Annotated in this window: 41 protein-coding genes and 6 tRNA genes; 22 read left to right on the top strand and 25 right to left on the bottom strand. The window is 51.8% G+C overall.

Annotated elements, in window-relative coordinates:
- The 3 genes from FHS30_RS16695 to FHS30_RS16685 all read right to left on the bottom strand — a co-directional run.
- A partial coding sequence (locus tag FHS30_RS16695; protein WP_246341407.1) for a GTP-binding protein occupies positions 1–212 on the bottom strand: 212 nt, incomplete at its 3' end.
- Positions 213–297: 85 nt separating this feature from the next.
- Positions 298–373: transfer RNA gene (locus FHS30_RS16690), tRNA-Thr, on the bottom strand.
- Between the two features lie 32 nt (positions 374–405).
- A tRNA-Gly gene (locus FHS30_RS16685) sits at positions 406–479 on the bottom strand.
- On the opposite strand from FHS30_RS16685, the gene FHS30_RS16680 reads away from it, so the two are divergent.
- On the top strand, positions 472–726 hold the full coding sequence (locus FHS30_RS16680) for a hypothetical protein (RefSeq protein ID WP_183911672.1): 255 nt from the start codon (positions 472–474) through the stop codon (positions 724–726). The genes FHS30_RS16685 and FHS30_RS16680 overlap by 8 nt on opposite strands.
- Here FHS30_RS16680 and FHS30_RS16675 read toward each other — a convergent pair.
- The 6 genes from FHS30_RS16675 to alr form a co-directional block, all read right to left on the bottom strand.
- Positions 727–810 (bottom strand) — tRNA-Tyr (locus FHS30_RS16675).
- A gap of 93 nt (positions 811–903) precedes the next feature.
- Positions 904–979: transfer RNA gene (locus FHS30_RS16670), tRNA-Thr, on the bottom strand.
- Between the two features lie 56 nt (positions 980–1,035).
- A complete protein-coding gene (locus FHS30_RS16665; RefSeq protein ID WP_183911671.1) occupies positions 1,036–1,734 on the bottom strand; it encodes an SPOR domain-containing protein in 699 nt (232 codons plus the stop codon).
- 43 nt (positions 1,735–1,777) lie between these two features.
- Positions 1,778–2,485, bottom strand: coding sequence for a type III pantothenate kinase (locus FHS30_RS16660; protein ID WP_183911670.1), 708 nt, complete (start codon positions 2,483–2,485; stop codon positions 1,778–1,780).
- On the bottom strand, positions 2,482–3,465 hold the full coding sequence (gene birA, locus FHS30_RS16655) for a bifunctional biotin--[acetyl-CoA-carboxylase] ligase/biotin operon repressor BirA (RefSeq protein ID WP_183911669.1): 984 nt from the start codon (positions 3,463–3,465) through the stop codon (positions 2,482–2,484). The genes FHS30_RS16660 and birA overlap by 4 nt, the downstream gene beginning before the upstream one ends.
- Complete coding sequence (gene alr / locus FHS30_RS16650; RefSeq protein ID WP_183911668.1) at positions 3,462–4,577, bottom strand: alanine racemase; 1,116 nt, start codon at positions 4,575–4,577, stop codon at positions 3,462–3,464. Before alr ends, birA begins: the two co-directional genes overlap by 4 nt.
- Before the next feature lie 160 nt (positions 4,578–4,737).
- Here alr and FHS30_RS16645 point away from each other — a divergent pair, with 160 nt between their 5' ends.
- The 7 genes from FHS30_RS16645 (at position 4,738) to FHS30_RS16615 (ending at position 8,795) form a co-directional block, all read left to right on the top strand.
- Complete coding sequence (locus FHS30_RS16645; RefSeq protein WP_183911667.1) at positions 4,738–5,247, top strand: cyclic di-GMP-binding domain-containing protein, MshE-related; 510 nt, start codon at positions 4,738–4,740, stop codon at positions 5,245–5,247.
- A 411-nt stretch (positions 5,248–5,658) separates the two neighbouring features.
- The gene (locus tag FHS30_RS16640) at positions 5,659–6,921 is read left to right on the top strand and encodes a tyrosine-type recombinase/integrase (RefSeq protein ID WP_183911666.1); all 1,263 of its coding nucleotides are present in this window, start codon (positions 5,659–5,661) and stop codon (positions 6,919–6,921) included.
- Positions 6,918–7,475: a hypothetical protein gene (locus tag FHS30_RS16635; RefSeq protein ID WP_183911665.1), complete on the top strand. Its 558-nt coding sequence runs from the start codon at positions 6,918–6,920 to the stop codon at positions 7,473–7,475. The genes FHS30_RS16640 and FHS30_RS16635 overlap by 4 nt, the downstream gene beginning before the upstream one ends.
- Positions 7,476–7,623: 148 nt before the next feature.
- A complete protein-coding gene (locus FHS30_RS16630; RefSeq protein ID WP_183911664.1) occupies positions 7,624–7,869 on the top strand; it encodes a helix-turn-helix domain-containing protein in 246 nt (81 codons plus the stop codon).
- Positions 7,862–8,236 (top strand): hypothetical protein, encoded by a 375-nt coding sequence (locus FHS30_RS16625; RefSeq protein WP_183911663.1) that lies wholly within the window; start codon positions 7,862–7,864, stop codon positions 8,234–8,236. The genes FHS30_RS16630 and FHS30_RS16625 overlap by 8 nt, the downstream gene beginning before the upstream one ends.
- Positions 8,229–8,405 carry a hypothetical protein gene (locus tag FHS30_RS16620; RefSeq protein ID WP_183911662.1) on the top strand — a complete coding sequence of 59 codons (177 nt, stop codon included), beginning with the start codon at positions 8,229–8,231 and terminating at the stop codon, positions 8,403–8,405. The genes FHS30_RS16625 and FHS30_RS16620 overlap by 8 nt, the downstream gene beginning before the upstream one ends.
- A 3-nt stretch (positions 8,406–8,408) precedes the next feature.
- Positions 8,409–8,795, top strand: a complete 387-nt coding sequence (locus FHS30_RS16615; protein WP_183911661.1) for a hypothetical protein — start codon at positions 8,409–8,411, stop codon at positions 8,793–8,795.
- A gap of 253 nt (positions 8,796–9,048) precedes the next feature.
- Here the strand turns inward: FHS30_RS16615 and FHS30_RS16610 are convergent, their stop codons facing one another.
- Complete coding sequence (locus FHS30_RS16610) at positions 9,049–9,768, bottom strand: hypothetical protein (RefSeq protein ID WP_183911660.1); 720 nt, start codon at positions 9,766–9,768, stop codon at positions 9,049–9,051.
- Positions 9,769–10,042: 274 nt separating this feature from the next.
- Here FHS30_RS16610 and FHS30_RS16605 point away from each other — a divergent pair, with 274 nt between their 5' ends.
- The 4 genes from FHS30_RS16605 to FHS30_RS16590 all read left to right on the top strand — a co-directional run bounded on the left by FHS30_RS16605 (position 10,043) and on the right by FHS30_RS16590 (position 15,844).
- On the top strand, positions 10,043–11,287 hold the full coding sequence (locus FHS30_RS16605; protein ID WP_183911659.1) for a hypothetical protein: 1,245 nt from the start codon (positions 10,043–10,045) through the stop codon (positions 11,285–11,287).
- 127 nt (positions 11,288–11,414) lie between these two features.
- A complete protein-coding gene (locus FHS30_RS16600; RefSeq protein ID WP_183911658.1) occupies positions 11,415–12,998 on the top strand; it encodes a type I restriction-modification system subunit M in 1,584 nt (527 codons plus the stop codon).
- Complete coding sequence (locus FHS30_RS16595) at positions 12,988–14,379, top strand: restriction endonuclease subunit S (protein ID WP_183911657.1); 1,392 nt, start codon at positions 12,988–12,990, stop codon at positions 14,377–14,379. The genes FHS30_RS16600 and FHS30_RS16595 overlap by 11 nt, the downstream gene beginning before the upstream one ends.
- 52 nt (positions 14,380–14,431) lie before the next feature.
- Complete coding sequence (locus FHS30_RS16590) at positions 14,432–15,844, top strand: ATP-binding protein (protein ID WP_183911656.1); 1,413 nt, start codon at positions 14,432–14,434, stop codon at positions 15,842–15,844.
- A gap of 498 nt (positions 15,845–16,342) precedes the next feature.
- On the opposite strand, the gene FHS30_RS16585 is transcribed toward FHS30_RS16590, so the two are convergent.
- Entirely contained in the window at positions 16,343–16,561 is a 219-nt protein-coding gene (locus tag FHS30_RS16585; RefSeq protein WP_183911655.1) for a hypothetical protein, read from the bottom strand.
- On the bottom strand, positions 16,558–17,055 hold the full coding sequence (locus tag FHS30_RS16580) for a type VI secretion system amidase effector protein Tae4 (RefSeq protein ID WP_183911654.1): 498 nt from the start codon (positions 17,053–17,055) through the stop codon (positions 16,558–16,560). The genes FHS30_RS16585 and FHS30_RS16580 overlap by 4 nt, the downstream gene beginning before the upstream one ends.
- A 331-nt stretch (positions 17,056–17,386) precedes the next feature.
- Between FHS30_RS16580 and FHS30_RS16575 the strand changes: the two genes are divergently transcribed.
- Both FHS30_RS16575 and FHS30_RS16570 read left to right on the top strand, forming a co-directional pair.
- A complete protein-coding gene (locus FHS30_RS16575) occupies positions 17,387–20,599 on the top strand; it encodes an HsdR family type I site-specific deoxyribonuclease (protein ID WP_183911653.1) in 3,213 nt (1,070 codons plus the stop codon).
- A gap of 297 nt (positions 20,600–20,896) precedes the next feature.
- The gene (locus FHS30_RS16570; protein ID WP_183911652.1) at positions 20,897–21,142 is read left to right on the top strand and encodes a hypothetical protein; all 246 of its coding nucleotides are present in this window, start codon (positions 20,897–20,899) and stop codon (positions 21,140–21,142) included.
- A gap of 111 nt (positions 21,143–21,253) precedes the next feature.
- Here FHS30_RS16570 and FHS30_RS16565 read toward each other — a convergent pair whose 3' ends face one another.
- The 5 genes from FHS30_RS16565 to FHS30_RS16545 form a co-directional block, all read right to left on the bottom strand.
- Positions 21,254–21,733, bottom strand: coding sequence for a hypothetical protein (locus tag FHS30_RS16565; RefSeq protein WP_183911651.1), 480 nt, complete (start codon positions 21,731–21,733; stop codon positions 21,254–21,256).
- Positions 21,708–22,139, bottom strand: a complete 432-nt coding sequence (locus FHS30_RS16560) for a helix-turn-helix domain-containing protein (RefSeq protein ID WP_183911650.1) — start codon at positions 22,137–22,139, stop codon at positions 21,708–21,710. Before FHS30_RS16560 ends, FHS30_RS16565 begins: the two co-directional genes overlap by 26 nt.
- A 6-nt stretch (positions 22,140–22,145) precedes the next feature.
- Positions 22,146–22,550, bottom strand: coding sequence for a type II toxin-antitoxin system RelE/ParE family toxin (locus FHS30_RS16555; RefSeq protein ID WP_183911649.1), 405 nt, complete (start codon positions 22,548–22,550; stop codon positions 22,146–22,148).
- A 263-nt stretch (positions 22,551–22,813) separates the two neighbouring features.
- Positions 22,814–22,890 (bottom strand) — tRNA-Met (locus FHS30_RS16550).
- An 87-nt stretch (positions 22,891–22,977) separates the two neighbouring features.
- The gene (locus FHS30_RS16545; protein ID WP_183911648.1) at positions 22,978–23,895 is read right to left on the bottom strand and encodes an EamA family transporter; all 918 of its coding nucleotides are present in this window, start codon (positions 23,893–23,895) and stop codon (positions 22,978–22,980) included.
- Positions 23,896–24,182: 287 nt separating this feature from the next.
- Between FHS30_RS16545 and FHS30_RS16540 the strand changes: the two genes are divergently transcribed.
- On the top strand, positions 24,183–26,705 hold the full coding sequence (locus FHS30_RS16540) for a TonB-dependent receptor (protein ID WP_183911647.1): 2,523 nt from the start codon (positions 24,183–24,185) through the stop codon (positions 26,703–26,705).
- Between the two features lie 101 nt (positions 26,706–26,806).
- Entirely contained in the window at positions 26,807–28,039 is a 1,233-nt protein-coding gene (locus tag FHS30_RS16535) for a sterol desaturase family protein (RefSeq protein WP_183911646.1), read from the top strand.
- Positions 28,040–28,115: 76 nt separating this feature from the next.
- Here the strand turns inward: FHS30_RS16535 and ychF are convergent, their stop codons facing one another.
- From ychF to FHS30_RS16495, 8 genes are all read right to left on the bottom strand, one after another.
- The gene (ychF, locus tag FHS30_RS16530; RefSeq protein WP_183911645.1) at positions 28,116–29,207 is read right to left on the bottom strand and encodes a redox-regulated ATPase YchF; all 1,092 of its coding nucleotides are present in this window, start codon (positions 29,205–29,207) and stop codon (positions 28,116–28,118) included.
- A gap of 20 nt (positions 29,208–29,227) precedes the next feature.
- Entirely contained in the window at positions 29,228–29,812 is a 585-nt protein-coding gene (gene pth, locus FHS30_RS16525; protein ID WP_183911644.1) for an aminoacyl-tRNA hydrolase, read from the bottom strand.
- Between the two features lie 32 nt (positions 29,813–29,844).
- Entirely contained in the window at positions 29,845–30,483 is a 639-nt protein-coding gene (locus tag FHS30_RS16520) for a 50S ribosomal protein L25/general stress protein Ctc (RefSeq protein WP_183911643.1), read from the bottom strand.
- 92 nt (positions 30,484–30,575) lie between these two features.
- The gene (locus FHS30_RS16515; RefSeq protein WP_221197367.1) at positions 30,576–31,508 is read right to left on the bottom strand and encodes a ribose-phosphate pyrophosphokinase; all 933 of its coding nucleotides are present in this window, start codon (positions 31,506–31,508) and stop codon (positions 30,576–30,578) included.
- Between the two features lie 152 nt (positions 31,509–31,660).
- Positions 31,661–31,735, bottom strand: a tRNA-Gln gene (locus FHS30_RS16510).
- On the bottom strand, positions 31,726–32,598 hold the full coding sequence (gene ispE / locus FHS30_RS16505) for a 4-(cytidine 5'-diphospho)-2-C-methyl-D-erythritol kinase (protein ID WP_343049265.1): 873 nt from the start codon (positions 32,596–32,598) through the stop codon (positions 31,726–31,728). The genes FHS30_RS16510 and ispE overlap by 10 nt, the downstream gene beginning before the upstream one ends.
- Positions 32,598–33,215 carry a lipoprotein insertase outer membrane protein LolB gene (lolB, locus tag FHS30_RS16500; protein ID WP_183911641.1) on the bottom strand — a complete coding sequence of 206 codons (618 nt, stop codon included), beginning with the start codon at positions 33,213–33,215 and terminating at the stop codon, positions 32,598–32,600. Before lolB ends, ispE begins: the two co-directional genes overlap by 1 nt.
- Complete coding sequence (locus FHS30_RS16495) at positions 33,212–34,945, bottom strand: tetratricopeptide repeat protein (protein WP_183911640.1); 1,734 nt, start codon at positions 34,943–34,945, stop codon at positions 33,212–33,214. The genes lolB and FHS30_RS16495 overlap by 4 nt, the downstream gene beginning before the upstream one ends.
- 248 nt (positions 34,946–35,193) lie before the next feature.
- On the opposite strand from FHS30_RS16495, the gene hemA reads away from it, so the two are divergent.
- The 6 genes from hemA to FHS30_RS17240 are packed head-to-tail and all read left to right on the top strand — an operon-like array spanning position 35,194 to position 41,560.
- The gene (hemA, locus tag FHS30_RS16490) at positions 35,194–36,456 is read left to right on the top strand and encodes a glutamyl-tRNA reductase (protein ID WP_183911639.1); all 1,263 of its coding nucleotides are present in this window, start codon (positions 35,194–35,196) and stop codon (positions 36,454–36,456) included.
- Between the two features lie 9 nt (positions 36,457–36,465).
- Complete coding sequence (gene prfA, locus FHS30_RS16485; RefSeq protein ID WP_183911638.1) at positions 36,466–37,554, top strand: peptide chain release factor 1; 1,089 nt, start codon at positions 36,466–36,468, stop codon at positions 37,552–37,554.
- Positions 37,554–38,408, top strand: a complete 855-nt coding sequence (prmC, locus tag FHS30_RS16480) for a peptide chain release factor N(5)-glutamine methyltransferase (protein ID WP_183911637.1) — start codon at positions 37,554–37,556, stop codon at positions 38,406–38,408. Before prfA ends, prmC begins: the two co-directional genes overlap by 1 nt.
- A complete protein-coding gene (locus FHS30_RS16475) occupies positions 38,401–39,162 on the top strand; it encodes a HesA/MoeB/ThiF family protein (protein WP_183911636.1) in 762 nt (253 codons plus the stop codon). Before prmC ends, FHS30_RS16475 begins: the two co-directional genes overlap by 8 nt.
- 35 nt (positions 39,163–39,197) lie before the next feature.
- Complete coding sequence (locus tag FHS30_RS16470) at positions 39,198–40,517, top strand: DUF898 family protein (RefSeq protein ID WP_183911635.1); 1,320 nt, start codon at positions 39,198–39,200, stop codon at positions 40,515–40,517.
- Complete coding sequence (locus tag FHS30_RS17240) at positions 40,514–41,560, top strand: M48 family metallopeptidase (protein WP_183911634.1); 1,047 nt, start codon at positions 40,514–40,516, stop codon at positions 41,558–41,560. The genes FHS30_RS16470 and FHS30_RS17240 overlap by 4 nt, the downstream gene beginning before the upstream one ends.
- Positions 41,561–42,454 lie beyond the last annotated feature (894 nt).

The following is a 42,454-nucleotide window of genomic DNA, read 5'->3' as shown; positions in this document are numbered from 1 at the left end:
TCGTATTCTACGTGTGCAGCAGAGATGGTGATACCGCGCTCACGCTCTTCTGGCGCAGAGTCGATACCGTCAAATGCAACTGCTTCGCCACCCCATACTTCAGCACATACGCGCGTCAGAGCTGCGGTCAGCGTGGTTTTACCGTGGTCAACGTGACCAATGGTGCCCACGTTTACGTGGGGCTTGTTACGTTCAAACTTAGCCTTAGCCATTGCCAACGTCTCCTATATACAGGGGCGAATACATCGTTTCTTCAAACAAAACAAAATTCCGCAAAAGACCGGCCTTTGCGGAAACTGGAGCTCTTGACCGGAGTTGAACCGGTGACCTCACCCTTACCAAGGGTGTGCTCTACCAACTGAGCTACAAGAGCGTAAACTTCAATGCTTTTTCCGGCACCAAAACTGGAGCGGGCAGCGGGAATCGAACCCGCATCATCAGCTTGGAAGGCTGAGGTTCTACCATTAAACTATGCCCGCATTGACCGACGGACTCTGCAGCTACAGCCAATCCGAAAAACACGTCACCGCGCTTGCGGTAACTGCCAGTCATCGTGACCTGGGCTTAAATAATGGTGCAGGGGGATGGATTATTCCCTACGGTCGCCGCTATCGCGGCGCTCGCCTGCGCTTCGCTGGTCGTCGAACCATCCCTCTGGCTCTCACTCCATCCCCCAACGGGGATTTTTCCAACGAAGTGCCAAATTCAACATCTGGACTTCAATAATGGTGCAGGGGGATGGATTCGAACCATCGAAGCTTTCGCGTCAGATTTACAGTCTGATCCCTTTGGCCACTCGGGAACCCCTGCCAAAAGAGCCGGCAATTCTCCGGCTCAAGCTAGCGCTTGTCAACCATTTTTGTGAGTAAATTCACAGGCTTACAGCACGTAGCTTATAGAAAATGGAGCTGGTGAAAGGAGTTGAACCCTCGACCGCCTGATTACAAGTCAGATGCTCTACCAACTGAGCTACACCAGCTAAAACCACTTCAAAACACACCTTTTCAGGCCTGCCTGTAATGTGGAGGCGCGATTCTAGTGAAACTTGTCCCCCGACGCAACAGCTGAACATAAATTTTGACGAATCTCTTGCCCACCATCTTCCGGCAGGAGCTCGGACCAGACCGCATCACCCACTCTAAGCGCCTGGCCTGGCCCCAATACCAACCACATCTCTTTTTGAGTGCGCGGTAAAATTCTTATCTGCGCTGAATAGCCCAAGCGCTCCATCTCCTGCTTCCGGGCCTCAGCCAAGGGCTTCTGGGTAAACATGCCAAACGAAATGCCGTTGGCCAGCTCACCTTTTGGAATCACATAGCTGTCCACCTGCTTTGCCTGCAACTCATGCAGGCGTCTTAGCGCCTGCTCTTGGGATGACTCAGGTGGCAAATAGACCCAGTAGGATTCGCCCGCCGTTATTTCCAACGACTGTAAATTTGACTCCACCCCCAGCGCCCGCAACCGCTCACGCACAATCGCGCCCCGATCCGCATCCACAAACGGCCCAGCCAACGTGCAGATCGGCGCACTGCTGGAAGCAGGCTTAGCGGATGCCTTCGCCAAAACCTCGCGTGCATCGGTATCCATTTCATCAATGATGATCAATGAACGCGCAGCGGTACCCGCCGCCGGCGCAGAGGCAACTGCAACGCTGGGCTCCTCCGCGGGGCGCAAGAGCTGCCAGCCAAACAACAACCCATTCATAACCACCAATACAACAAACACCAATCGCATCTACTTTATTCCTTTATTGTGTTTGAACGCCTGACATTTGGCGCTACGGCAGCGCCACCGCCAAACCATCCATCACCAAATGCGGCACCCAATGCGCCCCCGACAACGCAGCCGCCAGTCGCCGCCCATCGCCGCCAGTCACGACGACCTCGGCATCGGGGGCATAGCGCGCCACCACCTCGCCAACCAAACCAATAGACATCAAATAGGTGGCCCCAGATACCGCAGCCCCGGTATCTCGCGCAGGCGCGTCGGGCGTCGCATCGAGCAACTCAGGCACTTTAACAGCCGCGGTTCCAGAAAACAGACTGGCGCGCATCATGTGCATTCCAGGCCCAATAAAGCCACCCTCAAAACGGTCTGCCCGTAGCACATCGACGGTGAGTGCAGTACCCGCATCAACCACAACCAGTGGGCGATTCGGCCAGCGCCGCCGAGCCGCCAGAGCCGCCAACCACCTATCGACACCCAGACGATCCGGCGAGTGATAACCACACTCCAAGCCGTCCCACCCAGCAAGCACTTGGGCACGCTCAACCTCAATGCCAAATGCTTCCGTCAAGGCCAACGCCAAGCGCTGCGTGGCGCCGGCCACGGACGCCACTCTTATTCGCTCAGGCGGCCCAACCGGCAACCGCAACGCCGCCACACCAGCGCGCTCAAAATCAGCCCAGCTGCAGTCGCCACAGGTGCCAACACCCGCAATACGCCACTTTATTCGGCTATTGCCACAATCGATATCTACGATCATGGGCGCGACCTAACACTCACTTCACCACCATGAAATGTTTGAATGCCATCGTCGGTCTCTAATAGCAAAGCGCCGCCATCATCCACACCACGAGCCACGCCTGCAACCGACTGACTCACACTGAGCAGAGTAACTGGCGCATCGCGATATATGTCCAATGCCGACCACTCCTGCCGCAAGCTGGTAAAACCTTCTCGGCCAAACTGCGTCAACACGGCAACCAATTGCTCAAGCAGCAAGCCGACCACAGTTGAGCGTGAAACGCTAAGCCCTTCGCGACGTAAGCTGGTCCACGGCTGCTCGATAGCTTCCGCTTCTGCGTCGCCCATCTGCACGTTTAACCCAATACCAATCACCACCTGACACTCGCCCGCGGGATCACCGGTCATTTCCAACAAAATGCCACCCAGCTTGCGCCCGTCCACTAACAGGTCATTGGGCCACTTTAACCCCACCGCCACCAATCCCGCGGATCGCAGCGCGCGCGCGCAGGCCACCCCCACAGCCAAACTCAAACCACTGAGCGCGGCCGCACCGCCCGCAAACCGCCACACTAGCGATAGATAAATATTGGCACCAAACGGGCTCACCCACTGGCGACCGCGCCGGCCTCGCCCCGCCACCTGCTGCTCCGCCAGCACGACTAAACCGTGAGCGGCGCCGCCTTCAGCAACCTGCATCGCCTGCACATTGGTTGAGTCAGTTTGCAGCAGTAAACGCAACTGCAGCTGAGCGCGGGCAGATTCTGACGTCGCCGCCAGCACCTCCGGCACCGACAGTAAATCCAACGGCCGAGACAGACGATAACCGCGCCCCTTGATCGACTCCACAGCCAAGCCGAGCGCCTCCAGCTTTTGCAACTGCTTCCAAACCGCGGTACGCGACACACCCAACAGCGCCCCCAGCGCCTCGCCGGAGTGAAATTCCCCATCGGCCAGAACCGGCAACAGCACTTCCAAACTTCGCGTATCCGAACTCATGGCTGCGAGCTTCCTTCTTCTATATAGCGGCGCTCATACCGCGCGCCCAAACTGGTTAACACTTCGTAGCCAATGCTCCCCATTGCAGTCGCCAAGACGTCTACCGTCAGCGCATCGTTCAACAATTCCACATAGGCCTCACCCACGACGGGCAATGGGGATACAGACGATACATCGAACACCAGCGTATCCATCGCCACTCGGCCAACGAGCGGAACGCGCTGCTGCGCCAGCTCACCCACCGCGCGACCGAGCATCTGCCGATGAAGGCCATCGGCATAACCGCCCAAGGTTACCGCCAGCGTCTGCCCTTTAACGCCCTGCCCTGCGGCGCCATAACCCACTGCCGCATCGGCTTGAAGTTGGCGATATTGCATCACCGGCAGCGCCAGTCGAACTACCGCCTCTTGCGGGTTTGACTGGCCGGGCGTGGGATTCACACCATACAGGGCAGCCCCCGGCCGCACGCACTGCTGATGCCAGGCGCGCCCCAGAAAAATGCCCGATGAATTGCTAAGACTGGTAATAGCCTGCGGCCAAACCGACTGTGCGGCACCGCAAACTTGCTCGAAAGCCTGAAGTTGCTGTTGATTCTGGGGATGCCCGGCCTCGTCGGCACAGGCCAAATGACTCATAAAAATCTGCACCGCCAATGACTTTGCCTCAGGCGAAGCGAGTAAAGCCTGCAACTCAAAGGCATCCAAGCCAAGGCGCGTCATGCCGGAATTGAACTTGATGACACAGGGCGCCAATGGCCCCTGCCCTTGCGCAGCCAGCCACCGCTCTATGGCATCCATGGAAAATAGGCTCGGCCACAAGCGGTGCGCGATAAATGCCGGCTCAGCGCCAGGTCGCGCGCCACCCAGCACCACAATATCCGCCTCACCGCCCAGCACCTCACGTAGCTCAACGCCCTCAGCGAGCGTTGCCACAAAAAATAAATCGCAGCCCGCGCGCTGCAGCGCACTCGCCACTGGCTGCACACCCAAGCCATAGGCATTTGCCTTGACCACTGCCGCGCACCGCGCTGGGCGCACCCGATCGCGCAGCCGCAGCCAATTGCGCACAATGGCGCGCAAGTTAATTGTGAGAATGCCGTCTGGCTGAGTCATACCACCTCCCTACCGGTCGCTCAGTTTACGCAGAAGCCCCGTGCCGCGATAGTCACCTGCATAGCGTTCCTCGTATTGAGAAGGAAACCGTCTAAGCAATACCCAGCAACCACTGCTGCCGAGCACTATGCTTAAAGACTAGTAGTATCAGGAAACCGCCATGTTTAAACACTCTGCCCAACGCAAGCTGGGCCAGCTGTTGCTGGATCGACACCTCATCAGCCCACAACAGCTCGCAGACGCGATAGCCGCCCAACGCCAACAGGCGATTCCACTGGGTGAGATCTTGGTACAGCAACACCTCATTAGCGAGCGCCAACTCGCACGCACACTAAAATGGCAGTCGCTATTGCGCACAGCCATGCTTGTGAGCAGCTTCAGCTTAGCCGCAAGTCCTTGCTTAGCGTCTGAAGCTCAACGCATGACCCAACAATTCGTAAACGATATCGGTGGCTACACACAACCGAAGCACAAAACGAAAAAGACCAAGCGCTTTAATGAACCCGAGCCAAGCTGGCTGACGGAGTTGCGATCCGGCCCTGCTGCCCCCATCGTGGCCATGGTCTCTGGCCGATACACCGGTGGTGTAAAGTCCAGCGCCAAAGGCCTGCGCTACAAAACCAAGTGGTCGGAAGACAGCCTGAAATTGGAGCTTCGCTACCAGTTTTAGCCCAGCACTACGAAAGCTTACTGCGGCCAAAGGACTTAGCGATATCGCAGCAACCCCACCACACGGCACCGGCATACATCGAGGCGTCTGCAGCATCAGGCAGAACCCATTAGGTAGAACCAATGTAGCACCCACAAAAAAGGGCTGGCAGGTATTAACCTGCCAGCCCTTTCCAAATATGGTAGCTAGAGGCGGACTTGAACCGCCGACCCCAGCATTATGAGTTATGTCTGAATCGTTTACCCATTTTTTACAAAAATATTTCAAGACCAATAATAACCAACAAATCAATAACTTACGATCACCACTATTAACTCAACGATAACCTCTGTTAACCTCTGCGGTAGCACCACGGTAGCACCAGAGTAGCACCGTGGTAGCACCAGATGCCGCAAAACAGAGAATAGATCCATGTCGGAAACGCACAATTTCACCAAAGCATTGCTCGACGAGCTACAGCCCATACCCGGCAAAACGCGGAGCTACTTCTACGACAAGCGAATCAATGGCCTATGCCTATCAATCACCCCCAAGGGCACCAAAAGTTTTCTGGTCTACCGCAAAGTCGAGGGTAAGCCCGTTAGAGTTACTCTGGGCCGCTATCCCGACATGAAAATTGAGCAAGCGCGTAAATTAGCTATGGATGCCCTGTCTTCGATGGCAGGCGGCACCAATTTGATCGAAGAAAAACGCGCGGCGCGCAGCGAGGGCGTGACACTTAGCGAGGCTATGGCTGACTACCTACGAGTAAGAGGCCACACATTGAGCCCGAACACCATCAGCAATTACAAAACAGTCCTAGATCGCCACCTAGCGAACTGGGCCAACAAGCCGCTCAACTACATTACCCGCGACCGCGTTGCACGCCACCACCGCACCCTAAGCGAAACCTCAGAAAGCGCGGCAAACAAGTCTATGCGCGTACTGCGAGCATTGTTCAATTTTGCCAATGGCCAATACGAAGATCGCCACGGGCGAGGCCTTTTTCCAGACAACCCTGTCAGTCGCCTTACCCACACCCGCAGCTGGAACAAAGAAACGCGCCGCGACAACAAAATCAAAAACAGTCAACTCGCCTCGTGGTTCCAAGCAATTGAAAGCCTCTACCATCGAGAAGACCTATTCACGCACGTTGCCGCAGACTACCTGCAATTTGTATTGTTAACTGGCCTCCGGCGGCGAGAAGCAGCCGGCCTTAACGTTGGCGACCTAGACTTCCGGGATAAAACATTTACCGTACACAAAACCAAGAATGGCCACCCCCTCACCCTGCCAATGTCAGATAACGTGCTCGCCATACTTAAACGGCGGGCCGAAAACACTTCCGGGGAAATGGTATTTGAAAGCTCAGGCTCCAGTGGCCAAATCAATGATCCCCGCCGCATCATTGACTACATTCGAGAGGCCTCAGGGGTCCACTTCACTATTCACGACCTCCGGCGAACGTTTATATCCATTGCAGAATCTCTGGATATACCTGCCTATGCCCTAAAACGCTTGGTCAATCACAGTACAGGGGGCGACGTTACCGCCGGCTACATCATTATGGACGTCGAGCGATTGCGTGTGCCCATGCAAAAAATATCCGATTTCATCAACCAAACAGCAGCAAATAATACGACTGGCATCCCCATGCCAGGCCTCCGTACCAGCGCAACCGAGAGTCCTCTATGAATAAAGCTACAACTAAATTTCTAAGCGACGAAATACAAGAAATCCTAAAGCAGCCTGTAAAAAAAGCTTGGCTAGAACATAGGCACAATCTGCCATTCGATGACGCTTTCGAAGTGAGAAGTCGCCAAATTGCACTAGATCAACTGAAAGAACTCGTGCTATCAGAGGGTTTACCTAGCCTAAACCTAGCCGAGGCCACTCTTAAGATCGACAAAGCCAGAGAGAAGCTCAAGAAGCTACAGAACCCGCTAACAACCTCAACTCCAACCAACGGCGGCAGAAGAAAATTAGAAATTAACCTCTTTATTAGGGAGTACCTGAGCAGCTTCCCTGACGCCAATGCCTCAGCCTGCTGGGCATCTTTGCGGAAACACCATCTAAGCCATCGCAATGAACAGGATTTTTTTGGCCTGGTCATTGAAGCAATTAATAACGAAATGCTCGAGTGGACATGGGACAAAACAGGCGTGGGGAATACCACCTCGAAAGCTAAATTCAGCCAATATTTTAGGAACACTAAAACGCAGCTAAAAAAAGTGTGTAAAAACGTGTAAAACTGCTTAAAACTACCAATTCTACACATCGCCTACTCGAACATGCCCTACATCAACCACCAACAACGGTGGTTGATCTTCGTAGGGCGCCTTAAACGATCATAAAGCCGTCCTTCGGAGCCAACTAAACTTCGTTAGGACTTAGCCCATGAAACGACAGGCACTTTCCACCGCCAGTACAGAAACCGAACACACCTCGGATAGATTGCTCACCCCCCTCGCGGCCTCACAAGAACTTCACGTATCCGAGGGTACCTTGTCCGTATGGCGCTCTACCGGCCGCTACCTCTTACCCTACGTCAAAATTGGCCGCAAAGTACGCTACCGCCAATCCGATATTCAAACCTTCATCCAACGCCGGGTTCACAACTTTGGAGGAGCCAGCGATGAATAATGCCAAGCGCGCCCTACCAAGCAAGCACGAACTGGCCTTAATCGACCTGCTAGAAGCCGGCACCACGGGCATATCCAAACTCACGGAGCTGCCCTCCTATGGCGAAACAGCGCTGCCAACCACCATCAGTGAATTAGGCCGTGATCGCGGCTTAATTATTCACCGCGAGCGTCGACCGCACACCCATCGCCATGGTGGCAAAACGTCTTTCACCTGGTATTGGCTAGCAGACCAACGTCAAGCCAAAAAAGCCGTTCATCTCGTCGCCCATCTCAGCGCAATGCCGCCAGAACAGGTACGTGAAAATTACCAAAGGTACATTGCCGCCTTCCCTGCTGTTGCCACAGGAGAGTCTGCCAATGATTAGGTTCCATTTGGAAGTGTGTACCACTCAAACGCAGCTCTATACGGTCAAGCTGGAGGCTTCGAGCGAGGCACAAGCAAGGGCAAAGGCGCTGGCGCACAAAGGCGAATGGATCTCGCATTATCCGCCTGATTTGGAAGAGGCCATTATTGTCACTATCCGCGAGGTGTAACCAGTGGCGAGAACAGACCGCAAAAAGCACAAAGGCCGGGGCGGCTCGCCCACCTTTGTGCGGCTGTTCCATCGGCTGTTAGACAACCCCGATTATATCAACTTAGGGCATACCGCACGCTCGCTATTAATTGATGTGCTCAGACAGTATAACGGCCGCAATAACGGTGACCTGTGTGTGACCCTTACCGTGCTCAGAAAGCGCGGCTGGACATCAAACGACACCATGCGCAGAGCGCTGGGCGAATTGATAAATGCGGGCTGGATTATCCAAACTCGCCAAGGGGGCAGAAACAGCGCCAGCCTCTATGCTGTGACCTTTGAGCCTATCGATGATTGCAGAGGTAAGCATGATCTTAAATCCACCATCACAGCACCACGCAAGCTTTAATAGCACTGGGCCGTCTACCGGCCCAGCGATACATTCATTGGGCCGGGACACGGCTCAACAAATTTGTAAGCAAAGAATAATTGCACCGTCAGCCGGCCCAGTCGGGCCGTATTTTGAAGATTCGCTAGGCCGTCAGGCGGACACCTTTATAGATATATACCATAAGCATTGGCTGCAAACTGTAATACTGGTCACCGTCAAATGCCCGCGTGCAATAAGCCAATGCAACTCCTGAATTGCAAGCGACTGCCAATCACGCTTCCAATAAAGCCGTATTGAACTTCTTCCGAAAGCGCTCTGAACACGTCAACCTGTGGCATCCAGATTTTTTGAGCAGCTTAGTTAACTTAGGTTGTAACCTACCCCATTTAGCGCGCTTCACTTCGATCGTCGAAGTGGCCATGGTTTCCATGAAATCCAATTCGTGAATTTCGAATTCTTCACCACCCTCAAAATAACCGTAATAGACCACTTTATTTTTAAAATCATAAATGTGAGGGTTAACGGGATAATCAACATGCTTAGCAATCCGATTGAAAATTTGCAGGCTACGCACAAGGTTGGACTCCGCCTTTGCAAACCAATAAGCGCAGGCCGCCTTATCCTGAACATCCAAGGCCTTTAAAAAACCACCTTCAGCCGCGCCACCATCGTCGAAAACGCCCAACGCTGACACACGCTCATGAAGGAGCCACACATCTATTTGACTGAGTTTGCGAGTCTCACCGGTTAACAGTGCGTTGATAGCATACCCAGAAATAGAGTAGCCAGTGGCTTCGCGAAAGTAGTGGGGCAAAAAATCCTGAACTGGCTTAAGAACCTTAGTTAGCTCCGCCAAATTTCTTTGATAGTCTGAAGAATCAATACGGGACAAAATGCTGTGCGAGGTCATAAACATTTCCTTTAGTGTACAAGCTGCCCCCACCCAACTGGCCAAAAGAATGTTTAGATAATGTTGAAACGATGCTGCCATGAAGGCGCTGGCAAAGATGTGGGGGATGCCATGTCCGCACGAGACAAGCGCAGTCTAAGCATCGCAGATGTAAAATTCAAGCCCGCCCGCGCACGCCAAACCTGCCCCACCAAAGCGCCCCCTCCACCTCTACACCTTAACGCAAGCGCACAATGCGGCGCTTGCGCTAGAGGGCACCTTTTCGCTCACCTGCGGCAAACCCGCGCTATCCTCCGTATTCTCATGAATGTGGCGCGGGAATCTACGGGTATTTCGCGCCAATATAAAACCTATATTGCCAACCCCGAATTACACACCTATTCTTGGCACTTCAACCAAGGAGAAGGTTATGAAAATAAAGAATATCGCACCAAGTTCTCTGTTTTTTGGCGCAGCACTCATGTTTTTTGGCGCCCCCACGCTCGCAGTTAATCCAGCCACAAGTCCATTACAAAGTACCGACAAAACACGCCTTACTGTTAGTAACGATACGCCATTTGCAGCAGCTGATAGATCTAACGTCACCTCTTCTGCCTCATGTAATATTGCAGCAAACACGACCAAAGCGGAGTTCTTAAAAGCTTTTTCTGAGATTACGAATAACAAAGATCGCTTTGAGTGCCTGCTAGAAGTTCATACTGCGTTAGAAGTGAAGCAACCCACATACAATGATAAAGCCTATGTAATCGGCGCATCTACTGAGCCCCAATTAAGCATCAATAAGGAAATTCTTGAATCCAGAAACAAACAACAAGACACCTATGACTTGCAATTTTTGTTCGCTAGCCTAGAAAAATGCTTTGATGGCGATAAAAAATGGTATTGCTGGAATAGATTTAGCTACAGCTCAATGGGGCGCGAAGGCTTTGGTGGCATAGCTGCGGGAGTAGCTGGCAATTCGAACACCATTGTCATCACACCACTTCAATACGACCTGCGCTTTAGTGAGACCTATGGCTGGCACCTACCGCTAACTATCTATTCGGCAGAGATCTCAAGCTCAGCCGATCCCGAAGATGCAAACCAAGCAAAGCTGCTGGACCCAGAGCAAGGCCTGTTAAACGTAACGATGTCAGGTATCGGAAAATTTCGAATCGGTGAATTTTGTAAGTTTGACAGTGCCTTTGGCTGCTACGTGTCACTCCAAGGCGCTATGCGCTATACCCGATTTCGTGCAACTGAAGACATAGATTCCAACAAAGGGACAGACGCCAACGCTATTGGTGGGCTGCTAAAGCTGGGGGTTAATTTTGTTTTTCCAATATACGAACTCAGCCAAGGTATAGCCGGCCACCTAGCCTTAAGCGGCGCATACACGGGCTATTACCAAAATCTATCAGACTCTACCATCCTGTTTAGCGATGCCTTAGATACCGAGGGCAACCCGCTCGCCTTCGATAAAAGCTATCAAGCGTGGAACGTAAACGCCGAACTTGCCATAACTGACAAGCTGGGCCTAAAGCTAAAATACTTTGACCCTATAGACAGCGACATCCTAAAGAAAACCTTCGCCGTCGAGTTCACCTACGACGTCAACTAGCGCACCACTGGCCTGCCAGAGGTTTTGGCAGGCCATCACTAGCCCAAACCACGGGCAGACAAATCCCCCCACATCCGGCAAAATCCCCCCTCCAGTAAATTCCATCAACTGAAGGACGCCGTATTCCATGGCCAAGAAGCCAGCCAAAGCCACCGCCAACAAAAAAGCTAAGAGCTTTGAACAAACTCTCTGGGATACCGCCGACAAGCTGCGTGGCTCGGTAGAGTCCTCTGAATACAAGCATGTGGTGCTCTCGCTCATCTTCCTGAAGTTCATCAGCGACAAGTTCGAGGCCCGCCGCGCCCAGCTCATCGCCGAGGGCCAAGCCGACTATGTGGATATGGTGGAGTTCTACACCATGCAAAACGTCTTCTACCTGCCTGAAGAATCCCGCTGGTCACACATTCAAAAGCACGCCAAGCAGGACGACATTGCGGTGAAAATCGACACCGCCCTCCACACGGTGGAAAAGCACAACAAATCCCTGCGCGGCGCCCTGCCCGATAACTACTTCTCCCGCCTGGGGCTGGATGTGGCCAAGCTGGCCGCGCTGCTGGATTCCATTAACAACATCGACACCATTGAAGACAACGAACAGGATGTGGTCGGGCGGGTGTATGAATACTTCCTCGGCAACTTTGCCGCCACCGAGGGCAAGGGCGGTGGCGAGTTCTATACGCCCAAGTGTGTGGTCAACCTGCTGGCCGAAATGATTGAGCCCTACCACGGCAAGATCTACGACCCCTGCTGCGGCTCCGGCGGCATGTTTGTGCAATCGGTCAAATTTGTGGAAAGCCACCAGGGCAACAAGAAAGACATTTCCATCTACGGCCAGGAACAAACCGCCACCACCTACAAGCTGGCCAAAATGAACCTGGCCATCCGCGGCATCAGCGCCAATCTGGGCGAGGTGCCGGCCGATACGTTTTTTAAAGACCAACACCCCGATTTAAAAGCCGACTTCATCATGGCCAACCCGCCCTTTAACCTGAAGGAATGGCGCGGCCCCGATGAGCTGCTAGATGACCCGCGCTGGGCCGGCTACGAAGTGCCGCCCACCGGCAATGCCAACTATGGCTGGATTTTGCACATGGTGAGCAAGCTCTCCGCCAACGGCGTGGCCGGCTTTGTGCTGGCCAATGGCGCCATGAGCACCAACACCAAAGGCGAAGGCGAGATCCGCAAAAAGCTCATCGAAAACGACCTCATCGATTGCATGATCGCCCTGCCCGGCCAGCTGTTTTACACAACGCAAATTCCTGTGTGCCTGTGGTTTATCACCAAAAACAAAAAAGCCGAAACCATCCCCGGCCACCCGGAATCCAACCACCGCAACCGCCAGGGCGAAACCCTGTTTATTGATGCCCGCAATATGGGCTCTATGATCAGCCGGGTTCACAAGGAACTGACCGAGGAAGACATTGCCACCATTACGCGCACTTACCATGCGTGGCGTGGAGAGGCGAAAGACGGTGACTATGAGGACGTACCGGGGTTCTGCAAGGCAGCCAAGCTTGAGGATATTGCCGCCAATGACTACGTACTCACCCCCGGCCGCTATGTCGGCGCCGCCGATATTGAAGACGACGGCATCGCCTTTGAAGACAAAATGCGCGACCTCAGCCAAACCCTGTTTGCCCAAATGCAAGAAGCGGAAGCGCTAGATAAAGTGATTCGCCAGAACTTGGAGGTGTTGGGCTATGGAGAATGATTTTATAAAGCTGTGTAAGGTTGAAGATATTGCGCTTGAAATGGGAGACGCTCCATTTGGTTCAAATTTAAAGACCAGCGATTATACGAATAGTGGCGCGCTGGTTGTCCAAGGAAAGAATATTCAAGGCCGGAGTTTTGATTGGGATGATAGAAGGTATACCACTATAGAAAAGTACAGATCAATCCCCAGAAGTCAGTGTTTTTCTGGGGATTTGATCTTTCCAAAAGTAGGAACAATTGGGAAAGTTGGTGTTTTAACTGAGTGCGAAGGTGAGCGGTTTTATTTGCTCTCCACAAACACTATGAGATTAAGAGTTGATCCATCTAAGGCCAATCATTTATTTATCTATTATTACTTCACGTGGCAGAGAACCGTAAATTTAATTCATGCAATGAATTCAAAATCGGTACAACCTGTATTTAACTTTACTAGCTTAAAAAACTTTCCGCTAGAGCTACCCCCACTGGATACTCAAAATAAAATAGCCAAAATTCTTGATGAAATCGACAAAAAAATCGAACTAAACCGCCAAACCAACGCCACCCTGGAAGCCATGGCGCAGGCGTTATTTAAAAGCTGGTTTGTGGATTTTGACCCGGTCATCGACAACGCCCTGGCCGCCGGCAACCCTATTCCCGAAGAGCTCCAGGCCCGCGCCCAACGCCGCGCCCACTACCACGAACAAAACCGCCAACAACCCAACCCCCAAGCCCCCCTCCCCCAACACATCGCCGCCCTCTTCCCCAACCGTTTCGTAGAATCCGAAACCCTGGGCTGGGTGCCGGAGGGGTGGAGCTCAGGAACGCTATCGGACCTCGCTAGCTTCGGCACTGGAAAGCGAACGACAGCCGAACTCAATATTGAGAACTACATTTCCACCGAAAACATGAACCCAGAAAAGGCTGGAGTCACTAAGGCATCCGGACTTCCCAGCACCGATTCTGTTGCGGCCTTTGCGAAGGGCCACACGTTAGTTTCAAATATCCGGCCTTACTTCAAGAAAATTTGTCTCACTAGATTTGAGGGTGGGCGATCAAACGACGTACTTTGCTTTGTCCCAAAGCTAGAAGAAGGGAATGAGTACCTATACAACTTGCTGTTTCAAGACGCTTTTTTTGACTATATGACAGCAACATCTAAGGGCACAAAAATGCCCCGCGGTGACAAAGCAGCAATAATGAGCTGGCCTGTTGTAATTCCACCGCAATCCTTTGTCAGCAAATACTCTCAGACGGTCTCAACATACTATGATTCGATAGAGACTAAAAATAGCGCGAGCCAAACCTTGTCACAGCTCCGCGACACCCTCCTCCCCAAACTCCTGTCCGGCCAACTGCGCCTGCCAGACACCGAAAAACAAGTGGCTGAGGTTTTGTAATATCACCACAGGCAAGCCAAATAATTGTTGGCTCAACAAGGAGCAATAGCTTATGGCGATTACAGTTGAACAAATTGATTTATGGCTGACCGTGCGCAGTGAGCACCAGCGGCTTGAGTTTAAAGAAGCGAAAACACAATACAGCAATGAAAAGTTGTACAAATACTGTGTCGCCATCGCCAATGAAGCGGGTGGCCACTTGGTTTTAGGCGTTACCGATAAACTGCCACGTAAGGTCGTTGGCAGCCAAGCGTTCAATAATCCCACAGACATGGCCGCAAAAATCTTCCAAGCTATCGGCTTTCGTGTAGACATTGAAGAAGTGGCCCATCCCGATGGCAGGGTGGTGATATTTACTATTCCTTCACGCCCAAAAGGCACGGCTTATCACTATGGCGGCGCCTACCTCATGAGGGCAGGGGAAGAGCTTGTGCCCATGAGCGAAGATACGCTACGTAAGATATTTTCAGAGGGGCAACCAAGCTGGCTAGAAAATATTGCCAAAAGTGATTTGAGCGCGCAAGAAGTGGTGCAATTGCTGGACACTCAAACCTACTTCGACTTACTAAACCTCAACTACCCCACGCAACAAGAAGGCGTTATTGCTCGGCTGTTGGACGAGCATTTGATTGAAGCCACCAGCAACGGCTATGCAATTTTAAATATTGGCGCTCTATTGCTCGCCAAAAACCTCAAGCAATTCTCCAGCGAAGTTAGCCGTAAAGCCGCTAGGGTGGTGGTTTATGCCGGCGAATCAAAGCTAGAGACTAAGTCAGACATCACCGGGGAAAAAGGCTATGCGGTTGGTTTTAAGGGCTTAGTGGGCTACGTGATGAGTCAGCTTCCGCAAAATGAGGTGATTGAAAACGCCATTCGAAAGGACGTGAAGCTGGTGCCTGAGGTTGTTATCCGAGAACTGCTGGCCAATGCGCTAATCCACCAAGACCTCGACTTAGGAGGAACATCGCCGGTTGTTGAAATTTTCAGCAATCGTGTTGAAATTTCCAACCCTGGCGAACCTATTGTACCCGTAGAGCGCTTCATTGATGGCTATCAATCTAGGAACGAAAAAGTTGCGGATATTATGCGTCGCTTCGGTATCTGCGAAGAGAAAAGCAGTGGAATTGATAGAGTGGTAGAATCCGCAGAATTTCTTCAACTCCCAGCACCAGACTTTCTTGTAAGTTACAAAAGAACCGTTGTGGTTATACATGGCCCTCGTGAGTTTAGAGATATGGACGGAAGCGATCGCATTCGCGCCTGCTACCAACACTGCGTACTGCAATGGGTTTTGAGAAAACAAATGACCAATCAGACACTACGAAAAAGATTTGGTGTGTCTGAGGGTAGCGGCAACAAAATTTCACAGATAATTACCGCAGCTGTTGAACAAGCACTAATCAAGAATGACCCTAACGCGCCGGACTCTAAACGTTACGCTCGCTACATCCCCATCTGGGCCTAATCGCTATTTCATCGCTAAATTGAGCCTTCCTTAGGGAGCCAGCTAACTAATTGAAAAATATAGGTTTTCTTATTTCAAGGCAAATCGAAGTGGCTATTTTTTGAACGCCAAAGGACTAGCCTCTTTGCCCCCGAAACCAGTTTGTGGAGAGTAAAACGAGGAATAGACTCCACTACCTGGTTTGTGGCGTTTGCAGACTCCGCAAATACTCACTGGGTTAAGCCAATTCCGACCATATAGAAAGCAGTTATTTATCGAACAACGAACTTGCCCATTAATTGCACATAGGTCGCTATAGGCTCTGGTCACTGGATGCCATCAAGGTGCCAACTCCGGAGATGTGAACCTTAGCCCGGGAAGTTTAAAGCAGAACTCCGAGGCTCGGAAGCGCTTGCAGCGATTCAACAAGCGGGCATAGCAAGAAACAATGTGATACAAGACAACAGTCGCCACTGATTACAGCAGACTACCGTCAAAAAAAGTTAAAAGGTTAATGGACTAAAGGGAGGATTTTTTTGCAGCTGCCAACCGGTTGCCGGCAATACCGCCAGCTATCAAACTAACGCCAAAAGCCATCAGAAAAACCTTAAAGTTGCGGGTAGACTCTTCTTCGCTGTTAAACAATGGGCCAAAAAAATGACCGATCAACCAAGCGAAGCTTACACAAAAGGCACCCCCGATAATTGCTCCTAATAGCATATAGGCAACCTTTTTCATTTAACCTCCCAAAACAGGATTTTCTTGGACTTTTCAAAGTCGGACCAGACATCCGGAATCACGACACCAAATTGAATCCGCAGCCAGGAAGACCAGTCGGTAATGCGGTTCTTGTTCCAAAGGTCGATGTGATCACCAGTGGGCGCGCCCTCTTTATCGACGCTACGCATCCAATAGTCTTTAAAGAAGATGATACCGGTTTTCCCCGCAATAACAGATTTATAGTTCACGGGAGTAAGCGAAATGGTGCGCCCAATACCTGGCAGGGAAACCTTTTTCAGCCCGGCAGCTAACTCTTCAGCAGCCAGCACATGACCTTCCGATACTCCGTGATGCCAACAATGGCGTTTGCCTGGCACTAAACGTTTTGTATCAACACCAGATTTGGCCAGCGCTGCGCCAACCTTGATCGCACACTGATTTTGGAAATCGTTGCTACAAGGTTTGTCGTGAGGGTAATTATCCCAGAGGGCCTCAAATTTGAGGGTAGCCATAATCGCTCCTTGATGTGGTTGTCCAGTTGTAGGCCATCGGCGATGTTAACCTTTAAAATGATCGCGTCGCCAGTAACTGGTACCTTCGCTTTACACCCGCCCCCATTGCCCCTACATTCCCTTGATAGAAGATAGGAAAGCACATGCTGGTGCTACTGGATACCCATGCTGACAAAGCCCCAAGGAATATGGTGCAATTGTCCAAGTATCAACGAGCAAAGATTTAGTGGGAGCCCGCCAGTAGATGACAAGCATGCCGGCACCGCGACAAACGTGTTTGCGATTGATTAGATAACCTACCCAGCGAAGCGACTCACATAAGGATTTGAGCGTGTCATTCAACGAAGCCAAGCTAGAACAAGCCATTATCGCGCTCCTTGCCGGACAGGGGTTCCCCTATTCGCCCGGCAGCGAGCTAACGCGCGCCCCCCATGAAGTATTAATCAAAAGCGACCTGCGCGCGTTTCTAACGCAGCGGTATGCTCATGAAGGCATTACACCGGCCGAAATAGATAGTGTGATCACGGGCCTTGAGCGGCTACCGGCGCTGGATTTATACGACACCAATAAAGTTATCCATAAAAAAGTGGCCGATGGCTTTTTACTCAAGCGTGAAGATCGCAGCAAAAAGGACTTGTACGTACAACTGCTGGATTACGGCGACCTACAGCTACCTCAAGAGCAGGCGCTGCCCATGGTGGCCGATAGTGGCATAGCGCCCGACCGCAACATTTACCGGGTAGTTAATCAACTTGAAATCGAAGGCAGCGAAAAGCGCATTCCCGATGCCATCCTGTACATCAACGGTCTGCCGCTGGTGGTGTTTGAGTTTAAAAGCGCGATACGCACCGAAGCCACCCTTCATGATGCCTATGTACAGCTCACTACCCGCTATGTGCGCGATATTCCGGAGCTGATGAAGTACAACGCTCTGTGCGTGATTTCTGACGGTGTTAACTCCCGCATGGGCTCGCAATTCGCACCCTACGATTTCTTTTACACTTGGCGCAAGGTCACGGGCAGCGAGACCATTGAGCAAGATGGTATCAACGCGCTCCACACAATGATTCAAGGCCTTTTCGATAAGGGCCGGCTGCGGGAAGTGATTCGCCATTTCATCTACTTCCCCGATGTTTCTAAAGCGGGTGTAAAAGTAGTCTGCCGCTACCCTCAGTTTTATGCGGCTACACGCTTATTCGAAAACATAAAAAAACACAAAAAGCCCTACGGCGACGGAAAGGGTGGCACCTACTTTGGCGCGACCGGCTGCGGTAAGAGCTTCACAATGCTGTTTTTAACGCGACTGCTCATGAAGAGCCTGGCATTTGAAAGCCCCACCATCGTTTTGATTACCGACCGCACCGACTTAGACGATCAACTGTCTTCACAGTTTACCAATGCCAAGGATTACATCGGCGACAATACAGTGGTGAGCGTAGAGAGCCGCGCACAGTTGCGGGAGCTGCTAAAGGGGCGACAATCCGGCGGCGTATTTTTAACCACGATTCACAAATTCACCGAAGATACGGAGCTGCTTACCAATCGCACCAATGTAATTTGCATCAGCGATGAAGCCCACCGCAGCCAAACTAACTTAGACCAAAAAGTGCGCGTGACAGAAAAGGGCGTGGTGCGCACCTTTGGTTTTGCCAAGCACCTTCACGACTCACTGCCCAATGCCACCTACGTGGGCTTTACCGGCACCCCCATCGACGCCACCCTGGATGTATTCGGCCCGGTGGTAGACAGCTATACCATGACCGAATCTGTCAAAGACGACATTACAGTGCGCATTGTGTACGAGGGCCGTGCCGCCAAGATTATTCTGGACAACGATAAGCTCCAGGAAATTGAAGCCTACTACGCCCAGTGCGCGGAGGACGGCGCCAACGAGCACCAGATTGAAGAAAGCAAAAAGGCCAGCGCCAACATGGGCACCATTCTCGGCGATTCTAAACGAATAAGAGATTTAGCAGAGGATTTTGTTACCCATTACGAACGCCGGCTGAGTGAAGGGGCCACCGTGAAGGGCAAGGCCATGTTTGTGTGTAGCAGCCGCCCCATTGCCTATGCGTTCTGGCAGGAGGTGGTAGCACTCAGGCCCGAGTGGAACGAGATACGCGCCGCCGAGGAAGGCGTCACCCTGACAGAAGCGGAAGCGCGGGAGATCAAGCCTATTGAGCGGATCAAAATGATCATGACCCGCGGCAAGGATGACCCCAAAGCCCTGTACGACATGCTCGGCACTCAGGATTACCGCAAAGAGCTGGACCGGCAATTTAAAAATCCGAAATCCAACTTCAAAATCGCCATTGTGGTGGACATGTGGCTCACCGGCTTTGATGTGCCCTTTCTGGATACCCTCTACATCGATAAACCCATTCAGCGCCACAACCTGATCCAGACCATTTCCCGTGTGAACCGGAAGTTCGCCGGCAAAGACAAAGGGCTAGTGGTGGATTACATCGGCATTAAAAAGCAGATGAACTTGGCCTTGGCCCACTATAACAAGGCCGACCAGCAGAACATTGAAGAGATCGCCCAATCCGTGATTGTGGTGAAAGACCATCTGGATCTGCTCAACAAGCTGTTCTACAAATTCGACGCCCGCCCCTACTATACCGGCGAGCCCCTGGCACAGCTCAATTGCCTCAATAACGCGGCGGAGTACGCTCAGACCACCGACAAGACCGAAAAGCGCTTCATGGCCTTGGTAAAGCGCCTGAAAGCCGCCTACGACATTTGCTGCGGGTCTGAGGCGTTGACTGAGCCCGAGCGGGACCAGATTCACTTCTACCTGGCCGTGCGCAGCATCCTGTTCAAGCTCACCCGCGGCAACGCCCCGGACACAGCCCAGATGAACGCTCGCGTACGGGAAATGATTGCCGAGGCACTGAAGGCCGATGGCGTGGAGGAAATTCTCAAGCTTGGTGAGGATAAAGCCGGCCCCACGGATATTTTCGATGATGATTATTTAGCCAAAATCGAAAAGATCAAACTGCCCAACACCAAAATCAAACTCCTGCAACAGCTGCTGGCCAAAGCCATTGAAGACTTCAAAAAGGTCAACAAAGCCAAAGGCTCCGACTTTGCCCAGCGATTACAGCGGCTGGTAGAAAGCTATAACGAGCGCAAGGAAGACAATGTATTGGTGAGCGAGGTACTGGAAGACTTCTCCGACGAGATTATCGACCTGCTCAACGCCCTCAAACGCGAAAAAGCCTCCTTCGCCGACCTCGGCCTGGAACTGGAAGAAAAAGCCTTCTACGACATTCTGAAGGCCCTGGCAGTGAAATATGACTTTACCTACCCCGACGACAAACTCCTGAGCCTCGCCAAATCGGTAAAGGCCATAGTAGATGACAAGGCCAAGTACACCGATTGGAGCCAGCGGGACGATATTAAGGCTGAGCTCAAGGTAGACCTGATCCTGGTGCTTGCCAAGCATGGCTACCCGCCGGTGGACAGGGATGAGGTGTATAAGGAGATTTTTGAGCAGGCGGAGAATTTTAAGAGGAATCGGCCAATTAGATCGGGAAACTAATCTAATCTGTAACCAAGCTTAACAAAGAGTAAATTTCTCCATGGGCTCACCGACGCCTTTACAGACTGCTGTACAGAAATGCTTAGATTCAGCTCAATTTGAAACTAGAGCCCCATATGAAATACCACATGTGCTTACTGAGCCTTCAAGCTATGGGCTAGAACGGCTTCATTTGAACCGTCGAAAAGTTTCGCAACAAGCCTCCGAGACTGATTGCAAATCCAAACGGGCCACAGATCCATTAGCCCGCAAACTGGCGCGAGCAATTACCGAGTTATTCAAGAAGAAATAAATTGTTTGAAAAACGACCACTTCAAAGCGCTGCAAAATTTGAGCGCGGAGGAAAACTTCGAAGCGTACATGGAGGCGATGGTCAGCGTGGGGCCGCATCCGGATTTACTGCGGGCAGCTCAATTCTGTAAAGAGCGGTTTTCACACATACCCTTTTACGCGGAACGCGCGAAAAAATATCCAGATTTCTGGCTAAACTTCGCAGCAGGAAGTGTGAATATCGGTCTAGACCCATCAACTGGTGAACTATAAGTAAAGCAGTCGCCGCAAGTCAAAGTCTGCTTGGCTGAACTATTAGAACGATCAGCTGTATGAGTTCAACCGCCATAAACACTCAGGAGACCTAGATCTAATACTATATAGTTAATTGTCAGACTCGCTTGTATCCACCGTCTTCTCCACCTTATCGAAAGTTGCCAACGGCAGTATTACACGCCCCCAAAGCATAGAGGACGTTATCGAGTCGACCCGATCTCGAACAACACCATATAGAATATTAGCACCATTTATCACTTTAATTTTATCTGCCGTTTCCTTTACGGACTTATACCTTTCCGGAGCACTATCACTGAATGAAATATACGCTATAGCTTCAACATCGATTTCGTAAAAATTTGATAGAGACCCCTCCTTATCCTTGCTTTCAGGGTTTGACTGAACCCTTAGCTGAATAATGGTGGTATCTCCATCCTCATCCTCATCTCGCTCAATCTGCTTTAACGTAAACTTTACATCTTCAATCGAATAGCCTTGTGGGATTCGGTCGAATTCAGCGACTGGATTACAGCGAACCTCAACACTTAAAAAGGCATAATGTTCAAGCTGCAAGATTGATGGATTCATTATTCAACCACTCCTGAATTGATACCACCTTTTCCTTTTGCTTTACCTTTTTCTTAACTTCATGACGCAGTGAATTAATTCTCTCTTCTTGCATTTGAGCATAAAATTTTTCCGCGGATTTAATAACCTCGGTATAAACGACCCTTGGAATCATAGCTACATGCAATTCACAATCTAAAGCTTTAGCCATTTTGGAAAGACTAGAGATTGAAAAGTTGTTGTCACCCCTTAACGCTTTAGTAAGGTAAGCCCTACTACAGCCGAGCTCATTCGCTAATTCTGTCTTGGCCATGCCTTTATGATCCATGGCCGCTTGTATCATATAAGCAACTTCCATCAAAATTCCTGAAGTCTTATATGCTGCTGTATTCTTAACCTTGGAATACAAATCTTTAAATTTAGCCATATTCAATCACTCCACGAAGATTAATTTATCTTCTTCTTTAGCCTCGAAATACCGATCCCTTAACCTACAAACTTTTTTCTTCTCAGACTCTGGCGTTTTTTGAGATTTTTTTCTAAATATATGGGAGCAAACAATGAGCTTCCCTTCATCATAGAAGTACAAGACTCGATAATTCCCTTTGATAAACTCCCAAATTTTTCTATCTTTATCGACCTCATGTCTGTTCGATGCGGGAAGTGCTGTAGGGCCCACTTCAGCTGCCAACTCAAATAGCTTCAACCATCCAGATAGCTCCCCACCTTTTAGTTGGGAAAGACTATCCGCTAAATCAGACTCGCCCTCGCAATCGGATTCCACCAGCAGCCGCCACTCCCGAGCTTTGCCGGCCGGCACTATATCAGAAAGATACATTGATAGTTAACCTTTGAGTTAACAAGATTAGAAAAAGTTCCATTTATGTCAAGTTTGGCACCCATAGACCATCCTCCGACCAAGCCCGACATCTCCGATGTAGCAGACTTAGTCCAACAGGTTATATGAACTTGCGGGGCGAACCAATTAATAATCGGGAAAGTGTCAGCGATAGATGACAGGGGTTGAAGAAGCCGGGTAGCACCACGGTAGCACCAATAAAAAAGGGTTAGCAGGCACTTACCTGCTAACCCTTTCAAATATGGTAGCTAGAGGCGGACTTGAACCGCCGACCCCAGCATTATGAGTGCTGTGCTCTAACCAGCTGAGCTATCTAGCCATATCTTTTTAAGTAGCCAGATGGCCCACTCAAAGAGGGCGCGAATTTTGGCAATTCACCCCCACCCTGTCAAGGCCTAAATCGCCCTTAGCGGCCTTTTAATAACGCAGCCAGCATGGAACCCAGTACCACCAGCCCAGCACCTAACCAGCTGAGCCAATTCATGGGCTCGGCCACCAGAAAATCGGGCGCGATCCAATCTAAGATTTGAACGCAACAGAGCGTGATAACCGGCACCAGTGTAATGGTCGCACTCACGCGACTGGCCTCCCAGTGCACCAGTGCATAGGCGAAGGTGCCGTAGGCGATCACCGTATTGACACCAGAAAACAACAAACACCCCCACGCAAATGGCGACAACTGGGCAAAACTCGAAAAATCTGCCGCCGGCGCGAAGGTCACGGCGCCCACGGCGAAGATAATCCACAGAATCTCCATGGAGGTCAGCGACGTCTGCAATTGCTTTTGGATAATGCCGTAGGCGGCCCAGACTACGGCGGCCAGAAAAATCAAACCCACGCCCAACACGTATTGACCTTGGGCTGCCAATATTTCGGGGATGCGCAAATTAAAGAACAGCACCAAGCCCAATAGGAACAACACAACCCCAAAGCCTTGCCCCAAAGAAAATCGCTCATTAAATATGAACAGACTTAATACGAGCATTAACATGGGCGCCAACTGAATCATCACTTGCGCCGCCGAGGCGGTGGTGTAATCTAAGCCCAGCAGGTAAAGGAGGAAGTTGCCCAATAAGCAGACAATCGCCACCACAAAGCGTCCCGCCATGGTGCGATCAAATAATTTTCGCCACGGAAAGCCGCCCCTACATTGGATATAAGTGCCAATCAGTAAGGTGGATAGGAAAAAGCGGAACCAAGTAATCGTCACTGCATCCATCGGCCCCAGCACGCCCTTGAGCGCGATGGGCAGCAGCCCCCACATCAACGCCGTTACCAAGGCGAGCACAAGGCCTAGCTGCCATCGTCCAGTAATTACATGCACGGTTATTACTCCTGAGGTCATTGCCGCTGCGACACCTACCGTGTCTATGCTGGACGAGATAGGGCTATTGAATTAGCTCCGTGTTGAGACGACAACGCGGACACTACCCTCAGCCCAAAGATCAACTTTCTAGGCTTCTATTTGCCTATTTCGGCAAAAAATGCAGAATAAGTGACTGCAGGGTCTCACAAGGTCATTGACCTAATTGTGTAATCCTTTATGTTAGTCCCGATGGCAATGGATATTGCCACTGACGCTAACAATAACAATCCATCAGAGAGCCGATTATGACACCCCAGAAGAGCACGCTTAGCCAGTTTGCGCCCAGTGCATTGTCGCTGGCCGTTACTACCATCCTAACAACTCTAGCCCTGCCAACTATGGCCCAGGATGATGACCTAGGGTTTATGTTAGAAGAAATCGTCGTAACTGCGCAAAAGCGCGCTGAATCCGTAGACGATGTGCCTATCACCATCAACGCCTTTGCCGCCGACGGCATTCGCGATTTGGGCGCACAGAACGTCAATGATCTAGGTACTTTTATCCCCGGCGTTGAAACTAATGTTGGCGATACCAGCCAGGCCAGCTTCAGCATCCGCGGCATTTCAACCAACGACTTCGGCTCAGGCTCTGACCCAGCCGTTGCGGTCTATGTGGACGGTGTTTATACCGGTCACGGCGGCAGTGCGTTATTCAACTTCAATGACATCGATCGCGTTGAAGTACTGAAAGGCCCGCAGGGTACTCTGTTTGGTCGCAACGCGGCCGCCGGCGCCATCAGTATTACCACCAAGGCGCCCTCCCAAGAAACTGAAGGATATGCCGATGTTCAGATGGGCAACTTCAACAAACAAAAAATCTCACTGGGCTTTAACACTGGCCTGACCGACACACTCGCACTGCGAGTTAGCGGCTACGTGAACAGCCGCGACGGCATCATCAAAAATGCATCGACCAACGGCATTGCCGGCGACACCCTGTGGATTGAAGAAGATCAGGGCCTGGTAGCCGCCTTGTTGTGGCAGCCCAGCGAAAACACCGATATCACCCTGCGCACCGACTACAACCAGGACGACAGCGATGGCCCCATCGGTTCCAGCTTCACACTGACCGACAGCGAAGATGAGCTGTACGACAACTACACCACCGACAATGCCGGCTACAACGATCGCATCATTCGCGGCACCAGCCTGACTATCAGTCACGCGATGGACGACTACACCTTCACCTCCATCACGGCGAAGCGCGGTTATGAGTTCCATCAAAATGAAGAGGAAGACGGCACCGATAAAACACGCTTCTTCCTGACTACAGACACCATTGAGAAGCAGTCTCAGTTCAGTCAGGAATTCCGCCTGAACTACGAAGACGAAAACCTGAAGTGGTTCTTGGGCGCCAGCTACTTCAAAGACCAAATCGACCAAACCTATTTGGTTGATGCCACTACCCTGACCCTAGACACCTTCTTCTTAGTGGACGCGGCCAAAAAATTGGGCATCGAAAACCCAGCCGGCTTTGTGGACAACCCACCCCCGCCGTACGACACAGTCTTTACTGTTGGCAATGGCATGGGCGGCTTCCTCACCAGCCCCGGTGGTATCGTGGATCAGCTTAACGCAGGCCTAGCGCCATTCGGCCTGGGCATGGGCCCAACCGACATCGTCAATGCCGTGGGCGCCAACCTCGGCATGGGCGGCCGCCCATGGCAAGAAGCCATGCATAACAGCCGCGAGCTGACCAGCTACGCGGTCTACGGCGATGTAACCTACTCGTTTACCGATCGCTTAGATGCCACTTTCGGTCTGCGCTGGAGTAAAGACAGCAAGGACTTCGAAATTCAATCGAATTACACCAACGCCATCTTGATTCCAACGTTGAGTGGCCCCGCCACTGGCGGCGCCAGCGTTTCAACGGATATCTTGGCGCTTTCAAGCCCACTGATCCCTACGCAGATTCCCTTTGGTTTGATTTTCTTTGATGAAATCGGCACCGCCGGCAACCCAGAAAAGAAAAATGACTCTTGGAGCTCTGTAGACCCCCGCCTGGTAGTGAACTATGCCATGACCGACGACGTCATGCTGTTTGGCTCCATCGCGAAGGGCTACAAAGCGGGCGGCTTTAACAGCCTTGGTGACGACCCCAGCTTCGAAAACGAAGATGTGCTGAACCTGGAAGTGGGTGTTAAGTCCAAACTCATGGATGGCCGCATGCGCTTAAACGCATCGGTTTACCAGTTTGAATATGACAACCTGCAAATCCTGAAGCTGTCTGGCCCTGCGGGCGTCATCCCAACCTACAACATCAAAAATGCTGACGCCATTGGCCAAGGCTTTGAATTCGAGTGGCAGTTTATGGCCACCGAAAACTTGATGTTGGGTGCCAACTACGGTTATGTAACCACCGAGTACACACGCTACGAACAGTTTGAAGGCGATGCACCGGGTTTCACCTTGAAAGGTGAGCCACTGTCCTCCATGCCAGAGAACAAGTTCAATGCAATGGCTGAGTACAGCATGCACTTCGCCGATGATTTGGTGTTGCGCTTACGCGGTGATTACAACTACACCGGCGAGCGCGTCAACAACTCAGGTGTAGGCGCAGGTCAGGACATTGAAGACTTCCAAGTGATCAATGCCCGCGCCACGCTGGAAAACTCAGCTGGCGATTGGTCAGTTGCCCTTTACGCCAACAACTTGTTGGATGAAGAGTACCTGTGGGACATCGGCGGTACCGGCGATGGCCTTGGCTCACCTGTAGCCACCCGTGGCATGCCACTGATGTACGGTGTGCAGGCGCGCTACAACTTCTAGGTTGTCGCATGCAAACCCAAAAAAGGGTGCGCCATGGCGCGCCCTTTTTTGTATCTGACCCGTTAATATAATTATGTAGTAAGTTTCATACGGAAAACGCCATGGCTGAACTCATCACCGTCCTCGCCGCCCCTTTATACTTAGTGCTTATCCTGTGGGAGCTCTGGGTGGACAAACGCCGTGGCACTGGCTTTTATCGACTCAATGACGCCATAGCGAGCATGTCATTAGGCGTTATCTCTCGCACCCATCGGCTCGTTATATTTGCGCTGGGCACCTTCTTGCTCACCGAGTGGCTGCCCACCGCCGACGGCACCTTTTGGCAAGACAATTTATGGTTTGCGTGGTTAGTGGCATTCATTGGCTACGACCTAACCTATTATTGGAATCACCGACTCAACCACGAAATTAACTGCCTCTGGGCAGGGCACGTCGTGCACCACCAAAGCGAAGACTACAATCTCACTACCGCCTTGCGGCAGACCAGTGGCGGCGTGTTTGACTGGATATTTGCGATTCCTTTGTACATGACTGGACTGCCGGCTGAAATTATCGTCGCCAGTGCAGGGCTCAATTTGATCTACCAGTTTTGGGTGCACACACAGCACATTGATCGCTTGGGCTGGATGGAAAGGTTTTTTGTTACCCCGTCTCATCATCGCGTGCACCACGCGCAAAATCCGCTGTACTGGGACAAGAACTATGGCGGCGTACTGATATTGTGGGACAAATTGTTTAACACCTTTCAGGCCGAACGCGACGACACCCCCATTATTTACGGCGTCAGCCGCCCCCTGAATACCATGAACCCACTGAAAGCGAATTTGCAGGTCTGGTGGTACTTATTGCGCGATGCGATTTACTGCAAAAGCTGGTGGGATAAGCTGCGCATCTGGTTCATGCCCACTGGTTGGCGACCCGCTGACATGGAAGAACGATTACCCATTGTTAAATCGAATTTGGACGCCTTCCAGAAATTTAACCCGCCGGCGACCTTCACCACCAAAATCTATACATTGTTCCAATTTACGGCTGGATTCGTACTGGGCTTCAGCTTTATCTTCACCTTCGCAAACGAATCCAATGTGTGGGTGCTATTGGTGGGCTGGTTATTTGTCACACTGCCATTAATCAGTGCCGGTCATCTACTCGACGGCGGCAGCAGCCATTGGGAGCTGCTGCGGATTGCGCTTTCCCTCGCAGGCTTTGCACTATTTTATCAATCATTTCCAGAGGCCCAGCTTACCAACTGGCTATTTGGTATCTACCTGCTGCTCAACCTGCCTCTGCTTTCATTGCTTTTTGTGCAACCATCACAACAGGCGACGCAGTAAAATACTGAAAACTGATCAGCATAAAAAAAGGGACTGAATGTCCCTTTTTTTATGCTGAGTTAGCGGCACTTAAACATTAAACATTAAACAAAAAGTGCAGCACATCCCCATCTTTTACCACGTAGTCTTTACCTTCTTTACGTGATTTGCCGGCGCTCTTTGCGCCCTGCTCGCCGTTGTATTCGATAAAGTCATCGTAGGCGATGGTTTCCGCGCGAATGAAGCCTTTTTCAAAATCCGTATGAATGACACCTGCAGCTTGAGGTGCAGTGGCGCCCACAGGAATTGTCCAGGCGCGCACTTCCTTTACGCCAGCCGTGAAATAGGTGTGCAAGTTCAACAATTTATAGCCCGCGCGAATCACGCGATTAAGACCCGGCTCTTCCATTCCTAGGTCGGCCAAAAACTCGGTTTTTTCATCGTCTTCTAGCTCGGCAATTTCCGACTCGAGCTTGTTGCAAATAGGCACAACAACGGCACCCTCTGCATCGGCGATAGCTCGCACCTGATCGAGCAGCGGATTGTCTTCAAAGCCATCTTCGTCAACATTGGCGATGTACATGGTGGGCTTAACGGTCAGCAGCGTCAGCTCTTTTAACTGCGCTAGCTCGTCGGCATCCAAACCAAATGAACGCAGCGGTTTGGCCTCATTCAAATGCGGAAGAATTTTCTCCAACAGCGCTTTCTTGGCGATCGCATCTTTGTCCTGACCCTTGGCCGCCTTTGCATATCGCTGAATAGCGCGCTCAACGGTGTCTAAATCAGCGAGCGCCAATTCTGTATTGATCACATCGATGTCTGCAGCGGGGTCAACTTTGTTTGCCACGTGAATGACATTGTCGTTTTCGAAGCAGCGCACGACGTGGGCGATGGCATCCGTTTCACGGATGTTTGCCAAGAATTTATTACCCAGCCCTTCACCCTTTGATGCGCCCGCAACGATGCCCGCAATATCAATAAACTCCATCGTGGTTGGCACTACGCGCTCGGGTTTTACAATGGCGGCCAACTTGTCTTGGCGCGGATCTGGCACAGGCACGACACCTGCGTTTGGCTCAATAGTGCAAAATGGAAAATTCTCTGCATCAATGCCCGCTTTGGTCAGGGCGTTAAACAGGGTGGATTTTCCCACGTTGGGAAGCCCAACAATGCCACAATTAAAACCCATAACTGACTCCTTGGGGCGTCTTATTTGCGAGTGTGCAGCGAACGCATAGCCGCTTCTAAGTCACCGCTTACAATAGAATTTATCTCGCGCAAGCTGTCGTAAATCGCATCGTCGATTTGTTGCTGCTCAGCCTGCGGAGCCCGCTTAAGAACATAGCCAGACACCTGACTCGCTTGACCAGGATGACCAATACCAATTCTTAAGCGCTGAAAATTTTTATTATTACCCAATGCACTGATGATATCGCGCAAACCATTGTGCCCACCGTGGCCACCGCCAACCTTTAATCGCGCCACGCCGGGAGCTAAATCCAACTCATCGTGCGCAACTAATATCTGTTCGGGCGACACCTTATAGAAATTCGCCATGGCACCAACAGACTGGCCGCTGCGATTCATATATGTGGTGGGAACCAGTAAACGTACATCGTACTGGCCAATGAAAATGCGCCCAGCCAAACCGGACAACTTACTTTCTGGCGTGAGGGTAATACTGTGCTGGCGAGCCAGCTCAAAAACAAAATCGGCCCCGGCATTATGACGTGTCCGGTCGTATTCTTGGCCTGGATTTCCCAGGCCAACAATCAATTTAACGGGATCACTCATAGTGCAGGGGCCGATTTCAAACAGCCGACAACTTATTCTGCGTCTGCAGCTTCGTCGTCTTCAGCAGCTGTGTCGTCAGAAACCATGCCGCGTGGCTTGATGATGCTCACAATTGGAAGATCGTGATCTGCACCATGCGACAGGGCAATAGACTCAACGCCTTTTGGCAGTTTGATGTCGGAAATGTGCAAGCTCTCACCCAGACCCAGCTCGGCAACATCAACTTCGATGAACTCAGGCAGATCCTTAGGTAATACGTTGATCTCCAAATCGGTCATCAAGTGCGACACGATACCGCCGCCCTGCTTAACACCTTTGGCAGTTGCTTCATTGATGAAATGCAAGGGTACGCGTACGTGCATCTTCTGACCACGAACAACGCGCTGGAAATCAGCGTGCAGCACAACCGGCTTCGCTGGGTGACGTTGCAGATCCTTCAGGATCACGTCTTCTGCCTTACCATCAACTACCAACGAGATAATGTGTGAGTAAAAGGCTTCGTTTTCCAGGTGGCGAACCAACTCTTTATGAGCGATTTGAATGCTCTGGGGCTTAGACTTACCGCCATAGATAACAGCGGGTACTTTTTCGGCGAGACGACGAAGGCGGCGGCTCGCACCTTTCCCTTCGAGGTCACGCTTTTCAGCGTTCAGTGTAAATGCATCAGACATTGAATTGTCCTCAATATGCCATCTTGACCTGCGACCAGTCGCGATGGATTTCAGTTATGCCGGAAACCGGCGGTTAACACCTTTGCCGCCGCTTACATGCGGAACATGGCACTCAGTGATTCTTCGTTGCTCAAACGGCGCACCGCTTCAGCTAGCATTTTTGACAGCGTTAATTGGCGAATGCGTGTACATTCTGCTGCCGAGCCTTTGAGCGGAATGGAGTCTGTAACCACCAGTTCATCCAGCACAGAGCCATCAATATTTTCAATGGCGCGACCGGACAACACCGGGTGCGTACAGTAGGCCACGACCTTTTTGGCACCGCGATCTTTCAGGGCCGCCGCTGCGCTACATAAAGTACCGGCGGTATCCACCATGTCGTCAATTAATAAACAGGTGCGGCCATCAACGTCACCAATCAAGTTCATCACTTCGGCCATGTTGGCCTTGGGGCGACGTTTATCAATAATTGCCAGCTCAATATCGAGCTGCTTTGCAACGGCACGTGCGCGAACAACGCCGCCGATGTCGGGTGATACCACCACCAAATCTTGAAACTTCTGCTTTTCGATGTCCTCAATCAACACCGAGGAGCCATAGACGTTATCCACTGGCACATCAAAAAAGCCTTGAATCTGCTCAGCATGCAAATCCACTGTAAGCACGCGGTCGACGCCAACTGCGACCATCATATCGGCCACTACCTTCGCGGTAATTGGCACCCGCGCGGAACGAACGCGGCGGTCTTGGCGAGCATAGCCAAAGTAGGGTAATACGGCGGTGATGCGACCGGCTGACGCTCGACGCAATGCATCGACCATCACGATCAATTCCATAAGATTGTCGTTGGTGGGCGCGCATGTGGATTGAACGACGAAGACATCACATCCGCGTACGTTTTCATTCAACTCGACTGACACTTCACCGTCGGAGAACTTATTGACACTGGCATCGCCTAGCGGCAGCCCCAAATGTTCAACGATTTTCTGCGCCAACGCGGGGTTCGCGTTGCCCGTAAAGATCATGAAATTGTTCACGAGGGGGTTACCTTTGCTGCCAGTTAGCTATGAAGATTCAGGTTCTTTTGAAGTCGATGTCAAAGTCACTGAGTATAGAAGTCAGATGCTTTCTGCTAGCAATTCTAGCTAGAATTTTCGCAAACGCACCTTGATGAAAATGGCAGGGGCAGAAGGATTCGAACCTTCGCATGACGGGATCAAAACCCGCTGCCTTACCGCTTGGCTATGCCCCTGTATCGTCAATTTGCTGTAACAGGCTATGTAAGGGTGATATGTTCACAGCTTGCGCCACAAACCCTTGCCACTGCTTGGGAAGAATACACAAAACGGATTGTGCTGCTTCTGCCGTAGCGAAGGCGCAATACACACTGGCACCTGTTCCAGTCATCTGAGCTGCACCAAATTGATTAAGCCAATCAATGACTTGGCGCACTTGAGGGTGAAGTTTAACAACCAACGCTTGACAGTCGTTTTGACCACCCTGCTCAAGAAAGGCCGCTACTGTAATGTTGGGCGTGTCTCTTGTCAAACCTTTGTGTGAAAAAATTTCAGCAGTAGAAACGTGGCAATTAGGTGTGACTACCAAGTACCAGTTTTGTGGCATTGGCACGGGCGTCAGCTGTTCACCCACCCCCTCGGCCCACGCAGTTTGCCCCATGACAAAGACCGGGACATCGGCTCCAAGCTGCAATCCAATTTCCGCCAAATGAGGCAGGCTTAGGCCGGTTTGCCACAGGTAGTTCAACGCCACCAATGCGGTGGCTGCATTGGAGGAGCCGCCACCCAAGCCTCCACCCATCGGAATTCGCTTATCGATGCTCAGCGTTGCGCCCAAGGCGCATCCAGTGGCCGCTTGCAGCGCGCGCGCTGCACGCACAACCAAGTTGTCATCATCGGCAACTCCCGGCGTGGGCGCTTGCAGGGTAATCTGCCCCGATTCACTGGAGGATACCGTCAGATAGTCACAATAATTCAGTAGCTGAAACAGCGTTTGCAAGTTGTGATAACCGTCTGGTCGACGGCCGGTAATGTGCAAGCAAAGATTTAGTTTTGCCGGTGCCGGCCAGCGCACCAGCGCCTTATTTTCGGACAACACTAACTTTCCGCCCCCAACTTCCAATCACTGATAACCAGCACCAATCGCAAACCAAGGGCTTTCGACTCAGCCTTAAGCTTGCCTGGTAACGCATGCCCTTGCACTAACTTATATTGGCTGTATTCCAACACCCAGCCATCCTGATACTGCTTGGTTAATAGGCCCTGCGCATCGCGCTCAATGCTTTGTCGCTGCTTGAGATCCGGCGCTGGCAGTCCGCGCACCCAAAAGGGCAGCGCTGACATCGGCAGCTCCCAGCCAAAGGCGTCGCGCACCAGTGCCGACGCTGTTGGTGCCGCTAGCTCACGGTCGCCCTGCTGCAAGCGCACGCCACTGGGCCCACCCACAAGGGTGCCACCACCCTGCCCTAAAGGACCCTGCATCTGAATCGCGTAGGCCTCGGCGCGCTGCGACCAACCGACGTAAACACTGCCGCTATCGCTTGGCGCTTTGACGCCCAATTTGCCGTCAAAGCGCCAATGGTCAATGGCCAGCAGTGCTTGTTCACGCTGATCAAGTTGCCAGTCTGCTGGCAATGGCTGCAACCGGGCACAGCCAACCAACAGCAACAATATTGAGACCCACAGGCCTCGAGCGAAGGTTGTAGATAGCCTCATGGGGTTGGCTGCACACCTAAACGCTTCATGGCTGCCGGAATGATGTCGCTCTGTGGATCTAGCGAGATTCCCTTTTGCCACACCTCCAAAGCCTCCGATTGTTGCCCTGTGACCCACAACACTTCACCCAGATGGGAGGCAATTTCAGGGTCGGGGTATAGTTTTAGCGCTTCGCGCAACCGGAGCAGCGCCTCAGCGTAATTGCCGAGCCGGTAATGAACCCAGCCCAAACTATCGACAATGGCCGCATCATCTGGCTTTAACATGTGCGCCTGACGTATAAGCTCATAGGCCTCTTCATAGCGGTCGGTGCGATCGGCCAAGGTGTAACCCAAGGCATTGAGCGCGGTGGCATTATTGGGCTCGAAACGGATGACCCGACGCAAGTCGCGCTCCGACAACTCGAGCATATCTCGTCGCTCATTGACCAGGGCGCGACTGTAAAGCAATTGCGTGCTGTCGGGCGCCTGCACCAGCCCTTGGGTCAGAACCGCTTCCGCTGGATCCAGGTGGCCGTATTTGGCCAGTATCTCGGCCTCTAGTGCATACAGCCGCTCACTCTGCTGGGGCACCTTTTCGCGCACGGCGGCCATTCGAGCATGAGCCGCATCTAGCTCTTTTGCCGCCACTAAAATTTCCAACGTCTGCACTAACGCGGGCATGAAATCTGGCCCCAGCTCAACCTTTAAATAGTGGTTTAAGGCCGTTTGATAGTCAGACTGCAGCTGTGCGATGCGAGCCAGATAATAATGTGCCGCGGAGCGGCGACGCTCCGCCGCGAGCAACTCAGTGAACAGCGTCTGAGCTGCGTCATACCGCTGCTGCTCGTAGCGGATCAACGCCAATGAAAGCAGTAAATCGACATCGCCGGGATGATCTGCCAGCAGCAGCTCAAACTGATCGGCCGCCCTATCGAGATCTGTGGCCGCCAAGAGGCGGGCATATTGCAAACGCAGGCGCTGGTCTTCTGGGCTCTCATCCACCAGACTCGCCATTTGACGCAGGGCACCCACCTGATCACCTGACTGATAGCGCAGGCGCGCCTGCAACGCTAGCGCTTGCCGGTTTTCTGGCTCTAGGCTAACCGCCCGCTCCACCGCCGCCAGCGCGTCTTCTAATTGCGCTTGCTGCTGATATACCAGCGCCAACGCCATCCACAGCGGCTGCGACTCGCCATGGGCTTGGCGCAGCTCTAGCAATCCCGCCAACAACTGCTCACGGGCAATATCGGTACCCTTACCCGCATAGGCAGCCACAGTTTGCAGCAGCAGCGGATTGCCCTGCTCGAGTAGATACTGAGCGTGAACAAACGCCTCGTTCAGACGCCCAGCTTCGGCCAACTCCGAGGCCGCCAAAACCCGGGCCTCATTGTTATCGGGCTCTAGCTCCACCCACAACACCGACATTTCCATGGCCGCGCGATGCACCTCTAAGAATCGAGCAATACGCGCCGCCCGGGCCACAACGCCCAAATCTCGGGTTTCAATGGCCTGCTGGACGTAATTGGCCAAGGCGATGTCAAAGCGCTCTTGATTGCCGGCTAACTCAGCCACCATCAACGAGTAGAGCGTATCCGCAGTAAACGGGCGATCCTTGACTGGCATTGGCACTGGCTGTGGTCGCTCAGCGACCACAGCCTCTGGCGTGACCGAATCATCTTTTGGCTGCCCTGCACAACCGATCAAGTGTGCGACCAGCAGCAAGGTAATCATCAGCGATGGTAGTTTCATAAGACTCCGAAAATGACTCGACTAGGCTAACTTCCGCCAACCAAGGTCAATAACCCCGTATGACAGCGTCCCGCTGTTGTTGTTTTGGCAATGTGCGAAGGTTACCACGCCCCCAATGTACGCCCTAGCGGCGGGAGAGACACTCACCTCATTTTAGACTAAGGCCCATGACTGCTTCGCACTTGTCACAGCGGCCTGCAAACGGGACAATTGGCGCCCGATCATCCTGTAGCTGAAATTCGCCACCCATGACCTTCTTGGCCTTAGGTATCAATCACCACACGGCGCCGCTGGCGCTGCGTGAGCGCGTGGCCTTTGCGCCCGAGGCCGTGTCTACCGCACTGCAGGAGGCTCAGCGCGCGCTCGATACCTCTGACATCGCGATTTTATCTACCTGTAATCGTACCGAGATTTACACCTACGGCAATATTGAGACCCGCAAACTGATGGATTGGTTCGGTCAGTACCATCAAATTTCGCGCGAGGATCTGCTGCCCTACTTCTATAGTCACCAAGGCGATGCTGCCATTAGCCACATGATGCAGGTGGCCTGCGGACTCAATTCGCTCATCCTGGGGGAACCTCAGATTCTCGGCCAAATGAAGTCAGCCTACGCCGTGGCATGTGAATCCGGCACCGTGAGTAGCCCACTACACGCTGCCTTTCAGCACATTTTTAGTATCGCCAAAAAAGTGCGCACCGAAACTGCAATCGGCGAAAATCCTGTTTCCGTCGCCTATGCCGCGGTCAGCTTAGCGCAGCAAATTTTTGCGGACTTGCGCCAGCAATCCGCATTGCTCATTGGCGCCGGTGAAATGATCGAGTTGGTTGCCAAGCATTTGCGCGAACAAGGTGTACGGCGAATCACACTCGCCAATCGCACGCTGTCTAGAGCGGCTGAACTCGCCGAACGCTATGGTGCCACACCGATATTGCTGTCGGATATTCCCAATGAGTTGCACAAAGCCGACATGGTCATATCCTCTACCGCTAGCCAACTGCCCATCTTGGGCAAAGGCGCAGTGGAAGCCGCACTGAAAAAACGCAGGCATAAACCCATATTTATGGTCGATATTGCGGTACCCAGAGACATAGAGCCGCAAGTGGCTGAACTGGACGATGTGTTTTTATTTAGCGTTGACGATTTAAAAGAAGTCATTGACGAAAATCGAAAATCTCGTGAAGAAGCCGCCGAAGCTGCCCGCCATATTATTAACGACGGCGTACTAAAGTTTAACCGTCAACAAGGCGTTCAGGGCGCCGCAGATGCCATACGTACATTGCGCGCGCAATCAGAGACACTAAAAAACCAAGAGATAAAGAAGGCGCTCAACAACCTAAACGGCGGCGCCAAACCAGAAGTGGTGTTAAACCAACTGGCCAATAGCTTAACCAATAAACTACTGCATCATCCGACCACCGCCCTGCGCGATGCCAGCGCCGACGGTCGTGAAGATTTAATTGCACTCGCCTATGAGCTGTTTGCGCTCAACGCAGATAAGCCGGAGTAACCGCCAACCATGAAAGATTCCATTCGATTGAAACTCGAATCATTAGCCGATCGCTATGAAGAAGTGTCAGCGCTATTGTCCGACGCCGATACTATTAACGATCAGAATAAATTTAGAGAACTTAGCAAGGAATATGCTGAGCTAGAGCCGGTCGTGCAGTGTTTTAATCGATATTTGTCGTTAAATACCGACATCGAAGAAGCGCAGGAACTGATGAAAGACGGCGATCCCGAAATGCGGGAAATGGCCGAAATGGCCTGGGAAGAAGCGCAAGAACAGCTAGAACCGCTGACTGACGAACTGCAGCTATTGCTTTTACCTAAAGACCCCAATGATCACAAAAATGTCTTCTTAGAAATTCGCGCCGGCACCGGCGGAGACGAAGCTGCAATTTTCTCCGGTGACTTGTTCCGCATGTACAGCAAGTACGCCGAAGCCCGTCGCTGGCGGATTGAAGTATTAAGCGAAAATGCCGGCGAACACGGCGGCTATAAAGAGATCATTACGCGGGTCGTCGGCCAAGGCGTTTATTCGCAACTCAAATTTGAATCCGGCGCTCACCGCGTACAGCGCGTGCCCGAAACAGAATCGCAAGGCCGCATTCACACCTCGGCGTGTACAGTGGCAATCATGCCTGAAGCCGATGAACTCGAAGAAGTAAACATCAATAAAAATGACTTGCGAATAGATACTTTCCGCTCCTCCGGTGCGGGCGGGCAGCACGTCAATACCACGGACTCCGCCATACGAATCACCCATATTCCAACCGGGCTGGTGGTTGAGTGTCAGGACGAGCGCTCTCAACATAAAAACAAAGCGCGCGCGATGAGTTTGCTCGTATCAAAACTCGCAAGCGCCCAAGAAGAGCAAGCTGCCGCCGCCATGGCCAGTGAACGCCGAAGCCTCGTGGGCAGCGGCGATCGCTCGGAACGCATTCGGACGTACAACTATCCACAGGGGCGAGTCACCGACCATCGCATCAACCTCACGCTCTATAAATTGTCTGAAATCATGGAAGGCAAGCTTGATGAGGTTATTCAACCGCTGGTGCAGGAATATCAAGCCAATCAGTTGGCGGCACTAGCCGACAAATCATAATGGCGACAGTGGCAGAACAATTGCGTCGCGCCGATTCGCTTACTCCTGTGAGCGAGTCGGCCCGGCTCGATACCGAACTGCTGCTTTGCCACACCTTGCAGTGCAACCGCACCTACCTTTACACCTGGCCGGAAAAAGACCTCACTCCTGCACAAATTGCGCAATTCGATGCGCTACTGCAACGCCGGCAAAGTGGTGAACCTATTGCCTACATTCTCGGCCAGCAAGAGTTTTGGTCATTGCCTCTTGCGGTAAGCCCCGCCACATTAATTCCCAGAGCTGACACGGAAACGCTCGTCGAATGGGTGCTATCGCTCCCCTTAAACGGCTCCCATCAATTGCTCGATTTAGGTACGGGAACCGGCGCAATCGCGCTGGCGCTCGCGCAAGAACGGCCCCAATGGCAGCTGACTGGTGTGGATATTTCTGACCGAGCGGTTGCGCTCGCGCGCGCCAATGCCACGTCGCTCAAGATAAGTAATTGCGAGTTTATAGAAGGCAATTGGTTTAACCCGGTTCAGGGGCGCAAATTTACAGTGATTGTATCCAATCCACCCTATATAGACCCAAAGGACCCGCACTTGCATCAAGGCGACGTGCGTTTTGAGCCGCACTCGGCACTGATCGCAGATGATCAAGGGCTTGCTGATTTACGGTTTATCGCCGAGCGCGCGCGCACACACCTTTTACCCAGTGGCTGGTTATGCATGGAACACGGCTACGATCAGGCTCAAATAGTACAACAAATCCTGACTGACTTAGGCTACTGCGCTGTAGGCAGCGAGCGGGACCTTGGCGGTCAACTGCGCGTCACCTTCGGACAGTGGCGCCAAGGAGCATCTCACGATGGATAACCCATCACTCATGCGCTATAGCCGGCACATCTTGCTCGACGAGTTAGACATCGCAGGACAGGAAACCTTGATCCAATCGCACGCACTCATTGTCGGCATGGGTGGTCTCGGCTGTCCAGCCGCGCTCTACCTCGGCGCTAGCGGCGTGGGCAAACTAACACTAGTTGATCACGACACGGTGGACCTCGGTAATCTGCAACGGCAAATTGCACACAAAGAATCGAGCATCGGTCAACCAAAGCCCGAATCGGTGCGGGATTCATTGTTGGCAATCAATAGCGAACTGGAGGTGCACACAATCAATGCTGCGCTGCACGGAGAGCAATTGGCAGCGGCTGTAGCAGATGCCGACATCGTACTCGATTGCACTGATAATTTAGCGTCCCGCTTTGCGCTGAACGAAGCCTGCGTTAGCAAGGCTAAACCGCTTGTATCAGGCGCGGCGATTCGCTGGGAGGCTCAAATTTCCGTATTTCATCCGTCGGCGGGTGGCGCCTGCTATCAATGTCTTTACAAACCTGACAATCAAACCAATGCCAGCTGCGCTGAATCAGGCGTGGTAGCACCGCTGGTGGGCATCGTAGGTGCGATGCAAGCTCTGGAAGCCATCAAAATACTCACCAATACCGGCCAAAGCTTGCGCAATAGGTTGTTGCTTTTAGACGCAAAAACCATGCGCTGGCGCGAAATGGCTCTCCAGTCAGACCCTCTTTGCGCTGTATGTGGCAATTCTAAAGTAAACGCGGCAGAATAACCGACCGACAACAACCATAATCTAGGGAAGGAACAGTGGACCAATCCTACAACATCTATCTCACCGGCGAATTTTCAGAGGGCACCGATCCCACAACAGCGATTGCAGCATTTGCAAAAGCAGCAGGCTTGACGCCAGAAAAAGCGCAGGCACTGTTTGATAGTGCACCAAACCTAATCAAGAAGTCAGTTCCAGAAGCGACTGCATCCGCCTATCAAGCAAAGCTTGAATCGATTGGCGTATTGACTCGCTTGGAAGCCATCGCAGCGACACCCGCTGCAGCACACTCGGCTGAGAGCGAAGAAGTCAAGACGCAACAGGCCGACAATGAAAGCGCGTCTGGCCAAGTATGGGCAACCTCATCAAGTGTTACACCCAAACGCCGGCAAGTTCCATTTGTCTTTACCGGTGAAGGTTATGAGTACTTCAAAATCTGGATCGTAAATATCCTGCTTGTCACCATTACTTTAGGGCTTTACTCACCCTGGGCTAAGGTGCGCAACACGCAGTATTTTTATGGAAATACGTCGCTCGAAGGTGCGAGCTTTGCGTTCACGGCGGATCCCGTGAAAATGCTGATCGGCCGACTCATCGCACTTGGCCTTTTCATCGCCTATATAGCAATTAACGCCCTAGCACCGCTGGTAGGCGCTGCCATTGGTATCGGACTGATTTTTGTGGTGCCCTGGGTGGTTAATCGATCACTGGCGTTTTATGCGCGCAACACCACTTATCGCAATATTCGCTTAGCCTTTAGTGGCGATTATTGGGGCGCTTTCAAAGCCTTCATCTTGTGGCCCTTAGCCGGCATGCTGTCGCTGATGATTTTGCTCCCAATTGCGCTGAAAAAGCAGCAGCAATTTATTATCAACAATCACCGGTATGGGAATAAATCATTTAGCTTCGAGGCAACCAATGGCCAGTTTTATCGCGTTGCACTGATTGCACTCGGTATCTTAATTGGTGCGCTTATCGTCGGCGGTCTACTGACAAGTGTCATAAGCGCAATCGGAGCAATTGCAATATTGGTGGGCTACTTTGCCTCCATTGTCTACTTTATGGTCAACTTCAATAACTTAATTTTCAATAACACCTCGCTAGCAGACCATAATTTCAAAGCCAATTATGAATTCAAATCCTTCGCAGGGCTGATGCTGGTTAACTTTCTCTTGATCGCAGTTACGCTAGGCCTTTACCTGCCATGGGCAATGGTTAAGTTAGGGCACTATGCTGCTGAACACACCGCGGTTGATGTCAACGGCGATCTCGATAAGTTCGCCGCGATTAGCCAGCCAGATCCATCCGCCTTCGGCGAAGAGTTCGGCGATGTATTCGACATGGAAGTAGGCTTTTGAGTAGCACTTTTGTACTTAGGGGTAAATGGCAAGATGGCGCTTCTAGCGCCTCTTGCTCTGCCCAGCTAACCGTAGTCGGTGACCACGTCACCGTTGCGCCAGAAACAGGCGCCTCATTTACTGTCGAACTTAGCAACTTAGGAATATCGGCGAGCATTGGCAGAACGCCGCGATACATCAGTTTTAAAAGCCATTCAGGCCAATTCGAATGTGTGGAATTTGACACATTAACCACACTGGACGAGCGCATTGGCAGCCCAGCCATGCGAATCATACATAAACTGGAAAACCACTTAGGTTTAGTGGTCATCGCCACTGTCACTGTTTTGCTAATGGGTTTTAGCTATTTTTATTGGGGCATCCCCTACGCGAGTAAAGTTATTGCCTATACCTTACCTCAGGGAACACTCCAACAGGCGTCTGATGACACGCTGCTGGTAATGCAGAAAAGATACTTGCAACCGACAAAGTTGTCAGCTGAAACGCAAGCGAGATTGCGCGAAAAAATTAGCGATTTTGCTCCCGACTACCCCATCGATAAACTGTATTTTTACGCCAGTGATAGCATGGGTGCTAATGCATTTGCGCTACCCGATGGGACTATAGTTTTCACAGACGAGATCATCGCGTTAACTGAAGGTAACGACGATGAAGTACTTGCTGTGTTTGGCCATGAGATCGGCCATATAGAAGGGCGACATGCGCTGCGACAAATATTACAAAGCTCGGCGATAGCCGTCACCATTGCAATGATTGGCGGAGACGTCAGCGCCATGGGGGACATAGTACTCACACTGCCAGTGGTATTCAGTCAATTGGCTTTTTCTAGAAAGTTTGAAATAGAAGCAGATCAACACTCGCGCGCGATGCTCGAAAGTAATGGTCTCAAAAGCGACGCCTTTGCCAGCATTTTAACGAAGCTCTATAACAGCCATAGCCAATGCGAAGACAGCAAAATAAAATGCGAAAAGAGGAAAGATTGGTATAGATACCTCAGTACTCACCCACATTTAGAACAACGCTTACAAGCAATTTCCCAATAAATAAAAGCCGGTTTTTACCGGCTTTTTCTATTTCAGAGACCGCGCCACCCATACATGATACTCGTAAGCTAGTGGATCATTGGGTCTGCTAGGCGCAGCGCAGGAGAACAGCTTTAGCTGGGCCCGAAGGATAAGCCGAGCAACGGCGAATCATCGCTGCGCGACGCTGACGCGCCCCTACGCCGTGCTTACAGCACAAACTTAGTCGCATGAGCCCACTATTTAGTGAACGTAAAAAATCGCATCCCCGAAAATATTTGTCGCGAGTAAGATTTGCTTCTTCGCATGGGGGCGAGACGGCGCGTTTAGGTTGCGATCAGCAACCTGCGCTGGCTCGCGCGGCCAGCTATGCTGGTCGCCGGACCGCAGAGCGGCCCCACAAATAGAGAGAGGGGCTTGCCCCTTGCGAGGGTAGGACATCGCGCACCTTTCTAGCAGACAAAGAAAAACGCCCTGCAGGACTGATCGGCCAGGAGCCGATTAGCGCAGCGTTAGCTGGCCGAAGGCCGAGCCCAGGGACGGGCGAGTGATTAACTACAGGGCGTTTTAATTTAGAAGCTTGACGATGTCCTACAGTTGGTTGCGAGCAGCGCTCGCAATCGCTGCGCGACGCTGACGCGCCCCTACGCCGTGCTTGCAGCACAGGCTAGGTCGCATGGGCCCGATAGTTAGTGAGCGTAAAAAATCGTGTTCCAAAAAAACAAAACCCCCGCAGGAATCCAGCGGGGGTTTTGTTTTTTAGAAGCTTGACGACCGGCTGTCGCCGGGCCGGCCCAATGCATAGCATTGGGCGTTCGCTATTCGCAAATTGTCATTTGCGTCGCTGCGCGACCATGGCTCACCCTACTCCCGCAGATGTATTGGCAGTAGAACTTAATCAATATGTAAATAAAA

The organism is Simiduia aestuariiviva (assembly GCF_014192475.1).
In the GTDB taxonomy this organism is placed as follows: domain Bacteria; phylum Pseudomonadota; class Gammaproteobacteria; order Pseudomonadales; family Cellvibrionaceae; genus Simiduia; species Simiduia aestuariiviva.
Note: the sequence above shows the minus strand (reverse complement) of the source record. Positions and strands in the feature narration are given on the sequence as shown.

Bases quoted from the DNA above. Each gene is read 5' to 3' on its own strand.
- FHS30_RS16555 (WP_183911649.1), bottom strand. From the start codon at position 22,550: ATGTATCTTTCTGATATAGTGCCGGCCGGCAAAGCTCGGGAGTGGCGG.
- FHS30_RS16665 (WP_183911671.1), bottom strand. From the start codon at position 1,734: ATGCGATTGGTGTTTGTTGTATTGGTGGTTATGAATGGGTTGTTGTTT.
- FHS30_RS16520 (WP_183911643.1), bottom strand. From the start codon at position 30,483: ATGTCTGATGCATTTACACTGAACGCTGAAAAGCGTGACCTCGAAGGG.
- FHS30_RS16560 (WP_183911650.1), bottom strand. From the start codon at position 22,139: ATGGCTAAATTTAAAGATTTGTATTCCAAGGTTAAGAATACAGCAGCA.
- FHS30_RS16625 (WP_183911663.1), top strand. From the start codon at position 7,862: ATGAATAATGCCAAGCGCGCCCTACCAAGCAAGCACGAACTGGCCTTA.
- FHS30_RS16635 (WP_183911665.1), top strand. From the start codon at position 6,918: ATGAATAAAGCTACAACTAAATTTCTAAGCGACGAAATACAAGAAATC.
- pth (WP_183911644.1), bottom strand. From the start codon at position 29,812: ATGAGTGATCCCGTTAAATTGATTGTTGGCCTGGGAAATCCAGGCCAA.
- ychF (WP_183911645.1), bottom strand. From the start codon at position 29,207: ATGGGTTTTAATTGTGGCATTGTTGGGCTTCCCAACGTGGGAAAATCC.
- FHS30_RS16515 (WP_221197367.1), bottom strand. From the start codon at position 31,508: ATGATCTTTACGGGCAACGCGAACCCCGCGTTGGCGCAGAAAATCGTT.
- FHS30_RS16580 (WP_183911654.1), bottom strand. From the start codon at position 17,055: ATGGCTACCCTCAAATTTGAGGCCCTCTGGGATAATTACCCTCACGAC.
- birA (WP_183911669.1), bottom strand. From the start codon at position 3,465: ATGAGTTCGGATACGCGAAGTTTGGAAGTGCTGTTGCCGGTTCTGGCC.
- FHS30_RS16585 (WP_183911655.1), bottom strand. From the start codon at position 16,561: ATGAAAAAGGTTGCCTATATGCTATTAGGAGCAATTATCGGGGGTGCC.
- alr (WP_183911668.1), bottom strand. From the start codon at position 4,577: ATGACTCAGCCAGACGGCATTCTCACAATTAACTTGCGCGCCATTGTG.
- FHS30_RS16565 (WP_183911651.1), bottom strand. From the start codon at position 21,733: ATGAATCCATCAATCTTGCAGCTTGAACATTATGCCTTTTTAAGTGTT.
- prmC (WP_183911637.1), top strand. From the start codon at position 37,554: ATGGCGACAGTGGCAGAACAATTGCGTCGCGCCGATTCGCTTACTCCT.
- FHS30_RS16660 (WP_183911670.1), bottom strand. From the start codon at position 2,485: ATGATCGTAGATATCGATTGTGGCAATAGCCGAATAAAGTGGCGTATT.
- FHS30_RS16475 (WP_183911636.1), top strand. From the start codon at position 38,401: ATGGATAACCCATCACTCATGCGCTATAGCCGGCACATCTTGCTCGAC.
- FHS30_RS16680 (WP_183911672.1), top strand. From the start codon at position 472: ATGCCCGCATTGACCGACGGACTCTGCAGCTACAGCCAATCCGAAAAA.
- FHS30_RS16620 (WP_183911662.1), top strand. From the start codon at position 8,229: ATGATTAGGTTCCATTTGGAAGTGTGTACCACTCAAACGCAGCTCTAT.
- FHS30_RS16495 (WP_183911640.1), bottom strand. From the start codon at position 34,945: ATGAAACTACCATCGCTGATGATTACCTTGCTGCTGGTCGCACACTTG.
- FHS30_RS16645 (WP_183911667.1), top strand. From the start codon at position 4,738: ATGTTTAAACACTCTGCCCAACGCAAGCTGGGCCAGCTGTTGCTGGAT.
- FHS30_RS16630 (WP_183911664.1), top strand. From the start codon at position 7,624: ATGAAACGACAGGCACTTTCCACCGCCAGTACAGAAACCGAACACACC.
- FHS30_RS16595 (WP_183911657.1), top strand. From the start codon at position 12,988: ATGGAGAATGATTTTATAAAGCTGTGTAAGGTTGAAGATATTGCGCTT.
- hemA (WP_183911639.1), top strand. From the start codon at position 35,194: ATGACCTTCTTGGCCTTAGGTATCAATCACCACACGGCGCCGCTGGCG.
- FHS30_RS16610 (WP_183911660.1), bottom strand. From the start codon at position 9,768: ATGGCAGCATCGTTTCAACATTATCTAAACATTCTTTTGGCCAGTTGG.
- FHS30_RS16600 (WP_183911658.1), top strand. From the start codon at position 11,415: ATGGCCAAGAAGCCAGCCAAAGCCACCGCCAACAAAAAAGCTAAGAGC.
- FHS30_RS16590 (WP_183911656.1), top strand. From the start codon at position 14,432: ATGGCGATTACAGTTGAACAAATTGATTTATGGCTGACCGTGCGCAGT.
- lolB (WP_183911641.1), bottom strand. From the start codon at position 33,215: ATGAGGCTATCTACAACCTTCGCTCGAGGCCTGTGGGTCTCAATATTG.
- FHS30_RS16540 (WP_183911647.1), top strand. From the start codon at position 24,183: ATGACACCCCAGAAGAGCACGCTTAGCCAGTTTGCGCCCAGTGCATTG.
- FHS30_RS16640 (WP_183911666.1), top strand. From the start codon at position 5,659: ATGTCGGAAACGCACAATTTCACCAAAGCATTGCTCGACGAGCTACAG.
- FHS30_RS16535 (WP_183911646.1), top strand. From the start codon at position 26,807: ATGGCTGAACTCATCACCGTCCTCGCCGCCCCTTTATACTTAGTGCTT.
- prfA (WP_183911638.1), top strand. From the start codon at position 36,466: ATGAAAGATTCCATTCGATTGAAACTCGAATCATTAGCCGATCGCTAT.